Here is a 43294-nt window from a genome sequence, read left to right as displayed (position 1 = left end):
GGATCGGCGGTCAGGAGCGCGCCGAGCCGGCGAGCCTGCGCTCGGCCGACCCGTCCGACGTGCGGCGGACGGTCGCCGAGAGCGCGTCCGCGACGGCCGTCGAGGTCGATGACGCCGTCCGGCTCGCCGGGGCCTCGCGCTGGGGGGCGCGTCCGGCCGAGGAGCGCGCGGCGGTCCTCGTCCGCGCGGCCGGGGCGCTCCGCGACGACCGGCGTGCGCTCGCGGCCCTCGCCGTGCGCGAATGCGGCAAGCCGTGGCCCGAGGCCGACGCCGACGTCTGCGAGGCGATCGACTTCCTCGAGTACTACGCGCGGGCGGCGGTCGCCGTCGAGCACGGGCCCGAGCTCGTGCAGGTGCCGGGGGAGCGCAACGCCATGCGCTACCGGCCGCGCGGCGTCGCCGCGGTCGTCGCGCCGTGGAACTTCCCGCTCGCGATCGCCTGCGGCATGACCGCCGCGGCGCTCGCGACCGGCAACGCCGTCTGCCTCAAGCCCGCCGAGCAGTCGCCGGCGTGCGCGGCGGCCCTCGTCGACGCGCTCCACGGAGCCGGCGTCCCGGCCGACGCGCTCGCGCTCCTCCCCGGCGCCGGCGAGGTCGGAGCAGCGCTCGTCCGCCACCCGGGCGTCCACGTCGTCGCGTTCACGGGCAGCGCGGCCGTCGGCCTCGAGATCGTCCGCGCGGTCACCGAGCCGTCGGCCGAGCGCCGCCACGTCACGAGCGTCGTCGCGGAGATGGGCGGCAAGAACTGCGCGATCGTCGACGCGGACGCCGACCTCGACGTCGTCGTCCCCGCCGTCCTGCGCTCGGCCTACGCCTTCGCCGGGCAGAAGTGCTCGGCCGCGTCGCGGGTGCTCGCGCACGCGCGCGTCGCCGACGCGCTCGCGGAGCGGCTCGCCGGCGCCCTCGCGACGCTGCGGGTCGGGCCGGCCGACGACTTCGCGACGGACGTCGGGCCGGTCATCGACGTCGAGTCCCGCGACCGGCTCGAGGCCGCCGTCGCAGCGCTCACGGGGGAGGTCGTCCGCGGCGAGGCGCCCGGCGGCGACGGCCTCTTCGTCGCGCCCGCGCTCGCCGTGTCCCCCGAGCCGCACGACCCGCTCCTGCGCCGCGAGCTCTTCGGGCCGGTCCTCACGCTCGAGACGGTCGCCGACGTCGATGCCGCGTGCGCGATCGTCGACGACCTTCCGCAGGCGCTCACCGGCGGGCTCTTCTCCCGCGACCCCGACGTCATCGCGCGGGTCGCGCGGCGCACGCCCGTCGGCAACCTCTACGTCAATCGGGCGACGACCGGGGCGATGGTCGGGCGGCAGCCGTTCGGCGGGAACCGGCTGTCGGGGACGGGCGCGAAGGCCGGTGGCGCCGACTACCTCCTGCGGTTCGCCGAGCCCGTCGTCGTCACCGAGAGCACCGTCCGGCACGGGCTCCCGCTCGAGTGAGGAGCTCGAGCGTGCCCGTCCCGAGGACGCACCGGCGCGTGGTTGGATGAGCACGATGGTGCAGCGGCTCGAAGCGGACTACCTCGTCGTCGGCGCCGGTGCGTCGGGGATGGCGTTCACCGACGCCCTCGTCCGGCACGCCGACGTGCGCGTCGCGCTCGTCGACCGCCGCCACGCGCCCGGCGGCCACTGGCTCGACGCGTACCCGTTCGTGCGCCTCCACCAGGCCTCCGCCTTCTACGGCGTCGCCTCGACGGTCCTCGGCTCGGGCGCGATCCAGCGGGTGGGTCCCGAGGCCGGGCTGCACGAGCGTGCCGGCGCCGCGGAGGTCTGCGCCTACTACCGCCGCCTGCTCGACGACCAGCTCGTGCCGTCCGGCCGCGTCACCTTCCACCCGGGCTGCGAGCACCTCGGCGGCGGCGCGTTCGTCTCCCGCCTGTCGGGGAAGCGCGTCGATGCCGGCCCTGATTGCCGGATCGTCGACGCCCGCTACCTCGCCCCGGAGATCCCCGCGACGACCCCGCCGCCGTTCGCGGTCGGCGAGGGGGCGCGCGTGCTCCCCGTCCACGCCCTCCCGCAGCTCGAGGCCGCGCCGGCGGAGCTCGTCGTCGTCGGGTCCGGGAAGACGGCGACCGACACCATCGTGTGGCTCCTCGGGCAGGGGGTGGAGCCGGACGCGATCCGCTGGGTGCGGCCACGGGAGCCGTGGATGCTCAACCGCGCGGTCGTCCAGCCCGACCCCGCCGTCTTCACCGCCATGGCAGCCGACACGATGGAAGCCGCGGTCGCCGCGTCCTCTCCGGACGACCTCTTCCTGCGCCTCGAGGCCGCGGGGGTGATGCTGCGCATCGACCGCTCGACGACCCCGACGATGGCGAAGACCCCGACGCTCGCGCAGTGGGAGCTCGACCTGCTGCGGACCGTCGAGCGGGTCGTCCGGCTCGGTCACGTCCGTGCCGTCACGACCGGCCGGATCGAGCTCGACCGGGGGGAGGTGGCGATCGAGCGCGACGCCGTTGTCGTCCACTGCGCCGCGGCCGGGCTGCAGTACCCGCCGCTCGTCCCGATCTGGGGGGAGGGGGCGATCACGATCCAGCCGGCCCGCACGGGGTTCCCGTGCTTCGGCGCGGCTCTCGTCGGCTACGTCGAGGCGACCCGTGAGGAGGACGAGGAGAAGAACCGGCTGTGCCCGCCGGCCCCGCTCTCGGACACGCCCGCCGACTGGGCGCTCATGCAGGCTCTCGGCGGGCGCGCGGCGCGGGCGTGGGGAGCCGAGCCGGACATCCGCGAGTGGGCGGACGGCGTGGCCTTGAATCCGTCGCGCGCGCCGGCCGACGGGCTCGCCGACGCGGCCTTCACCGCCGCCCGCGAGCGTCTGGGGTCGGTGCTCGAGCCGGGGCTCGCGGCGATGGCCGGGCTCGCGGCGCAGGGCGGGTGCCCCGGCGCGCGCCCCTGAGGCGCGGCGGATTCAGCCGCCGCGGCGCCAGGGCAGACGGCGCTTGGGCTTCTCCTCGCCCTCGGCGGCCTCGGCGGTCATCGCCTCGTAGGCGGCCTGCGCCTCGCGGGCGAGCGCGTCGAGGTCGCCGTCGATGAGCCGCTTCGCGAGCTCGAGGGCCCGCGACCAGAGGGCGTCGATGAGCCGTGCGGTCTGCGGGTCGTCGGCGACCTCGCCGATGCGCAGGGCCTGCGGCGCGTCGTTGCCGACGGGGTCGACGATGAGGTAGCGGCGCCCGCCCGGCCACGAGACGGCGAGCATGATGCGGTCGTCGGCGCGCAGCGCGCTCGTGAGCTCGACGCCTTCCGCGGCCTGGAGGATCTCCTCGGAGGCGAGCTCGTGCTCCTCGATCCACTCGGGTGGCCAGGTGGGGAACGGGTCGCTCATGTCCCGCACAGTGAACCGGACCGGGCGCTCGCGTGCCGGGGCGCGGCCTGCGAGGGTGTGTGGATGGCGGGCGCGATCGTCCTCGCCGAGCGCGGGGAGCACCTCACCTTCACCTACGAGGATCTCCTGCGCTACCACGGCCCGGGGTCCCCGGCCGGCGTCGCCCACGCCTGCAAGGTCCTCGAGCGCGGCATCCCGCTCCTCGCCGGCGAGGGCCCGTGCGAGCGGCGGGCGGTGACCGTGCGCACGGCGTTCGGCGGGCCGGGCGCCCGCGACGCGTTCGAGATGGCGACGCGCGCGGTGAGCGACGGCCGCTTCACGCTCGACCCGTCGCTCTCGCGGCCGGAGCGCGGGCGGACGCTCGAGCGGTTCGTCTTCGCGCTCGGCCACCGCGGACGCGAGGTGACGCTCGTCGTGCGCGAGGGCTTCGTCCCCGACGAGCTCATCGACCTCGCGCGGACCGAGCCGCGCAGCCCGGCGCAGGAGCGGCGCTTCGCCGAGTGCAAGCGCGAGACAGCGGCCCTCGTCGTCGCGGCGCCCGCCGAGGAGGTCTACGACGTCGAGACGGGCTGAGCGGCTCCGCGCCGAGATGCGCCGCGCGGCGTGGTAGCGTCGCGCCGCGTGCGTCGGCCGGCAGGGATCGCGATCGTCCTGGGTGTCCTCCTCGGGCACGCCGCCGGTGCGGGCGCGCAGGGTCCGCAGCTGCCGCCGGTGGGAGTCGTGCACGCGAAGGCGTCGGTCGTCGAGCGCGGCTGGATCCGGCTGAAGGCCGGCGGCCCGCCGGGCGCGGTGCTGCGCGTCGACGAGACGACGACCGGGACTCCCGAGCTCGTGACGACGATGCCGCTCACGGCGCCGACGAGCGGTCGCCGCCGACTGCTGGCGTGGCGGTGCGACCGCCTCACCCGCGAGATCACGGTGACGGCGGTGCTGCCGGACGGCTCGACGCGGCAGACGGTCACCGCCGCGACGACGCCGGCGTGCGGGCGGCGCTTCGTCCTCGGCACGGGGCGCGGCCGGGCGCGCCGCGGCATCGACGTGCGGATCGCCGACCGGTTCGGGGTCGGCGATGCCGAGGTGCGCGTCTGCGCCGCGCCCGGCCGGCGTGCTCCCCGCTGCGAGGTCGTCCGCTTCGCGCCGGGAGAGCGGGCGCGGGTCGTGCGGCTGCCGGCCCCGGTCCCGGGCCGCTACCGGGTGACGATGCGCACTCCCTACGGGCAGGAGGCGGCGGGGACCGGGCGTGTGCGGCGGGCGGCGGGACGGTTCCGCCTGCTCGCCACAGGCGACTCGATGATCCAGATCATCGACGGGTTCCTCGACCGGCGGCTTCGCGACCGCGGCGGCCGGGTGCGCAGCGACGCGCACATCGCGACCGGGATCTCCAAGCCCGAGCAGTTCGACTGGCTCGGGAGGGCCCGGGGCATGGCGCGTTCGTTCGAGCCGCACGTCACGGTCGTCTTCCTCGGGGCGAACGACGGCTTCCCGCTGCGCCGCGGCGGTCGTCGCGTCGACTGCTGCGGCGAGGATTGGGTCGCGGCGTACGCCGATCGCGTCGAGACGATGATGCGCAGCTACGCGCGCGGCGGCGCGGGCCGCGTCTACTGGCTCCTCCTGCCCGCCGCCCGGGACGAGCGGTTCAACCGCGTGTTCCGGCCGGTGAACCGGGCGATCCTCCGCGCCGCACGCCGCTTCGACGAGACCGCGGTCGCGGTCATCGACATGCGCCGGCGGTTCACCCCGGGTGGCCGCTTCCGCGCCTCCATCCGCGCGGGCGGCCGTCGTGTGACGGTCCGTCAGGACGACGGCGTCCACCTCAACGTCAAGGGCGCGTCGATCGCCGCCGGCGTCATCGTGCGGTGCCTGAGGCGGGACGGATACATCGGCTGACGTTCGCGGCTCGCGTCGGCCCGGGACGCGAGCGCGCGATTCGCATCGGGCTCCACCGGGAAGGATCTGGGCGAGCGACTTCTGGACGACTGCATATACCCCTAGGCAGACGAACATGCCACCACGGGAAGATTCACGAAATCTGTCGCAGTAATACTGTTCCAGATGAGTCGGACCGTCCCCTGCCCCGGCCGGCTCGAGTCGAGTCGAGCGGGTCCCCGACCGCTCGACCCGGAGTCGTGGTGGTCCCGGGGAGCCACGGCTCCCCGGGACATCACGGCAGTGACGTCGCCGCGACGGCAGACCTTCGTTCGCGGGCCGCGGCGTCGCGTCGCTGCCGTGGACACCTGGCCGATGTCGCTCGGACGAGCGCGAGAAAGCGGGTAGGCACGTGAACATGACCGGCAAGACGCGTCGCGAGCTGATCGAGGAGCTGCGTCGTGCGTCGTCCGATGCGCTCGAGCTGAGCGAGCTGCTCGACGCCGAGCCCCCGGGCACGTTCGATCAGATCGAAGCGCAGGACCTCGACGACATCGTCGTGCTGCTCCGGCGGGCCGCGGAGGTCTCCTCCGCCACGACCGCCCCGGACGACCGCGACCATCACGACCACCTCCGCCGGATCGTCGGCCGGCACATCGAGTCGGCGCGCGTCGCCGTGAGCTGGCTGCGCCCGGGCGGAGATCACTGGGCGGACGAGACGGCGAGGCTCCTCGAGGAGGCGCGCCTGCACGTCGAGACCGGGGGTCCGAGTCGGTAGCGGCGCCCGGATCGCGCGACGCAGCGGTCCGCTGCGCGCGTCGGCGCCCTCGCCGGGACGACCGCGCGGGCCGTCCCGGCCGCTCCCGGTCGCCCGCTCGGCGACGGACGCCTCACTCGGAGGCGGGAAGCGTCTCTCCGATCGAGGCGGCGTCGCCGTCGGGGTCGATCCGGTAGCCGTTCTTCGTGCCGTGGGGCGTCGCGTACACGGCGTCGGGCTCGTGCTGCGGATGATGGTGCGCGAGCTGATGGAGGACGAGCTTGCCGTGCCGCTCGGCCAGTTCGGCGAGGGCGCGTGCCTGGGCCGGCGTCAGTTCGATCATCGTTCACCTCGTCGCGGTCGGCGGTCTCAGCCTCTCGGGGCGCTCGCCCGCCTCGCGGACGCGGCAGCGCCCCTGGGCCAATCGTAGTCGTGCGACGGCGGTCGCGACAGGGCTCGCGCGCCCTTCGTCGGGTCCTGGCCCCCGCAGGTCTCCGCGCCGCCCGCCGCCGTGATCAGCGGCGGCCGAGCAGCCCGCGCACGCCCGTCCACGCCGCGCCGACGGCGCCGCGGCCGAAGCCGACGAGCATGTTCCCGAAGTCGAAGCGGTCCCGCCAGAGGGCGATGCGGCCGTCGCGGACCTCGAACGTGCCGCAGACCCAGAACGACGCCTTGAAGGCCCCGACGCCGAGGACGTCGGTGCGCTCGGTGAGCACCGTCGAGCCGTTGGCGGCGATGTTGTGCATCCGCACCTCGAACGTCGGACGCCCGACCGGCGGGAAGAACGACTTCAGCGTGCGCACGAGCCCAGCGCGGGTGCGCGTCGCCGGGAGCGGGACGTTCTGGTAGACGACGTCGTCGGTGCAGAGGGCCGCGGCGCCCTCGATGTCGAGGTTCTCGAGCGCCTCGATGAAGCGCTCGACGACGGCGATGGCCTCGCGCTCCTGTGTCGAGCCGGTGCCGGAGGAGCCGTTGCGGCTGGCGGGAGTCGTGGTGTCGGGCATGAGCGGACCCTACCTCGGCCCGAAGGACGCGAGCAGGGGTCGCCGGGCCCGGAGAACGCTCACGGGGCTCCCACGAAGCTCCCAGGGACGCGGCCTAGCGTGGGCGCATGACCTTCACGAGCCGAATCTGCTCCGTCCTCGCCGTGCTCGGGAGCGCGGCGGTGATCACCGGCTGCGGGGAGGGCGCCGAGAGCAGCGACGGGGCGTCCGACCGCGTGGCGGCGGCCGCGGCACCGGCGGCGAGCACCTCCCCGGCCGGCGAGGACGCCCTCCAGGGCTCCTCCGAGGCGGCCGGCGGCGCCCGCCCGCACGGTCCGTTGCCCGGCGACTGCCCGGCGGACGTCTTCCAGACCGCCCGCGACGGCGCGGAGGCCAACGGGCAGGAGGTCGCCTTCGACGTCGAGTGCACCGGCGACTCGGCGACCGTGACGACCAACGGCCTCATCGACTACGAGTACGCCCCGATCACCCCGAACGACCTCGCGGCGCAGGATCTCTCGTTCACACTGCCCCTCAGTCCGACGGAGGCCTCGGGTCCCCAGGCGATGGGCCTCGGGCCCTCCGGCGTCGCCGTCAACGGCGTCGTCTCCTTCGGCGCCTTCGAGGCGCCGCGCGACGGGCTGCGGGACCCGCTCTCCGACGGGCTCCTCGACCAGTGCAACGGTCACACGGCGCCAGGCGGGCTCTACCACTACCACGCGCGGATGGACTGCCTCTTCACCCAGGAGGAGCTCGACGACCCCGCGACCGTCGTCGGCTGGTCGCTCGACGGCTACCCCGTGATGACGGACGTCGCGTGCACCGACGAGGCGTGCACCGACACGGAGACCGTGTCGTCCAGCTACGTCCGGGTCGACGAGGGCTCGACGACGCCCGACGCCTGGGAGTACCGGGAGAGCGACGGCGGCCTCGACGAGTGCAACGGGCGCGTCGGCGCCGACGGCAACTACCGCTACTACGCGACCGACACCTACCCCTACCTGCCGTACTGCTACCACGGCCTCACCGACGCGTCGGCGGGCGACTTCACCGGCGCGCCCTCTCCGACCCCGGGCGGCGGGCGCGGGTGAGGGATGCGCTCCCGCCGCGGCGTCGACCGCGCTCGACGAGGACCGGACGATCACTCTCGAGCTGCGCCTGCGCACCGCGTCCGGCGACGACGTGACGGTGTCCTCCCGTGCGAACCGGGGCGCGGAGGACGCGCTCGTCGACGGCGCCGGCGCGGCGTCCGCCATCGACGGCGGACGGGTCGCCGCGACGGTCCGGATCGACCTCGCCGCGGTCATCCCGGGGACCGACCTCGCCGCCGCCAGCCCGGGGCTCACGGCGCCGCGCGCGCTCGGCGACGGCGTGTCGTCCACGGTGCAGCGCACGTGCCGCGGCCATCCGGCCGCCCGGCTCGCCCCGCCTCTAGGGTGCCTGCATGTCATCGCCCACCGACCGCAAGGCGATCCGCGTCCGCGGGCTGCGCAAGAGCTTCGGCGAGGTCCACGCGCTGCAGGGCGTCGACCTCGACGTCGACGAGGGGACCGTCCTCGGCCTGCTGGGTCCCAACGGCGCCGGCAAGACGACGGCCGTCCGCGTCCTCACGACGCTGCTGGCGCCCGACGCCGGCGAGGTGCGAGTGGCGGGCCTCGACGCCGTCGCCGACGCCGAGGCGCTGCGGTCGCGCATCGGCCTCGCCGGGCAGTACGCGGCGGTCGACGAGAACCTCACGGGCCGCGAGAACCTCGTCATGGTGGGCCGCCTCTACGGGGAGTCCCGTGCCGCTGCGAAGCGCCGGGCCGACGAGCTGCTCGAGCGCTTCGGCCTCACCGCGGCCGCCGGCCGGCCGGCGAAGACCTACTCGGGCGGCATGCGACGGCGGCTCGACCTCGCCGCCGCTCTCGTCGCCCGGCCGCCGATCGTGTTCCTCGACGAGCCGACGACGGGCCTCGACCCGCGCAGCCGCCTCTCGCTGTGGGAGACGATCGAGGACCTCGTGGCCGAGGGGACCACCGTCCTCCTCACGACCCAGTACCTCGACGAGGCCGACCGGCTCGCCGACCGCATCGCCGTCATCGACCACGGCCGCGTCATCGCCGACGGCACCGCGGACGAGCTGAAGGACCGGGTGGGTGGCGAGCGGCTCGTCGTCCACCTCACCGACGCCGCGGCGGCGCCCGCGGCGGCCGCCGCCCTCTCGGCGATGTGCGCGGAGGCGCCGGTGACCGACGGGGCGACGGTCTCTCTCCTCGTGCAGTCGCGCAGCGGCGTCATCGTCGAGGCGGTCCGCCGGCTCGACGAGGCGGGCGTCGGCGTCGACGACATCGGCATCCGCCGCCCGACGCTGGACGACGTCTTCCTCGCGCTCACCGGTCACGTCGCGGAGGGCGACGGCGACGAGGGAGCAGGCGACGAGGGCTCGGAGGTGGCGGCATGAGGCGTCTCGTCGCCGACACGCTCGTCATCGCCGAGCGCAACCTCGTCCGGCTCCCGCGCCAGCCGGACCTCTTCGTCGCGTTCACCGCGCAGCCGGTGATGTTCGTGCTCCTCTTCGTCTACGTCTTCGGGGGCGCGATCTCGACGCCCGGCTACGAGGACTACGCGGACTTCCTCATCCCGGGGATCATCGTGCAGAACATCGCGTTCGGCGGGTTCACGACCGCCCTCGGGCTCTGCGAGGACCTCTCGAAGGGCCTCATCGACCGCTTCCGGTCGCTGCCGATGGCCCGTCCCGCGGTCCTCGCCGGCCGCACGCTCGCCGACGTCGTGACAAACACGCTCTCGCTGACGATCCTCCTCATCACCGGGCTCATCATCGGGTTCGAGTTCGACGCCGGGGTGGGCGAGATCGTGGCCGGGATCGGGCTGCTCATGCTCTTCGGCTACGCGTTCTCGTGGGTCTTCGCCTACATCGGCACCGTCGTCTCCACGCCGGAGGCGGCGAACTCGTTCGGGTTCATGGCGGTCTTCCCGCTCACGTTCATCTCGTCGGCGTTCGTGCCCGTCGAGTCGATGCCCGCCGGCCTCGAGTGGTTCGCGGAGATCAACCCGTTCACCGTCGTCGTCGACGCGATGCGGACGCTGTGGCTCGACGCCCCCGACGGCAGCGTGCTCGGCGCCGTCGCGTGGTCGCTCGTGATCCTCGCGGTCTTCGCGCCCCTGGCGACGGCGCGCTACCGCAAGGCGGTCGCGAAGGGCTGACGACAGCCCGTAGAGTCCGCGCATGGCCACGACATACGACCTCGGCGGCAAGGTCGCGCTCGTCACCGGCGGCGCGCGCGGAATCGGGAAGGCGACGGCGAAGGCGCTCCTCGCAAGGGGCGCCTCGGTCGCGATCGTCGACCTCGACGAGGGCGCGTCCCAGGCGACCGCGGACGAGCTCGACGCGACGCGCGCGATCGGGATCGGCGCCGACGTCACCGACCGCTCGGCGATGCAGCGGGCGGTCGCCCGGACGGTCGAGCGCTTCGGCGGCCTCGACGTCGTCGTCGCCAACGCGGGCATCGCCCCGCGCGGCGCGACGTTCCGCGCGACGTCGTCGGAGACCTTCGACCGCGTCATCGACGTCAACCTCTTCGGCGTCGCGCGGACCGTCGAGGCGGCGCTCCCGCAGATCGTCGAGCGTCGCGGGCACGTCGTCGTCATCGCGTCCGTCTACGCGTTCCTCAACGGGATGGGCGTCGCCTCCTACGCGATGGCGAAGGCCGGGGTCGAGCAGCTCGGCCGCGCGCTGCGCGTCGAGCTCACGCCGAAGGGGGCGAGCGCGAGCGTCGCGTACTTCGGCTTCATCGACACCGAGATGGTCCACCGCGCGCTCGACGAGGACCCCATCGCCGACCGGATGATCTCGACGCTCCCGAAGCCGCTGCAGAAGCGGCTGCATCCGGACGTCGCCGGCAACGCGATCGTCGCGGGCATCGAGAAGAGGGCGCCGCGGATCATCCGCCCGCGGCGGTGGACGGCCTTCAGCGTCCTGCGAGGCGTCCTCAACCCGCTCCTCGACCGCTACGTCGAGAAGGACGCCGCGACGCAGGAGATCGTCGGCGAGCTCGACGCCCGCGCCGGAGAGGACCAGCCGACGACCGCCTGACCGGCGGGTCAGGTCTCGACGCGCTCGAGGTCGGCGAGGGGGAGGTCGTGCGGGTCGGTCGTCGCGCGGAACGCGTCGAGCGACCCGCCGCCGAGCGCGTCGTAGCCGGCCTCGACCCGCTCGACGTACTGGCGGTGGACGACGGCCGCCCCGGCGGCACGGGCCGCCACGAGCCGGGCGCGCCCGGCGGGCGTGCCGACGTAGGTCCACACGCGCCCTCCCACCTCGGCCTCGCGGATGCCCGCCGTCACCTCGGTGCGGACGTAGTTGCGCTCGCGCGCGTCGAGCGCGCTGAGGACCGCCTCGTCGACGGGGACGAGGACGCCGGCGATCTCGACGCCGGGCGCCGCGCGCAGGTCGAGGAACGCGACGTGGACGGCGGGGCGGCGGCCCGCCGGGTCGCGGTAGTGCTTGTAGCCGGGGACGTCGGCCGCGTTGTCCATCGCGACGCCCCACCACCGCGCCGCGCCCCGCAGGAGCGCGGCGGGAGCGCCGGGATGCTCGCGGACGAGCGACCCGTAGGCGAAGACGTGATCGGTCACCACCCGAGGGTCGCACGTCCGCGAGCGGGCGGTCAGCGCGCGGCGACGGTGGGAGGCGCGACACGCTCCGTCGAGGCCGGGGCGGTGCGGCGCAGCCCGCGGACCTGCCAGGCGGCGTAGGCCGCGGCGTCGGCGGCGAGGACGGCGAACGCGATCGGCACCCAGGCGGGCGCGCCGACGAGGAGGGCGATGACGGCGTCGATCGCGAGGACGATCGCGGCGACCTCGGCGACGACGAGGCGACGGCGGCTGATGGTCTGCATGACAGGCTCCTTCGGTCGGATGACGCCGCCAACCGTGCCCTCGGGCGGGAGGCGGCGCAATGACCTGCGAGGTAGGCGACAGGCCTCACGCGCCGGGCTATCGTCGCCCTCGATGAGCACGACCGCGCCCACAGCACCGTCCGCGACCGTCGGGGAGCTGCTCCGCGACTGGCGCCGCCGCCGGCGACTCAGCCAGCTCGACCTGTCGCTCGAGGCGGCGGTGTCGGCCCGGCACCTCAGCTTCGTCGAGACGGGCCGCTCCCGTCCCGGCCGCGACCTCCTCCTGCATCTCGCCGAGCACCTCGAGATCCCGCTGCGCGAGCGCAACACGCTCCTCCTCGCGGCGGGGTACGCGCCCGCCTTCCCCGAGCGCTCGCTCGACGACGAGGTGATGGAGCCGATCCGCAGCGCGCTCGACACGATCCTCGCCGGGCACGAGCCCTTCCCGGCGCTCATCGTCGACCGCCGCTGGAACCTCGTCAGCGCGAACGGTCCCGCGCTGGCGATCCTCGCCGAGGGCGTCGACCCGGCCCTCCTCGAGCCGCCCGCGAACGTCGTCCGCGTGAGCCTGCACCCCGACGGGCTCGCGCCGAGGATCCGCAACCTCGCCGAGTTCTCCGAGCACGCGGTCACGCGACTGCGACGCCAGGCGCTCCTCGCCGCGGACGACGCCCTCGACGCGCTCCTCGAGGAGATCCGCGGCTTCCCGGGCGTCTGCGAGGACGCGTCGATGGCCCCGGACCCCGCCCGCATGCTCGTCGTCCCGATGGAGCTCGAGCGTCTCGACGGCACGGTCCTGCGCCTGTTCTCGACGATCGCGGTCTTCGGCACGGCGCTCGACGTCACCGTCTCCGAGCTGGCGATCGAGACGTTCTTCCCCGCCGACGGGGAGACCGCCGCCGCGCTCCACGCCGCCAAGTCGTCCCGCGACGGTTGACGCGCTGTCGAGAGCCGGGCTAGCGTGCGCCATGGCCTCCTTCGATCCCTCCGCCCTCGACGAGATCCTCTCCGCAGCCGCGACCGCGGGGGACGTCCCCGGCGTCGTCGCCACCGTCGCCACCCCCGACGAGGTGCTCTACCACTCGGCCTTCGGGACGCTCACCGCCGGTGGCGACGTCCCCGCGGCGCCGGACACCGTCATCCGCATCGCGTCGATGACGAAGGCCCTCGCGACGGTGGCCGTCCTCCAGCTCGTCGAGCGCGGCGACGTCGACCTCGATGCGCCGGTGTCCTCCTACGTCCCGGCCTTCGGCGAGCTGCAGGTCCTCGACGGCTTCGACGGCGACGAGCCGCGCCTGCGTCCGCCGGCGAGCCAGGCGACCGTCCGGCAGCTCCTCAGCCACACGGCGGGGGCCGGCTACTTCTTCCTCCACGAGGACCTCATGCGCTGGCACGAGGCGACCGGCTGCCCGACCGTGCTGCACTTCGAGCCGAAGGCCCTCGAGGCCCCGCTCGTCCACGACCCGGGGACGGTGTGGGAGTACGGGACGAACACCGACTGGGCCGGCCTCGTCGTCGAGGCCGCGAGCGGGCGGCCCCTCGACGCGTTCCTCGCCGAGAGCGTCTTCGGCCCGCTCGGCATGGGCGACACGACGTTCCGGGCCAGCGCCGACCAGCTCGCGCGCTCCATGCCGATCCACGCGCGGCTGCCCGACGGCGGGCTGCAGCCGACGGACCTCGAGTGGCCGGCCGATCCGCCGATGATCTTCGGCGGCCACGGCGCGTACTCGACGGCCGGCGACTACACGCGCTTCCTCCGCGCGCTGCTGCGGGGCGGGGAGCTCGACGGCGAGCGGATCCTCCGGCCGGAGACCGTCGACGAGGCGCTGCGCCCGCAGATCGGCGACCTCCGCCTTCCCGAGGTGATCCGCTCGGCGCGGAAGGATCTCTCGAACGACATCCCGTCCCTTCCCGTCGCGCAGTCGTGGGGCCTCGGGTTCCACCTCGTCCTCGAGGACCTCCCCGGGATGCGGCGGGCAGGGACGGGCGACTGGGCGGGCCTCGCCAACTGCTACTACTGGATCGACCGCGCGACGGGTGTCGCAGCGATGTTCCTCACCCAGGTGCTCCCGTTCTTCGACGAGCGCGCCGTCACCGCGGCCCTCGGGTTCGAGGGCGCGGTCTACGCGCAGGTCGGCGCTCCGGTCGGCTGACGCTCAGCTCGCGGCGCCGAGGAGCTCCCGCTCCTCGGCCTCGAGCGCCCGCTTCGCACGCGTCTCGGGGTCCCAGCCCACGACGACGGAGGTCCCGCTCGCCGCGATCGTCCCGTCGGGGAGGAGGATCTCGTGGTCGATCACGATCGAGGAGCTGCCGACCCGGCCGACGCGGGCGACGGCGACGACGTGCCCGTGGTCCTTGCGGACCTCGTGGCGGTAGTCGAGCTCGACGCGGACGAGGACGTAGGCGGTGTGCCGGGCGGCCGCGGCGGCGAGGGACTGGAAGATCGAGCCCCGGGCGTCCTCGAGCATCTCGTGGTAGACGGCCTGGTTGACGTGGCCGAGCATGTCGAGGTCGCGCCAGCGGATCGGGATCGTCACGCGCGCTTCGAGGGGACCGGCGGTCGTCGGCTCGCTCATCGGCGCGGACCCTAGTGCAGTCCGCGGCCCGGCAGCGCCTGCCCCGCCGTCCAGCGGGACTGCCGTTTCGTCAGGATCCAGGTTGGATAGGGTGCTAAGCAATAACCGCGACCCAGGGGTGGGGAGGAGGAGACCTCGTGTCCGTCACCCGTCCCCTGGGGGCGCCGCTGCGCGCTGCGCTCACGCTCGTCGCCGTCGCGATCGCCACCACGCTCGCCGCACCCGTCACGGCGCGCGCCGACGACCCGCTCAGACCCCACCAATGGGGCCTCTTCGCCACCCGCGCCGACGCGGCGCACACCGTCACGCGGGGGGCGGGCGTGACGGTCGCGGTCATCGACAGCGGCGCCGATCTCGCCCATCCCGATCTCGCGGCGAACCTCGTCGCCGGGCCGGACCTCGTCGACGGCGACGGCGTCCCCGCCGATCTCAACGGCCACGGAACGCACGTCGCCGGCGTCATCGCCGCCGTCGAGGACAACGGCATCGGCGTCGCGGGAGCGGCGCCGGGCGCGCGTGTCCTCGTCATCCGCGCGCTCGACGCGGCGAACAGCGGATCGACGACCACGATCGCCGAGGCGATCGACGCCGCCGTCGCCAGCGGCGCCCGCGTCATCAACCTCTCTCTCAGCGCCGGCCCCGACGCTCCCGATCGCATCCTGCCGAGCTCGGCGCTCGTGCAGGCGATCGAGCGCGCCGTCGCCGCCGGGACCGTCGTCGTCGCAGCCGCCGGGAACTTCAGCCTGCCGATCTGCTCGCAGCCGCTGGTCACCGGGCGGATCCTCTGCGTCGGCGCCGTGGACGAGCAGCGCCAGCGCGCGTCGTTCAGCAACTACGGGTTCCGCGTGGACATCGTCGCGCCTGGGGAGAAGATCATGTCGACGACGATCAACGGCCGCTACGGCTCGATGTCCGGCACCTCGCAGGCGACGCCGCACGTCGCCGCCGCCGCCGCGCTCCTCCTCGCTCGGGGCTACGACGCGCAGGCGGCGATCGGCCGTCTGCTCGCGACGGCGCAGGACGTCGGCGTCCCCGGGCCCGACACCGTCTTCGGAGCGGGGCTGCTCGACATGGCCGCGGCGCTCGGCGGGCCCGTCGCGACGAGCGCGCCCGCGACCCCGCGCCGCCCGGCGAAGCTGCGCGTCCGGCGGGCCCGGATCGACGACGGCCGCCTCGACGTCCTCGCGCAGATGACGCGGCGGGCGACCGGCGAGCTGTCCGGCCGGCTGCGCAGCGGAGGGCGGACCCACCGGTTCACCGCGCGCGTCCGCGACGACGGGACGGTGCGGGTCGACGAGCGGCTGCCGCGCGCGATGCGCCGCGCGACGACCGGGATCGTCAGGCTCGACTACGACGGCGACGCGCGCGTACGCCCCTCCGAGGTGCGGCTGCGGGCGGCGCGGCGGCCGGCCCGCCTGCGCCGGGCGGCATCGAGCCTCGAGGACGGCGTCCTGCGCGTGCGCGGGACGATCACGCGCCGCGCCCGCGGCGTCGTGCGAGTGCGCTACGACTACGCCGGCGGCGACGGCAAGCTCGTCTCCCTGCGCCTGCGGGCGCGGATCCGCCGCGGGCGGTGGAGCGTCGAGGAGCGGCTGTCCGGCGCGGCGGCGCAGGGCGGCTTCCTCTCGATCCAGTTCACCGGCGACCTGGACCGCCGCATCCGCGGCGAGCAGACGACGAAGGCGGTCGGCTGAGGCCGGGCCACCCGCGGGTCGCCGACCGGGGGCCGTTCAGCCGGACGGGCGCACCTCGACGGCGATCCCCCACGGGTCGCGCGCGCGGAGCCCGCCGTCGCGGCGCGCGACGTCGACGCCCGCGGCGTGGAGGCGGTCGGCCGCCGCGTCGACCGCGGCCGTTCCGTCGACGACGACCGTCCAGTGACGGAGGCCGGCGACGTGCTCGGGAGCGGGGGCGACGTTCTCGCCCGCCCACACGTTGACCGCGACGTGGTGGTGGTAGTCGTCGGCCGCGAGGAACGCCGCGCCCGGGTAGGTCGTCGTGAGCGCGAACCCGAGGCCGTCGCGGTAGAAGGCGATCGCCCGCGGCAGCTCGCCGACGTGGAGGTGGACGTGGCCGACCTTCAGGCCGGCGTCGGCGTGCGGCGGGGGCTCGGCTCCTGCGGTGAGGCGCCGCAGCCCCTCGCCGTCGAGCGGCCGGGTGTACATCCCGACCGTCTCCCCGTCGCGCTGCGGCGCGGGCCACTGGGCTCGCGGGCGGTCGACGTACAGCTCGAGCCCGTTGCCGTCCGGGTCGCGGAGATACAGCGCCTCGCTCACGCCGTGGTCCGAGGCGCCCTCGAGCGTGATCCCGCGCCGGGTGAGGCGCGCCTCGGCCCGCGAGAGCTCGTCGCGAGAGGGGAAGAGGAGCGCGACGTGGAAGAGGCCCGCGTGCCGGCCGGGCCGACGCGCGAGCGGATCCTCGTGGAGGACGACGAGGTCCTCGTCCCCGGCGCCGAGGGTCGCGGAGGGGGCGTCGTCCGCGCGGGCGTGGAGGCGCAGCCCGGCGGCGTCCTGGTACCACGGGACGGCGCGGTCGAGGTCGCTCACCGTCAGGTGGACGGGGCCGAGACGCGTCTGCGGCGGAAGCTGCTGCGCTGGCGTGCCCATATCCGCATGATGCCCGACGCGCCAGCTCGAGATGCGTCGGCCGTCGCCATCACCACCCGGGAAGCGCCGGCGGGAGCGGCGGATCGACATCCGGTGGCGGTGGCGCCGCAGGGCCGGCGAGGCGGACCGCCACCGCGACGGCGACGAGCGCCCATACGCCTGCGAGGAGGGCGAGGAGGTTGCCGGTGTAGTCGCGGGGGAGGAGGGACGGCTCGAGCGGGTTCGCGCCGTTGCCCGTCGCGGCGGGGAGCGCGACGAGCACGAGCGCGGCGCTCACGATCGCGCCCGCCTGGATCGGCGGCCGTGCCCGGGCCGGGACGACACGCGCGAGGAGGAGGCCCGCCGCCCCCGTGAGCGGGGCGAGGACCGCATCGTGGAGGGCGAGCCCGCCGACGAAGTACTTCGCCCAGTTCCCCGGCACGGTCTGGCCGGCGTTCTCGAGGAAGCCCACGACGCCGACCGCGAGCACGAGGACGCCGAGTCCGACGAGGATCCGGGTGGCCATCACACGACCTCCACGCGCGTCACCCACTTGGTCTGCTGCACCCCGGGGCGGTTCGGGGCGATGAGCCGACACGGGAACCCGTGGTCGGGGTGCAGGTCCTCGTCGCCGAGGCGCAGGGCGAGCAGCGTGTCGGCGTGCTGGACGTGCGGCACGTTGAGACGGCTCGACCGGAAGCTGCCGCGCGTCTGCAGCGAGCGCACGACGACCTCGGCGTCCTGAGGCCCGCCGGCCATCGCGACGAGGTCGCGGACGCGGACGCCGCCCCAACGCGCCCCGGCGCTCCAGCCCTCGACGCAGGTGATCGCGAGGTCCGCCTCGTGCTGGGGCATCGCGCGCAGGTCCTCGAGGGTGAGCGAGAGGGGCGTGCGCACGCGGCCGACCACCTCGAGCCGGAACTCCTCGGGCTGCGAGATCGCGTCGACGACGCCGGCGGCGACCGCGCTGCGGTTGACCGGGACGCCTTGCGGCCCGATGTCCGGGCCACGCGGAGCGAGGATCGCGAGCTCCTTGAGCGGCCGCACCGTCTGGCCGATCGTCGTGAGGGTGACCGCGCCGACCGCGGCGCCCGTCGCGAGGAGGAGACCGCGCCGGCTGAGGCCGTCGCCGTCGCCGTCGGGCTCCGGGGGCCGCTCGGCCTTCGCCCGGCGGCCGACCGACCGCCTCACGACGACGAGCTGCAGGCCGACGTGGATGAGCAGCGCGCCGATGACGATCCACGCCGTCCAGAAGTGCGTGATGCGGAAGTTGAAGTCCCACGGGTACCAGTTCGTCGTGTTCACGAGGCCCGTGAAGAGGAGGAAGATCGCGCCGGCGACGAGCGGCACGAGGGCGAGCCGCGCGAGCGCGTGCGGGACGTCGCGGACCGGCGGCCACTCGAACAGCTTCGGGTAGACGACCCACAGCTTCACGAGGACGAGCGGGATCGTCGCGATGCCCGCCGCGACGTGGAGCCCCTGCGTGAAGCGGTAGAGCCACGCCGGCTCGGCGGGCATCGAGAGGAACCCCACGTCGAGCGGGTCCTGGGCGAAGTGCGAGTAGAGGCCGGTGAGGAAGCAGGCGGCGAACGTGATGCCGAGCGCGATGCCGAGGAGCGACGCGACCCGCTCGTCGTGCAGGCGGGAGGGGAAGGCGTCCTCGTCGAAGGGGCCGGCGCGGAGGTGCCCGAGCTCCTCGTCGAGGACCTCCCCGATCGGGCGCCCGCGCGCGAGGCGCTCGCCTACGGCCGGCCGAGCGCGGCGAACCATCGCTCCTCCTCCGTCCATTCGTCGAGCACCGCGAGCCCCGCGGCCCCGGCGATCGGCTCGACGGCGTCCGCGGCGACGCGCGCCCACGGGAACCACGAGCTGCGCAGCGCGTCGTCCTCGAGCCGGATGCGGGTCGGCCCCGTCCGCGTTCCCGGCGCGCCCAGCTCGACGAGGACGATGGCGTCCGGATGCGCGATCGCGGCGACGCGGCGCAGGAGCGCGCGCGGACGCCCGCCGATCCCGATGTTGCCGTCGAGAAGGAGGACGGACCTCCACACGCCCGGCGACGGCACGGGGTCCCACACCGAGCGCTCGACCGCGCGCGCCCCGCGGTCGCGCGCATGGCGGACCGCGACGGGGCTCACGTCGACGCCGAGCGCCGGGACGCCGCGGCGCGCGAGCGCGCCGACGTGCCGGCCGGGGCCGCAGCCGATGTCGAGGACCGGCGCACGGGTGCGCGCGAGCACGGACTCGTCCGCGGCGGTCGGCGGGCCGAGCCAGCGCGCGATCGGGATCTCGGTCAGGCGGCCGTCGCGCTCGCGCAGGCGGAGGTTGCCCTCACCGGCGAGCCCGCGGTCGTAGAGGGCGAGAGCGGCGTTCATGCCGCCGCCTCCGGTGGCGCGGCGCCCGCGGGATCCGGGCCGAGGCGCGCGACCGCGCGCGCGAACCGGCCCGACGGCGCCTCGCGCGCGACCGCGAGGGCGTCCTCGAAGCGGTCGACGTCGCGCAGCTCCCGCAGGAGGGCGGGGACGTGGTCGTGGCTGCGAAGCCGGGCGACCTGCTCGGCGCCGGTGCGCTCCGTGCTCATCGGGACGCCGACGAGGAGGCGGTCGTCCGGCTCTCGCAGCCCGATGCCCCAGTAGCCGCCGTCGGCGGCGAGGCCGACGACCGCGCTCGAGCGCGCGAGCGCGTCGAGCCCGGCGCGGAGGTCGCCCGCAGTGAGCTGCGGCGTGTCCATCCCGACGAGGAAGGCGGGCCCGCCGGCGGCCCGGAACGCGGCGGCGAGCCGGACGTCGAGGCCGCCGCCGACCTGCGGGACGACGTCGAAGCCCTCGGGCAGCCACGGCCCGGGGGCGCCGTCGAGCACGACGACGCGGCGCGTGACGCCGGGCGTCCGGGCGACGGTCTCGAGCGTGTCGGCGAGCGCGGCCTCCGCGAGGGACGCCGCCTGGCCGGGCGTGCACGGCGGGCACAGCCGCGTCTTGCTGCGCCCGGCGACGGGCGCCTTCGCGATGACGAGCAGCGTCCGCGCCGGGCTCACCGCAGCGCCTCCGCCATGTCACGCATCGCGCGGGCCGTGCCCTTCACGGTCCCCGTCACCTTCGAGCGGCCCTCGCGCGGGCGGTAGGGCACCCGGACCTCCTCGATCCGCCAGCCGGCCCGGTCGGCCCGCAGCACCATCTCGAGCGGCCAGCCGAAGCGGCGGTCGCGGATGCCGAGGGCGAGGAGCGGCTCGCGCCCGGCGGCGCGCATCGGCCCGAGGTCCGAGAGCCGCACCCCGCAGCGGCGGCTCACCTCGAGGGCGAGGAGCCGGTTCATGACCCGCGCGTGCGCCGGCCAGGCACCCGGCTGCGCGTCGCGCGCGGCGAGGACGAGGTCCGCGTCCCCGGCCCTCACGGGGTCGGCGACGGCGGGGAGGTCCTGCGGGTCGAGGGAGGCGTCGCAGTCCATGAAGCAGACGACGTCCGACTGCGCGGCGCCGAGGCCGGCGAAGCACGCGGAGCCGAACCCCGGCACCGGCTCCTCGACGACGCGGGCTCCGTGCCGGCGGGCGACGTCCCCCGTGCCGTCCGTCGAGCCGTTGTCGACGACGATCGGCCGGTACCCGTCGGGCATCCGCTCAAGGACCCACGGGATCGCGGCGGCCTCGTCGAGAGCGGGGAGGATGACGTCGATCATCGTCATGCGACCGTACGGAATCGCCACGGCCGCGTGATGAACAGGCGGGAAACTCGCCCGGCGGGCGTCTCGGCGTGGCGGGGACGGCGATAGCGTGCAGCGCATGTCGACCGCGGCCACGACGCCCGACGCGGCGGCCCGCGCGTCCGCGGGGCCCGGCGGCGCGGCTGCGGCGGTCGCGGGCCCGGACCGGTCGACGCCGGCGATCACCCTCGCCGCGCTCGGCGCGTGGGTCGGCGTCCTCGTCGCCGGTCGCCTGCTCGGGCTCTCGCTCTACGACGCGGATCCCCTCGTGCGCATCGGCGCGCCGCCTCTCGTCGGCCGGCTCGACCTGCGGATCGAGGCGGGGCTCCTCCCGGCTGCTCTCTACGGCGTCGCGGCGGTCGCGATGCTGCCGGTGCTCGCGCAGCGCATGTCCTGGCGAGGGCTCCTGCTGCTCGCGGCGACGGGGTCGGCGGCCTGGGCGGTGCTCCTCGCGCTCGCCGACGGCGGCGGCGCGCTCACGGCGCCGCTCGAGACGCGGTACGAGTACCTCGCGGCGGTCGATCGCGTGGGTGACCCGTTCGCCTTCCTGCGCTCCTTCACCGACGTCCTGCCGACCTATCCGACGCACGTGAAGGGGCATCCGCCCGGCCTCCTCCTCGCCCTCGCCGGCCTCGACGAGGTCGGCCTCGGCGGCGCCGGGTGGATGACGGCGCTCGTCATCGGCGCCGGTGCGCTCGCGGCCCCGGCCGTGCTCGTCGCGCTGCGCGCGCTCGCCGGGGAGGACCGGGCGCGCGTGGCGGCGCCGTTCCTCGTCCTCGTCCCCGGCGCGGTGTGGATGGCGACCTCCGCCGACGCCCTCTTCACGGGCGTCGCCGCGACGGGGGTCGCGCTCTTCGCGCTCGCCGCGACGACGGCGCCGTCCGACCGCGGGCGCCTGGTCGCCCTCGCGCTCGGCGCGGGGCTCGTGCTCGGCGTCGGCCTGCACCTCAGCTACGGGCTCGTCCCCATCGGCGCGGTCGTCGTGGCGATCGCGCTCCTGCGCCGGGCCTGGCTCGCGACCGCTGTCGCGGGCGTCGGCGTCGGCGCCGTCCTCGTGGCGTTCACCGCCTCCGGGTTCTTCTGGTTCGACGGGCTCGAGGCGACGAAGGACCTCTACTACCCGGGCGTCGCGTCCCGTCGCCCGCACGCCGACTTCATCGTCATCAACCTCGCGGCCTTCGCGCTCGTCGTCGGGCCCGCCGCGTTCGTCGCCGTCGCCCGGCTCCGCGACCGGGCGGCGTGGGCGCTCGTCGGCGGCATCCTCGTCGCGATCGCCGCCGCCGACCTCTCCGGGCTCTCGCGCGGGGAGACGGAGCGCATCTGGCTGCCGTTCGCGCCGTGGGTGCTCGCGGCGACCTGCGCGCTCGCGGGCGCGCATCGCCGCGTGTGGCTCGCGAGCGCCGCGGGCCTCGGTCTCGTCCTCCAGGCAGGAGTGGTGTCCCCGTGGTGAGCACGTCCCGCATCGCGTCCGTCGCGTCGATCCTCGTGAGCGCCATCGTCGCGGCGGGGTGCAGCGGGGACTCCGACCCCGACGGCGGTCGGGACGGCCCGGGCGACGCCGCGTCGGAGGTCGTCGTCCCGGCGCTCGCCGCGCTCCCCGACGGCGGGATTCTCACGGGCGAGCTCGAGAGCGGGGTCGTGCGCCGCTATCCGACGCCGGGCTCCGAGGGGCTCGGCCCGGGGGAGGTCGTCGCGCGGCTGGACGTGCGCACGGGCGGCCAGCGAGGCCTCCTCGGGCTCGCGGCGGCGCCCGACGGCCGCGCCTGGGTCTCGTTCGTCGAGGACGGGGACGGCCGTCTCGTCGTCGAGCGCCTCACGCCGGGGCCGCGCGAGCGGGTGTGGACGGGTCCGGTGGCGACCCGGCTCGCGACCGGCGGGCACATCGAGCACGACGCCGCGGAGGACCGGATCCTCATCGGGGTCGGGGACCTCCAGGATCCCGAGCGCATCGACGATCCGCGCGCGCTCAACGGCAAGCTGCTCGCGCTCGACCCGGCCGGCCCGGCGGAGCAGACGCCCGAGGTGCTCTCGCTCGGCTGGAACAACCCGTTCGCGTTCGCGCGGACGCCGTCGGGGGCCGTCGTCGTCGCGGACAACGCGCCAGGACGCGAGCCTGAGCGCATCGCCCGCGGCGATACCGGCGGGGAGCCGCCGGAGGACGTCACCGAGCTGACGACGAAGATCGCGCCGTCCGGTGTCGTCGCCCTCGCCGACGACGAGCTGGCGGTGTGCGGGGTCGTCTCGGGGACGCTCGACCGCTTCCGCCTCGGCGAGCGGGAGCGCTGGGAGCCCGTCGGCGTCCTCGACGACGACTGCCGCTACGGCGTCGAGCGCCTCGCCGACGGGACGCTCGCCGTGTCCGGCGCCGACGGGGTCGAGCTCACGCGCCTGCCCGGGGACGGCTGACGTGCGGGTGCTCGTGACCGGCGGCGCCGGCTTCATCGGATCCCACGTCGCGCGTGCCCTCCTCGCGCGCGGGGACGAGGTCCGGCTCCTCGACATCCTCCACCCGGCGGCGCACGACGAGGTGCCGGACGACCTCCCGCCGGAGGCCGAGCTCGTGCTCGGTGACGTCCGCGACCGCGGGACGGTCGACGCCGCGCTCGACGGGGTCGACGCCGTCTGTCACCAGGCGGCGATGGTCGGCCTCGGCACCGACGTCGGCGACATGCCGGACTACGTCGCCCACAACGACCTCGGGACCGCGGTGCTCTTCAGCGCGCTCGCGCAGCGGGGCTTCGCGGGGCGGGTCGTGCAGGCGTCGAGCATGGTCGTCTACGGGGAGGGCCGCTACCGCTGCGCGGAGCACGGCGTCGTCCGCCCGGCGCCCCGGCGCGAGGAGGACCTGCGGGCCGGGCGGTTCGACCCGGGGTGCCCGGAGTGCGGGGCGGCCCTCGAGTGGTCGCGGGTCCCGGAGGACGCGCCGGCCGACCCCCGCAACGTGTACGCGGCGACGAAGCTCCAGCAGGAGCATCTCGCGGCGGCGCTGGGTCGCGAGGCGGGGATCGCGGTGACCTCGCTGCGCTACCACAACGTCTACGGCCCGGGGATGCCGCGCGACACTCCCTACGCCGGCGTCGCCTCGATCTTCGCCAGCGCGGTCGCGGGCGGCCGGGCGCCGCGCGTCTTCGAGGACGGCGGGCAGCAGCGCGACTTCGTCCACGTCCGCGACGTCGCCCGCGCGAACGTCCTCGCGCTGACGGCCCCGGAGGCGGTTCCCGGCGCGCTCAACGTCGCGAGCGGCGCGCCGCGGACGGTCGGCGACCTCGCGCAGGCCCTCCATCGCGCCGCCGTCGCGCGCGGCGTCGACGCGCCGCCGCCGGTCGTCACCGGCGAGTACCGGCTCGGGGACGTGCGTCACGTCGTCGCCGACCCGTCCCGGGCCGCGGAGGTCCTCGGCTTCCGGGCGCAGGAGGAGTGGGAGGCGGGCATCGCCGAGTTCGCGCGGGCGCCGCTCCGCGCCCCGGCCGCCGGCGCCGGGGCTGCCCGCCCGGACGCCTGACCCGGCGGCGACCGGATGAACAGTCGGTGAACCGTCGCCGGGCGCGCTTGTCCTCGCGAGCCGGCCGCAGCACACTGGTGACGTGACGACCGACGACCACCGCCGCGGCAGCGTCCTCGTCGTCGACGACGAGCCGACGATCGGCGACGTCGTCTCGCGCTACCTCGAGCGCGCCGGATACGCGACGCAGGTCTGCGCGGACGGGCCCTCCGCCGTGACGGCGCACGCGGCGGCGCGGCCGGACCTCGTCGTCCTCGACCTCATGCTGCCCGGCATCGACGGGCTCGAGGTGATGCGGCGCATCCGCGAGCAGGCGGGCGCGCGACGGACGCCCGTCATCCTCCTCACGGCGAAGGGCGAGGAGCAGGACCGCATCGTCGGCCTGCGGCTCGGCGCCGACGACTACGTCGTGAAGCCCTTCAGCCCGGCCGAGCTCGTCGCGCGGGTCGACGCGGTCCTCCGCCGCCTCGACACCACGCCGGAGGAGGAGCCGGCGATCGAGCTCGACGGGCTGCGCATCGATCCGGCCGGCCGCCGGGTCGTCGCGCACGGGGAGGAGGCGACGCTCACGCAGCGCGAGTTCGACCTCCTCCTCTTCCTCGCCCGCCACCCCGGGCGCGCCTTCACGCGCAACGAGCTGATGGACCGCGTGTGGCAGTACTCCTTCTACACCGACACCTCCACCGTCACCGTCCACGTCCGGCGGCTGCGCGCGAAGCTCGAGCGCAACCCGGAGGAGCCGCGGTTCATCGAGACGGTGTGGGGCGTCGGCTACCGGTTCGCGCCGTGACGGGGCTGCGCGCGAGCCTCGCCTTCGTCCTCGTCGCGACGCTCGTCGCGACGCTCGTCGCGCTCGCCGGCGACGGGGCGAAGGGCGCGCTCCTCACGGCGGGGATCCTCGGTCCCCTCGGCGTGCTCGCCGTCCTCGCCGGTCACGCGCTCCAGGCGCGCCGCCGTGACCGCGGCTCGCTCCGCGGTCACCTCGCGGTCGTCATCGCCCTCGTCGTCGCCGAGGTCCTCGTCGTCGTCGGCCTCTTCGTCGGCCTCATGTTCGTCAGCGCCCACGACGCGCTCTTCACGATCGTCGTCGTCGCGTTCGCCGGTGCCCTCGGGCTCTGGCTCGCGCGTCTGCTCGGCCGCGACGCGCTCGCCGACATCGAGGCGGTCCGCAGCACGCTCGCGGCGGTCGGTGAGGGTCGTCGCGACGTGCGCACGGGCGTCGAGGGCGGCGACGAGCTCGCGCGGCTCGCCGCCGACGTCGACCGCATGATCGACCGCCTCGCCGCCGAGGAGGCGGCGAGAGATCAGCTCGTCGCCGCGGTCTCGCACGACCTCCGCACGCCGATCACCGCGCTGCGGCTCATCGCCGAGGGCCTCGAGGACGACATCTTCGACGAGGGCGACCGGCGGGCCGAGCTCGCGCGGATGACGACGCACGTGCGCGCTCTCGGGGGCCTCATCGACGACCTCTTCGAGCTCACCCGCCTCCAGGCGGGAGACATCCGCTGGACGGCCGAGCGCGTGCCGCTCGACGCGCTCGTCACCGAGACGGTCGACGCCATGCGCCCGCAGGCGGACGCGCTCGACGTCGTCGTCCGCGCCGAGATGCCGGACGTCCTCGCGCCGGCCCGCGCGAACCCGGAGCAGCTCCAGCGCGTGCTCTTCAACCTCATCCAGAACGCGATCCGGCACACGCCGGCCGACGGGAGCGTCGTCGTGCGCGCCGAGCCGGTCGCCGGAGGCGTCGAGATCGAGGTCGCCGACACCGGGCCCGGGATCGCCGAGGAGGATCGCCGGCGCGTGTTCGATGCGTTCTTCCAGGGCGGGACGCGGCGCGCGCGGGGCGAGGACGGCGTCGGTCTCGGCCTCGCGATCGCGCGCGCGATCGTCGAGGCGCACGGCGGGCGCATCTGGCTCGCCAACGCCCCGGAGGGGACCCGCGTCCGGTTCCGCCTCCCCGACGCGCCGGTGGCCCCCGCCGGCGCGTCGCCGGCCCCCGACCCCGCCCCCAGCGCGTGAGTGTCGATCCGCCGACGCATCGCGTCGGCGGATCGACACTCACGGCCTCAGGGGCGGTCAGGCGGCGCGGTCGAGCGCCCAGTCGCGCTCGACGAGGCCGAGCTCGCTCACCGGCGGCTCGCCGAGCACGTACTCCGCCCAGATGCCGCCCCAGTCCGCCGCGCCGCGGACGTCGCAGGCGACGCCGAAGAGGATGTTCTCCATGCGTCGCAGGAGGAGCGCCTCCGGGGGCACGTCGAACGAGCGCATCATCTCGCGCCACTCCCCGCCGATCGCGAGGACGTCGTTCATGAGCCGGTGCGCGGCCGCGCCGTCGAGGCGCGCCGGCTGCTCCCAGTCGAAGAGGTAGGCGCCGCTGCGGCGCATGTGCTCGTAGAGGAGCTCGTCCGGGAAGTCCCAGCGGTCGGAGAGGTAGCCGAGGTCGGCCATCGCGGTGCGGACCCCGCGCGGGTCCTCGTCGCGGACCGCGCGGTAGACGGCGCCCTCGCGCTCGAGATAGCGGTCGGGCATGCGCCGCAGCATCCCGAAGTCGAGGAAGGCGACCGAGCCGTCCGACGGCCGGCGCAGGAAGTTCCCGGGATGCGGGTCACCGCACACGACCCCGAGCCGCGCCGCGGACCCGTAGTAGAAGCGGTAGACGATCTCGATGAAGCGGTCGCGGTCCTCGTCCGGGAGCGACTTCACCGTCGCGAAGGGCTGGCCGTCCTCCACGAGCTCGGTGACGAGGACGCGGCGGGTCGACAGGTCGGTCCGCACGCCGGGGACGTGGATGAACGGGTGCCCGCGCCACGCGCGCGCCATCTGCCGCTGGCCCTGGGCCTCGAGCTCGTAGTCGAGCTCCTCGGTGATGCGCTCGCGCAGCTCCTCGCCGACGGCGGCGGTGTCGAGACCCGGCGCGATCCGCCCGAGGAGGGGGAGGAGCAGGCGCATGTTGCGCAGGTCGGCCTCGACCGCCTCGGCGATCCCGGGGTACTGCACCTTCACGGCGACGGGCGTCCCGTCGTCGGCGATCGCCCGGTACACCTGGCCGATCGACGCCGCCGCGATCGGCTCGGTGTCGAGGTCGTCGAGGACGCGGGCGACCGGCGAGCCCCACTCCTGCGCCATGAGCTTCTCCATGCGCCGGAACGGGACGTGCGGCGCGCTGTCGCGCAGCTCGGCGAGCTTCGCCTTGATCCGCTCGGAGTCCTCGGGCTCGAGGCCGGGCAGGTCGACGGTCGAGAGGACCTGGCCGAACTTCATCGCCGCGCCCTTCATCGAGCCGAGCTGGGTGACGACCTGCTCGACGACCGCCGCCGTGCGCTTGCGCTGGGCCCGTGACCGGGCCTCGTCGCCGCGGGCCCGGTCGAGGACGCGTCCGCCGGCGACGCGCGCGCCCTGCCCGGCGACGAGGCCGCCGATGCGAGCGGTGCGGCCGAAGCCGGACTTGGGTGTTCCGTCCTGCGCCATGGGATCCCGAAGGGTACGGACGAGCGTCCCCCGGGGACCGCATCTCCTCAAGAGACGTGGCGCAGCGGCCGATCCCCGGGAGGATGAAGCGCGCGTTCGTCGTCCTCGCGGTCGCTCTCCTCGCCGTGCTCACGGTGCGGGCGCGGCTGCTCATGGAGCCGGGGATCGACTACCTCTACGACGCGAGCGACGCGATCGACGCGCTCGGCCGCGGCGACCTCCAGAGCTTCGCCGCCCAGCAGCCGCTCATGGGGAGCTTCTCGCTCCTCCTCCGCGCCCCCTTCGCCTGGCTCGTCTTCGACGCCGAGCTCGACACCGTCTACTTCGTGGGGGCGCTCCCGTGCGTCGCGGCGACCGCGATCGTCGGCGTCGTCCTCGCCCGCATCGCCGCGTCGGCCGGCCACGGCGTCGGCGTCCAGGGCCTCATCGCGGGCCTCTCCGTCCTCAACCCGATCACCTTCCGAGCCCTGCACTGGGGCCACCCCGAGGAGCTCCTCGGGGCCGCGCTCTGCGTCGGCGCCGTTCTCGCGGTCCTTCGCGACCGCGACGTCCTCGGCGCGATCCTGCTCGGGCTCGCCGTCTCGACGAAGCAGTGGGCCGTCCTCGCGATCCTCCCCGTCCTCCTCGCGGGACCGCGCCGCCCGGTGCTCGTCGCCGGCCTCGCCGGCGCGATCGGCGCCGCGCTCACGCTCCCGCTCCTCCTCATGGACGCGGGGCAGTTCGGAGTCGTCGCGACGAGCGTGACGGCGCAGGTCGACTACGCGCACTCGACGACGCCGTGGAACATCTGGTGGCCGCTCGCGTCGCTCGGCGACGTGCCCGACCGCGGCGCGCGCTTCCTCTCCCCGGAGTGGGTCCCGCAGATCTCGCGCCCGCTCATCGTCCTCGTCGCGATCCCGCTCGCGCTCGCGCTCCGCCGCCGCCGGGACCGCCGCCGGGACGACGCGCTCCTCCTCCTCACCGCGCTCTTCCTCGGCCGCTGCGTGCTCGACAACTGGAACAACGAGTACTACCACCTCCCGTTCGTGCTCTCGCTCCTCGCGTGGGAGGTCGTCCGCCGCCCGGGCCTCCCGGTGCTCACCGTCGCGGTCTCGGCGCTCCTCGGGCTCACCTTCTTCCCGCAGCACGACGCGCTGTTCGCCGACGCGGTCGCTCACGCCGGGCTCTTCTGGGCGCTCTACGTGAGCTGGACCGTCCCGCTGCTGGCCTGGCTCGTCGTCCTCCTCGTGCGCCCGGCCGTCCTGCCCCGGGCCCTGCGCTTCGCCCCGGCGGAGTCCGCGGGGGACCGGCGGGCGCCCGCGCCCGCCGCGGTCCTCACGCCTCCCGCACCTGCAGCGCCGGTCCCTCTCCCACGCTGAGGACGCGCTCGCCGCGCAGGAGCGCGAGGAGCTCCTCGCCGACGAGCTCCCTGCGCCAGCCGCCGAGCGCTCGCGCCGACGGCTCCGGCGCGCCGGTCCGCACGCAGGTGACGATCGCCTGGAGGTCCGCCCGCGTCGCGAGGAGCTCGTAGGCGAGCCCGGTCTCGAGCGCGCGTCCGCGGACGAGCGCCTCGCAGAGCGCGATGAGCGGCGCGTCCTGCGGGGTCGGCGCCGGGGAGCGCTCGACCGTCGACGGGATCGGGTCGCGCGACCGGCCGCGCTCGACCGCCTCGAGGATCGCCTTCCCGCGGCGGCGGAGGATCCCCTCGTGGAGCCCGCGGATCTGGCTGAGCCGCTCGGCGTTCTTCGGCTTGCGGCGCGCGATCTCGACGAGCGCGGCGTCCTGGAGGATCGTCGACACCGGCTTGTCCGCCTCGCGAGCCGTCTCCTCGCGCCAGGCGACGAGCTCGCGCGCGATCGCCCGCACCCCGCCGTCGAGGCCCGCGATCCGCGGGAGGCGCTCGAGGAGCGCGTCGACGTCGCGGTCGTCGGTGACGGTCTCGAGGACCCGGCACTCCTCGCGCGCCCACTCGAGGCGCCCGGAGGCCCGCAGGCGGTCCTGGAGCACGTCGGCCGCCTCGAGGATGTGGAGGACGTCCTCGCGGGCGTAGTCGACCTGCTCGGGGCTCAGCGGCCGCGCATCCCACTTCGTGAAGCTCGCCGACTTGCGCAGCCGCACGCCGACGAGCTCGGAGAGGAGGCCCTCGTAGCCGACCTGGGCCCGCATCCCGGCGAACCCGGCCGCGATCTGCGTGTCGAAGATGCTGCGGATCTCCGTCTCCCAGACGCGGCGCAGCAGCGCGACGTCCTGACGGCCGGCGTGGAGGACGATCTCCACGTCCGGGTCGGCGAGCACCCCGGCGATCGGGGCAGGGTCGAAGCCGCCCTCCTCGAGCGGATCGAGGACGTCGACGATCGCGCCGCCCTCACCGTCGTCGACGGCGACCTGGGCGAGGCAGAGGAGCGGCCGGTAGCGCCCCTCGCCCATGAACTCGGTGTCGATGCCGAGCCGCCCGTGCCTGCGGGCGTCGACGGCGATCCTCTCGGTGTCGACGAAGGCCATGAGCCGCCGACCCTACCCGTCGGCGTCGTCGGGACCGGCGATCCCGGGGAGCGGGACGTGCGAGGCGTCGCCGCGGATCTGCATCGGGTCGAACGTGCGCACGAGGTCCTCGGCCGTCGGCGTGTCGCCGGCCGGCCACAGCCCGACGCTCGCGGCGAGCGCTCCGCGCACCTCGTCGGGGGTCTCCCCGCGGGCGAGCCGGTCGCCGAGCGTCACGTCGCCGTCGCGCTTGGAGAGGCGCCGGCCGCCGGGACCCAGGACGAGGGGGACGTGCGCGTACCGGGGGACGCCGAGGCCGAGGCGCTCGGCGAGCCACACCTGCCGCTGCGTCGTCCCGGCGAGGTCCGCGCCGCGCACGACCTCCTCGACGCCCTGCGCGGCGTCGTCGACGACGACCGCGAGGTTGTAGGCGTAGGCGCCGTCTCCGCGACGCAGCACGAGGTCGTCGACGACGCCCTCGCCCGGCCCGAGGAGGACGTCCTCCCAGGTGACGTGCGCCTCCCCGGCGCGCACGCGGAGCGCGGCCGGCCTCCCGGAGCGCTCGCGGTCGGCGCGCTCGGCGGCGCCGAGGTCCCGGCACGTCCCGGGGTAGGCGCCCTCGGGAAGCTCGCCGTGGGGCGCGCTCGCCGCCGCGCGGATCTCCGCGCGGGTGCACCAGCACTCGTACACGAGACCCTGCGCGCGGAGCGCCTCGACCGCCTCCGCGTAGACGGCGGAGCGCTCCGACTGGCGCAGGACCTCGCCGTCCCAGTCGATGCCGATCGCGGCGAGGTCGGCGAGCTGGCCCTCCTCGTGCTCACGCCGCGAGCGCCCCGTGTCCAGGTCCTCGATGCGCATGCGGAAGCAGGAGCCGGTCGAGCGCGCGAAGAGCCACGCGAGGAGGGCGGTGCGCAGGTTGCCGACGTGCAGCGGTCCGGTGGGGGAGGGGGCGTAGCGGCCGTCCACCGCGGGGACGGTAGTCGTCCGCGTCAGTTCGCGGCCGGCTGGTGGAAGCCGCCGGGCGGGACGCTCGCCCCGTCGGTCGCCTCCGGCGACGCCGCGCGGATGATGTCCGTGTCGCGCCGCACCGCGGTGTACTCGGGCATGAGGCCGAGGAGGTTGAGGACGCTGCCGAGGACGCAGTTGAGGCCGAGGAGGCCGCAGTTGATCCGCGGGAGGTTGATGTGCGTCGTGCCGCTGCCGTCGACGAAGACCGCGCCGCGCACGTCTCCGCCGTTCGAGAAGAGCACCGACTGGTTCGGCGGGCTCGAGATGTGCGGCGTGCCGTCCGTCTCGCGGTTCGCCGCGTAGAGGACGCCGTTGAACCGCCCGAGGACCCGCACCCGCCCCCGCCAGACGACGAGCGCCTTCGCGGTCCGGGTGCTCGTGATGTCGCAGCGGCCGCTGCCGTCGCCGACCTGCTCGATCCAGACGACCTTGCCGCTGAGGTCGGCCGTCGGCTGGCACTCGGCGCCGTCGTTGCGGGTGGCGAAGTAGGTGCCGCCGGCCATCGCCTCGGCGCGCCACGCCTCGAGCTGGGCCTTCGTCGCGACGTGGCGCGAGGTGTCCTGGACGAAGCGGTCGGTGCCGAGCAGCGTGTTGAGCGGGCTGAGGCCGAGCATGTCGACGCCGCCCGCGAGCGACGCGAGCGTGCCCGCGAGGCAGATCTGCCCCTCGAGCAGGTGGAGGATCCCGCAGCGGACGGCCACCTTCGCGGAGTTGTCCTCGATGACGCTGTCGCCGTCGTTGAGGAGCCCGCCGACGACGCCGAGGAGGCTGTTCCCGGTCGAGAGGAGCGTCCCGAGCGTCGAGTGCACGTCGCTCGTGCCGAACGAGCCGGTCTTCACCGCGTAGTCGGTCGGCAGCGGGAGCGTCACCCGGTCCGCGCGCACCTTGAGCGCGACGGTCTTCGTGGAGCCCGCGACGGTGGCCCGGCCCCGGACCCACAGCCAGTCGCGCGTCGCCGTCGCGGTCTCCGCGTAGGCGACGCGCGAGTCGAGGTACGCGTCGCTCCACGCCTCGGTCGTGCTGCTCACCCGGCAGACGTTCACGCTCCAGTCCCCGGCGTCCTCGCCGTAGCCCTGCTCGACGACGTCGGCGAGTGCCGCGCCGAACGCGTTCGTCGCCCCGTCGTCGTAGGTCTGGTCGCCGGAGCCGCAGGTCGCGGCGTCGCTGCCGCTGCGTGTCCGCGCCGCGCTGCTCTGCCAGTGCTCGGTCGAGGCGAGGACGAGCGCCGCGCTGCGCGCGACCCCTTCCGCCGCGTTGAACGCGCGGTTGTCGGCGCGCTCGCGGCCGGAGGCGCTCGACTGCGTGTCGACGATCGAGAGCATCGCGAGGCCGAGCCCGAGGAGCAGGGCGATGAGGACCATCGCCGGGACGAGGATGAACCCGTGCTCGCGGCCCGTGTCGCCGATGGCTCGACGGCGCGTCATCCGAGGTTCCTCGGCGTCACGGCGCTCGTGAGGCGCAGCGTCCGACCCTCGACGTGCTCGATCGCGATGGTCACCATCACCGTCTCCACGTTCGTGGCCGCGCAGCTCGCGGGCGAGGCGCAGCCGCTGTAGGCGAAGAGGCGCTCCTCCTCGCGGACGCCCTCGGGGAGGACGTCCCCGTAGGTCCAGCCGCCGCTCGTCCCCGACGGGCAGTCCGCGCCGGGATCGGTGAAGCCGCCGGTCATCTCGCCGCGGCGCAGGGCGCGCTGGCCGGGCGCCGATGTCGACGCGCCGGTGCAGTACCGGATCCAGCCGCCGGCGGCGTCGGGGTCGCGGAAGATGACGTCGTGCGGGCGGGCGACGGCGATCGGCGTGATCTCCCCCGGCGACGCGGACGCGTTGATGGGCGGCGCCTGCCGCAGGTCGGTCGCGAGCGTCGCCATCTCCGTGCGCATCCGGTCCTCGGCGTCGGTGAGCCGCGTGTTCGCGGCCGAGCTCGAGGTGAAGTTCTCCGCGGTGTCGAGGACCGCGAAGAGGACGACGAGCGCGACGGCCATGACGATGAGCTGCTCGACGAGCGAGACGCCGTCCTGCGCCCGCAGGCGGGCGGCGAGGCTGCGGTGACCGGTCACGAGGGCCTCGGGACGATCGTCGTGAGCGTCACCGACTGCGTGTCGCGCGGACCCCACGAGGCGGTGACGGCGACGCGCCGGGCGCTGTCCGCCGGAGCGGTGCCGTCGGGGACGGGCACGACGGGCCGGCCGCCGCACAGATCGGCTCCGAACGAGCCGCCGAGCGTGCCGAGGAGGACGTTGACCGCGCCGTCCTCGCCGACGAGCGGGTCGAGGACGGCGTCGAGCGGCGCGGTCGGTCCGAGGAGCGTGCACACCGCGCCGGCGAGCGCCCCGCCGACGCACAGGTCGACGGACACGAGGAGCTCGATCGTCACGCCGATCGTCGGGTCGTCGGTCGCCCGGATCGAGCAGGAGCCCGACGAGGTGGTCGTGGTCGTGCCGCCGCCCGACCCGCCGCCGGCGGACCGGCACAGCGTCAGGGTGGGGTCGATGACGCGCGGCCGGCTCGAGGGGGCGAGGACCGAGCAGGCGGTCACGTCGAGGTCGATGCGCGGCGGGCTCCCTTGACCGGTCGCCGAGCGCCCGGACGGGATCGTCCAGCGCGTCGCGGTCGTCGCGACGCTCTCGCGCGCCCCGGTCGGGTCGACCGCGGCGCGCAGGGCCTGCGGCGCGAGGCCCGGGGTGAGGTCGCCGTAGTCGACGGCGTGGGCCCGCTCGACGACCTCGCGCGCGATGTTCGTCGCCGCCTCGCGGCCGACGGTGGTCGTCGTCGTCCCGTTCGCGCGGTCGACGAGGGTGAGGATGCTGAGCAGGCCGAAGGCGAGGATGACCGCTGTCACCATCACCTCGACGAGCGTGAACCCGTCGTCGTGACGGAAACGCGATACGGGTCGCATCCCGCCCCTCATCGGCAGCTTCCCGAGATCCGGTGAGAGCGGTGGACGGACGACCGACCCGCGGCCGCGAGGCCGGGTCGCTACTGTGCGCCGTCGTGGCCGAGGACGCCCCCGACACCCGTCAGCAGTGCACGCCGTGCCGCGGCACCGGCACTCTCGTCTCGCGCCTCGGGGGCTCCGAGCACAGCGTCACCTGCCCGTGGTGCGAGGGCTCGGGGAGCTTCATCCCCGAGCACGACGCCCAGGAGGCGGGCGAGCGGCTGCGCTCCGAGGCGGGCTGAGCCCCCCCCCCGCCTCGTCCTCAGGGCGCCTCGCGGCCGGGGACGCCCGTCGGCTCCGGCACCCGGGGGCGGGACGCGCGCTTGCGCCGCGCCCTGTCCTGCGTCGGCTTCTCGACCTTGTACCAGCTGAGCGACGCGACGATGAGGGTCGGCACCGCCACGACCGCGAGCGTCCCCGGCGTCGACGAGGGGAGGAGATCCTCCGCGCGCAGCGACACCATGAACGGGACGTGCCAGAGGTAGATCCCGTAGGAGACGATGCCGATCCACACGAACGGCGGCCAGACGAGGAACCGCGCGGGGCGCGCGGAGATCCACGCCGCCACGACGATCGCCGCGAACCCGAGCGCCGCGCCCGTGTCGCGCCACTGCACGCGGTCCGCGCGCGCGCCCCAGTCGGCCGCCCACCAGGCGCCGAGGAGGACGGCGAGGATCCCGCCGGCGTAGAGCGACCACAGGATCGCGCGCGAGGACGTCCTCCAGCCGTACGCGACGACGGCCGCGAGCATCCCGAGCGCGAAGTAGGTCGCGAAGGCGGGGACCTGCTTGGAGAGCACGTAGGCGTTGAGATCGGGATCGGCGGCGAGCCACGCGTTGAAGGCGACGCCCCCGCCGAACATGACCCCGCAGGCGACGAGGAGCCCCGTCCGCCCGCGGTGCCAGAGCTTGCGCATCGCGATCCAGCCGAAGATCGGGAGGACCGCGTAGAACATGAGCTCCGTCGCGAGCGACCACATCGGCGGGTCGAGCTTGAGGACCGTGTCGGTCTGGAAGTTCTGCCCGAAGACGAAGTACGTCCAGAGATCCTCGCTCGGCGGCAGCCGGATCGCCGGGTCGTCGCCCCGGCGGCCCGACAGCAGCGCGATCGACCCGAAGAGCGCGAGGTAGTACGCGGGCGCGATGCGGGCGGCGCGCCGCAGCGCGTAGGGGCCGAGCCTCGGCGACGGGCGCTTCTCGATCGCCGCCTTCACCCACGGCGTGAAGAGGAGGAAGCCGCTGAGGACGAAGAAGCACGTCAGCCCGAGTCGCAGCTCGTGGATCGTGTCGTCGAAGAGCCCTTCCCGGCGGCTCGAGAACGGCTCGGTCCCTGCCTTGTAGAGCCACGCGTGGTAGGTGATGACGGCGATGCAGGCGAGGCCCCGCAGCCCGTCGAGGGCGTCGGCGCGCCGCTCCAGCGTGGACTCGACGTGCTTCACCGCGGGCGGACGACGAGCGTGCCGAGGCGCTCGTCCGAGAGACGGCGGGTGACGGGGAAGCGGCCGGCGCGCTCGAGCGGGACGAGGATCGGCGTCTCGAGCCCGGGCCCGATCGGCACGTCGACGCCGAGCTCTGCGATCTCCGCGCGGCCGGCCTCGTCGGTGCGGACCGTGAGCGCGAGGACGTCGCCGACCATGGCCTCGACCGGCTCCTCGGACGGCAGCGTCGCCTCGACCCGGTCGACGGTCGCGGGAGCGGGGCCGGCCGAGGGCGGGGCGGACGCCTCGTCGTCCCCGGAATCGGGGCTCGAGGCGAGCAGGCCGGCGACGGAGAGGACGAGCAGCACGAGGGCGAGGTAGAGGAGCAGGCGGCGCGCGACCACTCGCCGGATCGTCGCAGATCCCTGCCGGACCCCGTCCGTGGCGCCGTCCTCCCGCCGCACCGGCGGTGCGTAGGACGAACGTCCAAGTGCTCAAGGGCTTCTGGGGAGGCGCCGATGGGGGACGTGTCAGAAGCCAGAGCCAAGGTGCCAACGGCAAACCGTCCGTGAGGGCGGGACGCAAAGCCACGGGCCTCGCACACGTGAGGCAGCCGAGCTGCCACCGGGCCGGGAAGGACCCACGGGGGCGGAGAACCGCGGAGCTGGCGCAAACCACAGGTCCCAGATCCCAGGAGGATCACATGCTGCAGAAGTTCCGCAACGACGAGGGTGGCTTCACGCTCATCGAGCTGCTCGTCGTCATCCTGATCATCGGCATCCTCGCCGCGATCGCGCTCCCGACGTTCCTCGGTCAGCGCGACAAGGCGAAGGACTCCGCCGCGAAGTCCGACGCCCGCAACGCCGTGACCCAGCTCGAGTCGTGCCTCGTCGACGAGCGCCAGACGCCGACGAACTGCTCGTCCTCGCCGCAGGTCCTCCTCGGCAGCACGGTCACGGGCACCGGCGGCAGCGTCAACATCACGACCGCCGACAGCTACACCGTCACGGCGGCCTCGGAGACCGGCAACGCGTTCACGATCACGAAGACCGGCGCCGGCGTCTTCACCCGCTCGTGCACGACCGCCGGCAACGGCGGCTGCCCGACGAGCGGCTCCTGGTAGTCGGCTCACCGACATCAGTCGCTTCACGACGAGGCGGGCCCCCGGGCCCGCCTCGTCCGCGTTTCGGTGAGGGGGCGGTCCCGTGGCGGGACCGCCCCCTCACTCGTTCCACGATCGGTGGGGCACCCGTCCAGCCTCCGTCCAGCAACTGGGGAGGGGGCCATCGACCACTCGTCCAGATCCCGCCGGATGAGTCGTCGCCGGTCGAAAGAGGCCGACACAGGGTGCATGGAGCGTCCGGCGTCCCTCCGCTGCGAATCCGGTCTCACTCTCGTCGAGGTGATGATCGCGACCGTGATCCTCCTCGTCGGGATGCTCGGCACGGTCTCGATGCTCGACATGGCGAACGCCGTGACGACGACGACGAAGGCTCGCGAGCAGGCCGTCTCGCTGCAGCGCGAGATCGTCGAGGAGGTGCGCTCCGTGCCCTACGACGCGCTCGTCCCCGCCGCCGTCGTCTCGAAGGTCCAGGCGACGCCCGAGCTCGCCGACTCGACGCCGACGGGCGGAGGCTGGACGATCCGCCGCCGCGGCTACGACTACACGGTCGCCGTCGGGGTCTGCGACGTCGACGATGCGGCCGACGGCACCGGAGATCACGACGGCACGCTCTTCTGCGCGAGCGGCAACGGCCAGACGACCCCGGAGGAGTGCCGCGAGCTCCTCGGCGTCGACGGCAGCATCCAGGGCACGAACCTCGCGGCGACCGCCGGCCTCAGCGTCGGCGACTGCGGCATCGACCTCGACCTCGACGGCACCGTCGACAACCTCACCGAGGCGAGCGTGGGGATCTGCCTCCTCGTCTGCCCGCACGAGGGGACCGACACCGTGCCCTCCGACTACAAGCGCCTGGTCGTCCTCGTCCGCTGGGACAAGGGCGGCGGCACGCGGTACTCGCTCCAGGCGACCGCGATCGCGAACCCGGGTCTCGCCGCCGCGCCCGCCGTCGTCTCCGTCACCCCCGGCAACGCGTCGCCGATCTCCGGAGGCTCGAGCGTGAGCTTCACCGCGGCGACGAACGCCCCGGCGGAGAGCGCCGCCTGGTACGTCGACGGCACCGCCCAGGGTGCGGCGACCGGCGCCGACACGAGCTGGTCGTTCACCTGGCAGCTCGGCAGCGTGTCGAGCGGGTCGTCGCCGAACGAGGGCGAGGTCCTCGACGGCACGTACCTCGTCGGCGCGAAGGCCTTCGACCGCTTCGGCCAGTTCGGCTCGATCCGCCAGACCGCGATGACGATCAACCGCCGCGTCCCGTACCCCGTGAAGGACTTCGACGCCGGTCTCAACAACGGCGTCGTCGACTTCGAGTGGCGGGCGAACTCCGAGCGCGACATCATGGGGTACCGCGTCTACCGCAAGAGGCCGCTCTCCACGCCCGTGATGGTGTGCACCCTCACGAAGGCGACGAGCTGCCGGGAGACGAGCCCGCCGGCCGGCTCGCACACCTACTACGCCGTCGCCGTCGACACGACGCCCGGCACCCCGCTGCGCGAGGGAGCGAAGTCGAACGACGCGACGACGTCGATCTTCAACTCGCCGCCGAGCCCGCCGTCGAACCTCCAGGTCTCGACCGCGAGCGGCGTGCCCGTCCTCACCTGGGACGCCGGCTCGGACTCGGACCTCGGCGACAGCGTCGAGTACTACCGGATCTACCGGGACGGCACGACGATCGCGTCGCGCTTCGACCGCACGGGCACCGGGTCCGAGCTCACCTACACCGACGCGACGGCGAAGGGGACGAGCCACACCTACTGGGTCGTCGCCGTCGACGAGAACATGGCCGAGAGCACCTTCCTGGGACCGGTGACCGGATGATCCGCCGCCTTCGCAGTCGCCTGGGCGAAGAGCGCGGCGAGAGCCTCACCGGGCTGCTCGTCGCGATGAGCCTCCTCGTCATCGTCCTGGGCGCGACGCTCTTCACCTACGAGAGCGCGCGCAGCGACCAGAGCGAGGCGAGCGTGCGGGTCGACGCGCAGGACGCCGCGCGGCGCACCGTCGAGGAGCTCTCCCGCGACCTCCGGAACCTCGCGAGCCCGACGCTCGAGCAGCCGCAGGCGTTCGACGCGGTGAGCCCGAACGACATCGTCTTCAAGACGGTCGCGCCGGAGAGCCCGGGCGCGGGGGAGAACCTGCTCAACGTCATGCGCCGCCGCTACTGCCTCGACGACGCGAACAAGCGCCTCGTCACGCAGACGCAGCACTGGACGACCGCGAACCCGCCGGCGGTCCCGTCGACGGCCGGCTGCCCCGCGGCGGGCTGGAACGGGACCGACACGGTCGTGGAGGCGATCGTCAACGGCACGCGCCCGGTGTTCTCGGTCGATGCGACGAACCTCAGCGAGATCACGTCGATCCACATCGACCTCTTCGTCGACGACGACGGGACCGACACGGTGCCCGAGACCTCGATCAGCTCCGGCGTCTTCCTGCGCAACCAGAACCGCCACCCGGTCGCCGCGTTCACCGCCACGGCCTCGACGCAGGGCATCGTGCTCGACGGCTCGGCGTCCTACGACCCGGAGGGCCAGCCGCTCAAGTACGAGTGGTACGACGGCGGCGTGCTCGTCGGGACCGGCATCAGCTTCACCTACGAGGCGGCCCCGGGCACGCACTCGATCGTCCTGCGCGTGCTCGACCCGGCCGACCTCGCCCACGACAGCAACTCCCAGGAGATCTCCGTCACATGACGACCCGCCGGCTCAGCGCGCTCACCCGCCTCCGCGACGAGACCGGCATCGCGCTCATCAGCGCGATGCTCCTCATGAGCGTGATGATGGGTCTCGGCGTCGCCACGCTCGCGCTCATCGACACCCAGGAGGCCGAGTCCGGCGTCGTGCGCACGCGCGAGACCGCGTTCAACCTCGCCGAGGCGGCGATGAACGCGCAGATCTTCCAGATGTCGAACGACTGGCCCGGTGAGGGGATGGCGGGCAACCCCTACCCGACCTGCACGGAGGGCTCGACCCACCCGCGGTGCCCGTCGCAGGGCGACATCGACGCGATGTTCGGCGCGTCGGACGTCGGTCCCGACGCGACGTGGTCGACGAGCGTCCACGACAACGACGGCGGGACGAACGAGCACCACTACACGGACTCGACGACGGGCTCGAAGCCCGGGTACGACGGCAACGGCGACGGGAAGGTGTGGATCCGCTCGCAGGCGTCCGCGCGCGGCCGCACGCGGACGCTCATCGCGCTCGTCCGGGCGCAGGAGGTGAGCGAGGACCTCCCGCGCGCCGCGATCATCAGCGGGCGCCTCGAGATCTCGAACAGCGGCCACAAGGCGCTCATCGACGCGCGCGCCGGCTCGAGCGAGAGCGGCATCGTCGCGGTGCGCTGCGTGCCTCAGCTCTTCGAGCTCTCGGCGTGCCTCGGCCACAAGCTCACCGGGCTCGACCTCACGAGCGCCCTCAACGGCCTCCTCTCGCTCCTCAACAAGCAGATCTCGCCGAACATCGCGCAGACCGGCTACGACGACGAGCCGGCGATGGACGTCGACGCGCGAGCGCGGCTGAAGGCGCGGGCGATCGCCGACGGCACGTACTACCCCGCGGGCACCTGCCCGCCGGTCGAGGGCCTCAACGGCGCGATCGTCTACATCGAGAACGCGACGTGCCACTACCAGTCGAACACCGACTTCAACTCGAAGGACGAGCCGGGGATGATCCTCATGGCCCAGGGCCAGCTCTGGATCGACGGCACGGCGACGTACCACGGGATCATCTACCACGCGAACGAGAACGACTCGACGGGCGAGGCGTTCCGCGTCCACGGCAACGCGACGATCGACGGCGGCGTCCTCGTCGACGGCGACGCGACAACCGTCGCAGGCTCCTCGCACCTCAACCTCGCGCTCAACCCGAACGCGTTCAGCGCCGTCCGCTCCTACGGCACGGCCGGCATCGTCCAGAACACCTGGCGCGAGATCATCCCCGCGAACTAGCCGGCGCGTTCCGACGGGCGCGGCTCAAGCCGCGCCCGTCCTGCGCCGATCACGAGAACGACATGCTCGTCGCCGCACTCTTCGCGCTCCTCTTCGGCCTCCTCATCGGGTCTTTCCTCAACGTCGTCGTCCACCGCCTCCCGCGCGGCGAGTCGATCGTCGCGCCGCGGTCGCGGTGCCCCGAGTGCCGGACGACGATCCGGGCACGCGACAACGTCCCCGTCGTCTCGTGGCTCGCCCTGCGTGGCCGCTGCCGCGACTGCGGCGCCGCGATCCCCGCGCGCTACCCGCTCGTCGAGGCGCTCACCGGGCTCCTGTGGGCGGGGGTCGTCGTCGTCGCCTGGGACGACGCCGCCGACATCGCGCTCGGCCTCGCGCTCGTGACGCTCCTCGTCCCGATGACGCTCATCGACCTCGAGACGCGGCTCATCCCGAACCGGCTCCTCGCGCCGTTCGCCGTGCTGGCGCTCGGCCTCGGCCTCGGGCTCGACCCCGACGGCGTCCCCGAGCAGCTGATCGCCGCTGCCGCCGCGGGCGGCTTCTTCTTCCTCGCCGCCCTCCTCTACCCGAAGGGCATGGGGATGGGGGACGTCAAGCTCGCCGCCGTCCTCGGTCTCTACCTCGGCCGCGCGGTCGCGCCCGCCGTCTTCGCCGGGCTCATCGCCGGCGTCGTCGTGGGCGCCCTCATCATGGCCCGTCTCGGCGTCGACGTCGGCCGCAAGGTCGCCGTGCCGTTCGGCCCGTTCCTCGCGCTCGGCGCGCTCGTCGCGATCGCCGTCGGGGACGGCGTCGTCGACAGCTACCTCGAGACCTTCTGACCTTCCTCCAGCGGGGTCCTGGCCCGTCCGCGTCCGCGCCCGTCGCGGGCGCGGACGGCGCCGTCCCGCGCCCGTCCCGCCGGGCGTCCGGGACGTGTCCAGGTTTCGTCCGTCGTACTCAAGTCTGGGTGATGGCTGGACGAAATGAGGGCTGGAGGCGCCCCGCCTCACTGCGAGCAGCACCGCGTCCGATCCCCACGGGAGACCCATGGCCAAGACACCGAGCACACTCGTCGGGCTCGAGCTCGACCCCGGCGGCGTCCACGTCGCCGCCGTCACCACGAAGGGCGGCCTGCACGTCACGGAGGCGGTGACCGCTCCGCTCGCGGCCGACGTCCTCCGCGACGGTGAGGTCGCCGACGTCGACGCGCTCGCCGAGGCGCTGCGCGGCATCTGGCGCGATCACAAGGACCTCGACAAGCGGGTCCGGATCGGCATCGCGAACCAGAAGGTCGCCGTCCGCGTCCTCGAGCTGCCGCCGATCTCCGACCCCAAGGAGCTCGCCCAGGCGGTGCGCTTCCAGGCTCAGGACGAGATCCCGATGCCGGTCGACGCGGCCGTCATCGACTTCCAGGCCCTCGACGTCGTCACGACCGACAACGGGCCGCGCCAGCAGGTCGTCGTCGTCGCGGCGCGCCGCGACATGATCGACCGCGTGCTCAAGGCGGTCCGCGACGCGGGCCTGCGCCCCGAGGCGATCGACCTCTCCGCCTTCGCGATGGTGCGGGCGCTGCACCGCAGCGCGATCGCCGACGGCTCCGACCCCTCCGACACGGTCATGTACCTCGCGATCGGCGGCCTCACGAACCTCGCGGTCGCGCAGGGCACGACCTGCCGCTTCACCCGCGTCGTGAGCACCGGCGTCGAGGCGATCGCGGTCGAGCTCGCCGAGCGCCGCCGGCTCTCGCTCGAGCACGCCCGCGGCTGGCTCGAGCACGTCGGCCTCGAGGTCCCGTCGGACGCGATCGAGGGGGATCCCGAGATCGTCGCCGACGCCCGCATGTGCCTCGACGAGGGCGTCCGCCGCATCGCCGCCGAGGTCCGCAACAGCGTCGACTTCCATCACGCCCAGGGCTCGGGGGCGCCGGTCGCCCGCGTCGTCCTCGCCGGTCCCGCCGCCGGGATCCCCGGGTTCGCCGAGATGCTCTCGAACGAGCTCGGCCTCCCGGTCGTCGTCGGCCGGATCGAGGGGGTCCAGCCCGAGATGCAGGCTCGCGTCGCGGTCGCCGCGGGCCTCGCGATCCCCGAGGAGGTCGCAGCATGAAGGCCGTCAACCTCATCCCGCAGGACGAGCGCCGCGGTGGCGGCGGACGCCTCGGCGGCGCATCGGGGGGCGCGGTGTACGCGCTCATCGGGGGCCTCGCCGTCCTCGTCGTCGCGCTCGGCGTCTACCTCCAGGCGGGCAAGACCGTCGACGACCGCAAGGCGGAGCGCGCCGCGGTCGAGACCGAGGTCGAGTCGCTGCGCGCGAAGGCCGCGCCGCTCACCGAGTACGTGACCTTCCGCGCGCTCGCTCAGGCCCGGGTCCAGACCGTCACGAGCCTCGCCTCGAGCCGGTTCGACTGGGGCGAGGCGTTCCGCGAGGTCGCGCGCGTCCTCCCCGAGAAGACGTGGATCACGACGCTCACCGGCACGGTGCAGCCCGGCACGGCCATCACCGGGGCCGGCTCGGCGGGCGGACTGCGCGCCGCGCTCCCCGTCCCCGCGATCGAGATCGCGGGCTGCACGACGAGCCAGCCGGGCGTCGCCCGCACGATGACGGCGATGCGCCGCATCGAGAACGTCGAGCGCGTCGCGCTCTCGAGCTCCGAGAAGGCGGGCGCCTCCGGCGCCGGCGGCGACGACTGCCGCCAGGGCCGCGAGTCGTTCCCGCAGTTCCAGATGGTCGTGTTCTTCGAGGCGCCGGAGGCGCACAGCGCGCGCGAGACCGAGCTGTTCGGCG

The 43294-nt window shown here is 74.6% G+C and carries 46 protein-coding genes and 1 riboswitch; of the genes, 26 read left to right on the top strand and 20 right to left on the bottom strand.

Annotation, left to right across the window (positions count from 1 at the left end):
- Both ACME2J_RS14435 and ACME2J_RS14430 read left to right on the top strand, forming a co-directional pair.
- Positions 1 to 1436 (top strand): aldehyde dehydrogenase family protein (locus ACME2J_RS14435; RefSeq protein ID WP_495545630.1); only part of this gene is annotated, 1436 nt, incomplete at its 5' end.
- A 46-nt stretch (positions 1437 to 1482) separates the two neighbouring features.
- On the top strand, positions 1483 to 2892 hold the full coding sequence (locus tag ACME2J_RS14430) for an NAD(P)-binding protein (RefSeq protein WP_495545629.1): 1410 nt from the start codon (positions 1483 to 1485) through the stop codon (positions 2890 to 2892).
- Positions 2893 to 2904: 12 nt separating this feature from the next.
- Here ACME2J_RS14430 and ACME2J_RS14425 read toward each other — a convergent pair whose 3' ends face one another.
- Positions 2905 to 3318: a hypothetical protein gene (locus tag ACME2J_RS14425; RefSeq protein ID WP_495545628.1), complete on the bottom strand. Its 414-nt coding sequence runs from the start codon at positions 3316 to 3318 to the stop codon at positions 2905 to 2907.
- Between the two features lie 63 nt (positions 3319 to 3381).
- Between ACME2J_RS14425 and ACME2J_RS14420 the strand changes: the two genes are divergently transcribed.
- From ACME2J_RS14420 to ACME2J_RS14410, 3 genes are all read left to right on the top strand, one after another.
- On the top strand, positions 3382 to 3891 hold the full coding sequence (locus ACME2J_RS14420) for a hypothetical protein (protein WP_495545627.1): 510 nt from the start codon (positions 3382 to 3384) through the stop codon (positions 3889 to 3891).
- A gap of 48 nt (positions 3892 to 3939) precedes the next feature.
- Positions 3940 to 5205 carry a DUF459 domain-containing protein gene (locus ACME2J_RS14415; RefSeq protein WP_495545626.1) on the top strand — a complete coding sequence of 422 codons (1266 nt, stop codon included), beginning with the start codon at positions 3940 to 3942 and terminating at the stop codon, positions 5203 to 5205.
- A gap of 397 nt (positions 5206 to 5602) precedes the next feature.
- Positions 5603 to 5962 (top strand): hypothetical protein, encoded by a 360-nt coding sequence (locus ACME2J_RS14410; protein ID WP_495545625.1) that lies wholly within the window; start codon positions 5603 to 5605, stop codon positions 5960 to 5962.
- Positions 5963 to 6074: 112 nt separating this feature from the next.
- Here ACME2J_RS14410 and ACME2J_RS14405 read toward each other — a convergent pair whose 3' ends face one another.
- The gene (locus ACME2J_RS14405; protein ID WP_495545624.1) at positions 6075 to 6284 is read right to left on the bottom strand and encodes a hypothetical protein; all 210 of its coding nucleotides are present in this window, start codon (positions 6282 to 6284) and stop codon (positions 6075 to 6077) included.
- Positions 6285 to 6456: 172 nt separating this feature from the next.
- Positions 6457 to 6945: a limonene-1,2-epoxide hydrolase family protein gene (locus ACME2J_RS14400; protein ID WP_495545623.1), complete on the bottom strand. Its 489-nt coding sequence runs from the start codon at positions 6943 to 6945 to the stop codon at positions 6457 to 6459.
- A gap of 107 nt (positions 6946 to 7052) precedes the next feature.
- On the opposite strand from ACME2J_RS14400, the gene ACME2J_RS14395 reads away from it, so the two are divergent.
- The 4 genes from ACME2J_RS14395 to ACME2J_RS14380 all read left to right on the top strand — a co-directional run bounded on the left by ACME2J_RS14395 (position 7053) and on the right by ACME2J_RS14380 (position 11020).
- Positions 7053 to 8015 carry a YHYH protein gene (locus ACME2J_RS14395; RefSeq protein WP_495545622.1) on the top strand — a complete coding sequence of 321 codons (963 nt, stop codon included), beginning with the start codon at positions 7053 to 7055 and terminating at the stop codon, positions 8013 to 8015.
- A 353-nt stretch (positions 8016 to 8368) separates the two neighbouring features.
- The gene (locus ACME2J_RS14390; protein ID WP_495545621.1) at positions 8369 to 9367 is read left to right on the top strand and encodes an ATP-binding cassette domain-containing protein; all 999 of its coding nucleotides are present in this window, start codon (positions 8369 to 8371) and stop codon (positions 9365 to 9367) included.
- On the top strand, positions 9364 to 10131 hold the full coding sequence (locus ACME2J_RS14385; RefSeq protein ID WP_495545620.1) for an ABC transporter permease: 768 nt from the start codon (positions 9364 to 9366) through the stop codon (positions 10129 to 10131). Before ACME2J_RS14390 ends, ACME2J_RS14385 begins: the two co-directional genes overlap by 4 nt.
- Before the next feature lie 22 nt (positions 10132 to 10153).
- On the top strand, positions 10154 to 11020 hold the full coding sequence (locus tag ACME2J_RS14380; protein WP_495545619.1) for a short-chain dehydrogenase/reductase: 867 nt from the start codon (positions 10154 to 10156) through the stop codon (positions 11018 to 11020).
- An 8-nt stretch (positions 11021 to 11028) separates the two neighbouring features.
- Here ACME2J_RS14380 and ACME2J_RS14375 read toward each other — a convergent pair whose 3' ends face one another.
- Together ACME2J_RS14375 and ACME2J_RS14370 are read right to left on the bottom strand one after the other, a co-directional pair.
- Positions 11029 to 11562, bottom strand: a complete 534-nt coding sequence (locus ACME2J_RS14375; RefSeq protein WP_495545618.1) for a gamma-glutamylcyclotransferase family protein — start codon at positions 11560 to 11562, stop codon at positions 11029 to 11031.
- 32 nt (positions 11563 to 11594) lie between these two features.
- Positions 11595 to 11825 carry a hypothetical protein gene (locus ACME2J_RS14370; RefSeq protein WP_495545617.1) on the bottom strand — a complete coding sequence of 77 codons (231 nt, stop codon included), beginning with the start codon at positions 11823 to 11825 and terminating at the stop codon, positions 11595 to 11597.
- 112 nt (positions 11826 to 11937) lie between these two features.
- Here ACME2J_RS14370 and ACME2J_RS14365 point away from each other — a divergent pair, with 112 nt between their 5' ends.
- Together ACME2J_RS14365 and ACME2J_RS14360 are read left to right on the top strand one after the other, a co-directional pair.
- Complete coding sequence (locus tag ACME2J_RS14365; protein ID WP_495545616.1) at positions 11938 to 12762, top strand: MmyB family transcriptional regulator; 825 nt, start codon at positions 11938 to 11940, stop codon at positions 12760 to 12762.
- A 31-nt stretch (positions 12763 to 12793) separates the two neighbouring features.
- On the top strand, positions 12794 to 13978 hold the full coding sequence (locus tag ACME2J_RS14360; RefSeq protein WP_495545615.1) for a serine hydrolase domain-containing protein: 1185 nt from the start codon (positions 12794 to 12796) through the stop codon (positions 13976 to 13978).
- A gap of 3 nt (positions 13979 to 13981) precedes the next feature.
- On the opposite strand, the gene ACME2J_RS14355 is transcribed toward ACME2J_RS14360, so the two are convergent.
- Positions 13982 to 14401, bottom strand: coding sequence for an acyl-CoA thioesterase (locus ACME2J_RS14355; RefSeq protein ID WP_495545614.1), 420 nt, complete (start codon positions 14399 to 14401; stop codon positions 13982 to 13984).
- A 137-nt stretch (positions 14402 to 14538) separates the two neighbouring features.
- Between ACME2J_RS14355 and ACME2J_RS14350 the strand changes: the two genes are divergently transcribed.
- A complete protein-coding gene (locus ACME2J_RS14350) occupies positions 14539 to 16095 on the top strand; it encodes a S8 family serine peptidase (RefSeq protein ID WP_495545613.1) in 1557 nt (518 codons plus the stop codon).
- A gap of 36 nt (positions 16096 to 16131) precedes the next feature.
- On the opposite strand, the gene ACME2J_RS14345 is transcribed toward ACME2J_RS14350, so the two are convergent.
- The 6 genes from ACME2J_RS14345 to ACME2J_RS14320 are packed head-to-tail and all read right to left on the bottom strand — an operon-like array spanning position 16132 to position 20655.
- Positions 16132 to 17007, bottom strand: a complete 876-nt coding sequence (locus ACME2J_RS14345) for a VOC family protein (protein ID WP_495545612.1) — start codon at positions 17005 to 17007, stop codon at positions 16132 to 16134.
- Positions 17008 to 17056: 49 nt separating this feature from the next.
- Positions 17057 to 17512 (bottom strand): hypothetical protein, encoded by a 456-nt coding sequence (locus tag ACME2J_RS14340; RefSeq protein ID WP_495545611.1) that lies wholly within the window; start codon positions 17510 to 17512, stop codon positions 17057 to 17059.
- The gene (locus ACME2J_RS14335; protein WP_495545610.1) at positions 17512 to 18756 is read right to left on the bottom strand and encodes a molybdopterin-dependent oxidoreductase; all 1245 of its coding nucleotides are present in this window, start codon (positions 18754 to 18756) and stop codon (positions 17512 to 17514) included. The genes ACME2J_RS14340 and ACME2J_RS14335 overlap by 1 nt, the downstream gene beginning before the upstream one ends.
- Positions 18729 to 19358, bottom strand: a complete 630-nt coding sequence (locus tag ACME2J_RS14330) for a methyltransferase domain-containing protein (protein ID WP_495545609.1) — start codon at positions 19356 to 19358, stop codon at positions 18729 to 18731. The genes ACME2J_RS14335 and ACME2J_RS14330 overlap by 28 nt, the downstream gene beginning before the upstream one ends.
- Positions 19355 to 20017: a TIGR04282 family arsenosugar biosynthesis glycosyltransferase gene (locus ACME2J_RS14325; protein WP_495545608.1), complete on the bottom strand. Its 663-nt coding sequence runs from the start codon at positions 20015 to 20017 to the stop codon at positions 19355 to 19357. Before ACME2J_RS14325 ends, ACME2J_RS14330 begins: the two co-directional genes overlap by 4 nt.
- Positions 20014 to 20655 (bottom strand): glycosyltransferase family 2 protein, encoded by a 642-nt coding sequence (locus ACME2J_RS14320; protein WP_495545607.1) that lies wholly within the window; start codon positions 20653 to 20655, stop codon positions 20014 to 20016. Before ACME2J_RS14320 ends, ACME2J_RS14325 begins: the two co-directional genes overlap by 4 nt.
- A 103-nt stretch (positions 20656 to 20758) precedes the next feature.
- Between ACME2J_RS14320 and ACME2J_RS14315 the strand changes: the two genes are divergently transcribed.
- The 5 genes from ACME2J_RS14315 to ACME2J_RS14295 all read left to right on the top strand — a co-directional run bounded on the left by ACME2J_RS14315 (position 20759) and on the right by ACME2J_RS14295 (position 26200).
- On the top strand, positions 20759 to 22129 hold the full coding sequence (locus ACME2J_RS14315; RefSeq protein ID WP_495545606.1) for a hypothetical protein: 1371 nt from the start codon (positions 20759 to 20761) through the stop codon (positions 22127 to 22129).
- Positions 22126 to 23085, top strand: a complete 960-nt coding sequence (locus tag ACME2J_RS14310; RefSeq protein ID WP_495545605.1) for a PQQ-dependent sugar dehydrogenase family protein — start codon at positions 22126 to 22128, stop codon at positions 23083 to 23085. Before ACME2J_RS14315 ends, ACME2J_RS14310 begins: the two co-directional genes overlap by 4 nt.
- 1 nt (position 23086) lies before the next feature.
- Entirely contained in the window at positions 23087 to 24181 is a 1095-nt protein-coding gene (locus ACME2J_RS14305; RefSeq protein ID WP_495545604.1) for an NAD-dependent epimerase/dehydratase family protein, read from the top strand.
- A gap of 82 nt (positions 24182 to 24263) precedes the next feature.
- On the top strand, positions 24264 to 24971 hold the full coding sequence (locus ACME2J_RS14300; protein WP_495545603.1) for a response regulator: 708 nt from the start codon (positions 24264 to 24266) through the stop codon (positions 24969 to 24971).
- On the top strand, positions 24968 to 26200 hold the full coding sequence (locus ACME2J_RS14295; RefSeq protein ID WP_495545602.1) for a sensor histidine kinase: 1233 nt from the start codon (positions 24968 to 24970) through the stop codon (positions 26198 to 26200). Before ACME2J_RS14300 ends, ACME2J_RS14295 begins: the two co-directional genes overlap by 4 nt.
- A 57-nt stretch (positions 26201 to 26257) precedes the next feature.
- Here the strand turns inward: ACME2J_RS14295 and ACME2J_RS14290 are convergent, their stop codons facing one another.
- Positions 26258 to 27649, bottom strand: a complete 1392-nt coding sequence (locus tag ACME2J_RS14290; RefSeq protein ID WP_495545601.1) for an ABC1 kinase family protein — start codon at positions 27647 to 27649, stop codon at positions 26258 to 26260.
- A gap of 83 nt (positions 27650 to 27732) precedes the next feature.
- Here ACME2J_RS14290 and ACME2J_RS14285 point away from each other — a divergent pair, with 83 nt between their 5' ends.
- The gene (locus ACME2J_RS14285; RefSeq protein ID WP_495545600.1) at positions 27733 to 29007 is read left to right on the top strand and encodes a glycosyltransferase 87 family protein; all 1275 of its coding nucleotides are present in this window, start codon (positions 27733 to 27735) and stop codon (positions 29005 to 29007) included.
- Here the strand turns inward: ACME2J_RS14285 and ACME2J_RS14280 are convergent.
- Genes ACME2J_RS14280 through ACME2J_RS14260 form a run of 5 tightly spaced genes read right to left on the bottom strand, consistent with a single transcriptional unit; the run spans position 28964 to position 34012 of the window.
- Positions 28964 to 30130, bottom strand: coding sequence for a ribonuclease D (locus ACME2J_RS14280; protein WP_495545599.1), 1167 nt, complete (start codon positions 30128 to 30130; stop codon positions 28964 to 28966). The genes ACME2J_RS14285 and ACME2J_RS14280 overlap by 44 nt on opposite strands.
- A 12-nt stretch (positions 30131 to 30142) precedes the next feature.
- Positions 30143 to 31075, bottom strand: coding sequence for a tRNA glutamyl-Q(34) synthetase GluQRS (gene gluQRS, locus ACME2J_RS14275; protein WP_495545598.1), 933 nt, complete (start codon positions 31073 to 31075; stop codon positions 30143 to 30145).
- Between the two features lie 23 nt (positions 31076 to 31098).
- Positions 31099 to 32541 (bottom strand): hypothetical protein, encoded by a 1443-nt coding sequence (locus ACME2J_RS14270; protein ID WP_495545597.1) that lies wholly within the window; start codon positions 32539 to 32541, stop codon positions 31099 to 31101.
- Positions 32538 to 33173 carry a PulJ/GspJ family protein gene (locus ACME2J_RS14265; RefSeq protein WP_495545596.1) on the bottom strand — a complete coding sequence of 212 codons (636 nt, stop codon included), beginning with the start codon at positions 33171 to 33173 and terminating at the stop codon, positions 32538 to 32540. Before ACME2J_RS14265 ends, ACME2J_RS14270 begins: the two co-directional genes overlap by 4 nt.
- A complete protein-coding gene (locus tag ACME2J_RS14260; RefSeq protein WP_495545595.1) occupies positions 33170 to 34012 on the bottom strand; it encodes a type IV pilus modification PilV family protein in 843 nt (280 codons plus the stop codon). The genes ACME2J_RS14265 and ACME2J_RS14260 overlap by 4 nt, the downstream gene beginning before the upstream one ends.
- Before the next feature lie 95 nt (positions 34013 to 34107).
- Here ACME2J_RS14260 and ACME2J_RS14255 point away from each other — a divergent pair, with 95 nt between their 5' ends.
- On the top strand, positions 34108 to 34293 hold the full coding sequence (locus ACME2J_RS14255; protein WP_495545594.1) for a YuiA family protein: 186 nt from the start codon (positions 34108 to 34110) through the stop codon (positions 34291 to 34293).
- A 20-nt stretch (positions 34294 to 34313) separates the two neighbouring features.
- Here ACME2J_RS14255 and ACME2J_RS14250 read toward each other — a convergent pair whose 3' ends face one another.
- Together ACME2J_RS14250 and ACME2J_RS14245 are read right to left on the bottom strand one after the other, a co-directional pair.
- On the bottom strand, positions 34314 to 35489 hold the full coding sequence (locus ACME2J_RS14250) for an acyltransferase family protein (RefSeq protein ID WP_495545593.1): 1176 nt from the start codon (positions 35487 to 35489) through the stop codon (positions 34314 to 34316).
- A complete protein-coding gene (locus ACME2J_RS14245; RefSeq protein WP_495545592.1) occupies positions 35486 to 35872 on the bottom strand; it encodes a hypothetical protein in 387 nt (128 codons plus the stop codon). The genes ACME2J_RS14250 and ACME2J_RS14245 overlap by 4 nt, the downstream gene beginning before the upstream one ends.
- Positions 35873 to 36014: 142 nt before the next feature.
- Positions 36015 to 36094: riboswitch (cyclic di-GMP riboswitch) on the top strand.
- Positions 36095 to 36171: 77 nt separating this feature from the next.
- On the opposite strand from ACME2J_RS14245, the gene ACME2J_RS14240 reads away from it, so the two are divergent.
- From ACME2J_RS14240 to ACME2J_RS14210, 7 genes are all read left to right on the top strand, one after another.
- Positions 36172 to 36591 carry a type IV pilin protein gene (locus tag ACME2J_RS14240; RefSeq protein ID WP_495545591.1) on the top strand — a complete coding sequence of 140 codons (420 nt, stop codon included), beginning with the start codon at positions 36172 to 36174 and terminating at the stop codon, positions 36589 to 36591.
- A gap of 189 nt (positions 36592 to 36780) precedes the next feature.
- Positions 36781 to 38406 carry a prepilin-type N-terminal cleavage/methylation domain-containing protein gene (locus ACME2J_RS14235; RefSeq protein ID WP_495545590.1) on the top strand — a complete coding sequence of 542 codons (1626 nt, stop codon included), beginning with the start codon at positions 36781 to 36783 and terminating at the stop codon, positions 38404 to 38406.
- Complete coding sequence (locus ACME2J_RS14230) at positions 38403 to 39278, top strand: PKD domain-containing protein (RefSeq protein ID WP_495545589.1); 876 nt, start codon at positions 38403 to 38405, stop codon at positions 39276 to 39278. Before ACME2J_RS14235 ends, ACME2J_RS14230 begins: the two co-directional genes overlap by 4 nt.
- Positions 39275 to 40534: a pilus assembly PilX family protein gene (locus ACME2J_RS14225; RefSeq protein ID WP_495545588.1), complete on the top strand. Its 1260-nt coding sequence runs from the start codon at positions 39275 to 39277 to the stop codon at positions 40532 to 40534. The genes ACME2J_RS14230 and ACME2J_RS14225 overlap by 4 nt, the downstream gene beginning before the upstream one ends.
- Before the next feature lie 62 nt (positions 40535 to 40596).
- Positions 40597 to 41352 carry a prepilin peptidase gene (locus ACME2J_RS14220; protein ID WP_495545587.1) on the top strand — a complete coding sequence of 252 codons (756 nt, stop codon included), beginning with the start codon at positions 40597 to 40599 and terminating at the stop codon, positions 41350 to 41352.
- A 208-nt stretch (positions 41353 to 41560) separates the two neighbouring features.
- Positions 41561 to 42616: a type IV pilus assembly protein PilM gene (gene pilM / locus ACME2J_RS14215; protein WP_495545586.1), complete on the top strand. Its 1056-nt coding sequence runs from the start codon at positions 41561 to 41563 to the stop codon at positions 42614 to 42616.
- The coding region (locus ACME2J_RS14210; protein WP_495545585.1) for a PilN domain-containing protein at positions 42613 to 43294 on the top strand (682 nt) is incomplete at its 3' end. The genes pilM and ACME2J_RS14210, both read left to right, overlap by 4 nt.

The organism is Paraconexibacter sp., from assembly GCF_059438195.1.
Note: the sequence above shows the minus strand (reverse complement) of the source record. Positions and strands in the feature narration are given on the sequence as shown.

Bases quoted from the DNA above. Each gene is read 5' to 3' on its own strand.
- ACME2J_RS14315 (WP_495545606.1), top strand. From the start codon at position 20,759: ATGTCGACCGCGGCCACGACGCCCGACGCGGCGGCCCGCGCGTCCGCG.
- ACME2J_RS14240 (WP_495545591.1), top strand. From the start codon at position 36,172: ATGCTGCAGAAGTTCCGCAACGACGAGGGTGGCTTCACGCTCATCGAG.
- ACME2J_RS14390 (WP_495545621.1), top strand. From the start codon at position 8,369: ATGTCATCGCCCACCGACCGCAAGGCGATCCGCGTCCGCGGGCTGCGC.
- ACME2J_RS14405 (WP_495545624.1), bottom strand. From the start codon at position 6,284: ATGATCGAACTGACGCCGGCCCAGGCACGCGCCCTCGCCGAACTGGCC.
- ACME2J_RS14220 (WP_495545587.1), top strand. From the start codon at position 40,597: ATGCTCGTCGCCGCACTCTTCGCGCTCCTCTTCGGCCTCCTCATCGGG.
- ACME2J_RS14410 (WP_495545625.1), top strand. From the start codon at position 5,603: ATGACCGGCAAGACGCGTCGCGAGCTGATCGAGGAGCTGCGTCGTGCG.
- ACME2J_RS14225 (WP_495545588.1), top strand. From the start codon at position 39,275: ATGACGACCCGCCGGCTCAGCGCGCTCACCCGCCTCCGCGACGAGACC.
- ACME2J_RS14345 (WP_495545612.1), bottom strand. From the start codon at position 17,007: ATGGGCACGCCAGCGCAGCAGCTTCCGCCGCAGACGCGTCTCGGCCCC.
- pilM (WP_495545586.1), top strand. From the start codon at position 41,561: ATGGCCAAGACACCGAGCACACTCGTCGGGCTCGAGCTCGACCCCGGC.
- ACME2J_RS14425 (WP_495545628.1), bottom strand. From the start codon at position 3,318: ATGAGCGACCCGTTCCCCACCTGGCCACCCGAGTGGATCGAGGAGCAC.
- ACME2J_RS14355 (WP_495545614.1), bottom strand. From the start codon at position 14,401: ATGAGCGAGCCGACGACCGCCGGTCCCCTCGAAGCGCGCGTGACGATC.
- ACME2J_RS14290 (WP_495545601.1), bottom strand. From the start codon at position 27,649: ATGGCGCAGGACGGAACACCCAAGTCCGGCTTCGGCCGCACCGCTCGC.
- ACME2J_RS14235 (WP_495545590.1), top strand. From the start codon at position 36,781: ATGAGTCGTCGCCGGTCGAAAGAGGCCGACACAGGGTGCATGGAGCGT.
- ACME2J_RS14335 (WP_495545610.1), bottom strand. From the start codon at position 18,756: ATGGTTCGCCGCGCTCGGCCGGCCGTAGGCGAGCGCCTCGCGCGCGGG.
- ACME2J_RS14365 (WP_495545616.1), top strand. From the start codon at position 11,938: ATGAGCACGACCGCGCCCACAGCACCGTCCGCGACCGTCGGGGAGCTG.
- ACME2J_RS14230 (WP_495545589.1), top strand. From the start codon at position 38,403: ATGATCCGCCGCCTTCGCAGTCGCCTGGGCGAAGAGCGCGGCGAGAGC.
- ACME2J_RS14280 (WP_495545599.1), bottom strand. From the start codon at position 30,130: ATGGCCTTCGTCGACACCGAGAGGATCGCCGTCGACGCCCGCAGGCAC.
- ACME2J_RS14260 (WP_495545595.1), bottom strand. From the start codon at position 34,012: ATGCGACCCGTATCGCGTTTCCGTCACGACGACGGGTTCACGCTCGTC.
- ACME2J_RS14320 (WP_495545607.1), bottom strand. From the start codon at position 20,655: ATGATCGACGTCATCCTCCCCGCTCTCGACGAGGCCGCCGCGATCCCG.
- ACME2J_RS14395 (WP_495545622.1), top strand. From the start codon at position 7,053: ATGACCTTCACGAGCCGAATCTGCTCCGTCCTCGCCGTGCTCGGGAGC.
- ACME2J_RS14360 (WP_495545615.1), top strand. From the start codon at position 12,794: ATGGCCTCCTTCGATCCCTCCGCCCTCGACGAGATCCTCTCCGCAGCC.
- ACME2J_RS14400 (WP_495545623.1), bottom strand. From the start codon at position 6,945: ATGCCCGACACCACGACTCCCGCCAGCCGCAACGGCTCCTCCGGCACC.
- ACME2J_RS14385 (WP_495545620.1), top strand. From the start codon at position 9,364: ATGAGGCGTCTCGTCGCCGACACGCTCGTCATCGCCGAGCGCAACCTC.
- ACME2J_RS14285 (WP_495545600.1), top strand. From the start codon at position 27,733: ATGAAGCGCGCGTTCGTCGTCCTCGCGGTCGCTCTCCTCGCCGTGCTC.
- ACME2J_RS14330 (WP_495545609.1), bottom strand. From the start codon at position 19,358: ATGAACGCCGCTCTCGCCCTCTACGACCGCGGGCTCGCCGGTGAGGGC.
- ACME2J_RS14420 (WP_495545627.1), top strand. From the start codon at position 3,382: ATGGCGGGCGCGATCGTCCTCGCCGAGCGCGGGGAGCACCTCACCTTC.
- ACME2J_RS14380 (WP_495545619.1), top strand. From the start codon at position 10,154: ATGGCCACGACATACGACCTCGGCGGCAAGGTCGCGCTCGTCACCGGC.
- ACME2J_RS14270 (WP_495545597.1), bottom strand. From the start codon at position 32,541: ATGACGCGCCGTCGAGCCATCGGCGACACGGGCCGCGAGCACGGGTTC.
- ACME2J_RS14370 (WP_495545617.1), bottom strand. From the start codon at position 11,825: ATGCAGACCATCAGCCGCCGTCGCCTCGTCGTCGCCGAGGTCGCCGCG.
- ACME2J_RS14340 (WP_495545611.1), bottom strand. From the start codon at position 17,512: ATGGCCACCCGGATCCTCGTCGGACTCGGCGTCCTCGTGCTCGCGGTC.
- ACME2J_RS14430 (WP_495545629.1), top strand. From the start codon at position 1,483: ATGAGCACGATGGTGCAGCGGCTCGAAGCGGACTACCTCGTCGTCGGC.